This is a genomic window from Paenibacillus allorhizosphaerae (assembly GCF_042659105.1).
Lineage (GTDB): Bacteria > Bacillota > Bacilli > Paenibacillales > NBRC-103111 > Paenibacillus_G > Paenibacillus_G allorhizosphaerae.
Genome location: NZ_JBHSRV010000007.1, coordinates 57,672 through 115,342 on the forward strand (window position 1 = coordinate 57,672; position 57,671 = coordinate 115,342).

Sequence of the window (57,671 nt, forward strand, 5' to 3'; positions counted from 1 at the left end):
CCTCCACCTGCTCCTTCGTCGTTCCCGCCGGCAAAAGCACCGTGGTGGAGGCCGCCCATCCCGCTGAGTCGACCGCATAGGATCGCCGAGATGTGATGTATACCAGTGCGGGTCGCCTATGATCTTGACGCTTACGGCGGTGCCGATCCACGATTTGCTATCGGTATTCGCCGGCGTCGTCTCTTTCGCCAGCTCAAGATACAAGTAATGGCGCGGATCTTCGATTTGCCCGTCCGCCTTCTTTCCGGTCCCCTCGCTCACCTTGCCCTCGCGGATCATTTCCAAGGCGGAAATCCGGTATGTCCACGGATTGGCATCCATAATCGCCTCTCGTGCCCTTCCCCCGCTATATGACGTACCGGGGTCAAGGGGGAACCGGTAGTCTGTCGCCCGAAGAGGGTTTTTCACCTGTTTTGCCGCACAACACGGAAAAGCTGTCTTTTACGTTTGCCATCCGTGGAAGTAGCCCCTTTTCGGATGAAACTTTCTTGCATCGGATTCCGCGCTTTATCTATAATCTTGAATTCCGGCTTCAAATGCTTGCCTGTCGTTATTTTCGATCCCGTGCAGCGCTTCCTGCAACGCAAAGGTACTTTTATAAAACTTTACTCGTTTTGAAATGTCAGACCCATCCGGGTATAAATGTATGCACATTTCATAAAAAGCTTCACCGTAACTGGACCATATTCCCGCAAAATCATACGCCGGGTCGCCCCATCCGGAACCTCCAAAATCGATAATCCCCGATAGGCTGCCTATATCCGGTCGCCATATAATATTGGATGCCCCAAAGTCGCCGTGAATCAACGCGGTTTGGATGCCCAAGCTGGTTTCGCTACTCAGAAAAGCTTCAAACCATTCGGAGACTTTCGTTTGTGCGTCTTTTCGCATATAAGGGAACAGTTTATTTTGTATGTTACGAAACAGTGCGCTCATTTCTTCATGAGGACCTTGATCCACCGGCTGCAGGAACTCATTTACGATTTCTCCGGAAGCCGAATGAAGCTCCGTCAGAAACGTTACGAGCTGCATTGCCAGTCCTTTTATCGAATCTTCATCTTTAACCCCGGCGAGGCTTTCTTTCCATAACGGAACTCCCGGGATCAAAGCATATCCGGTGAATACTTTTCCTACTTCACCCTCCTCAAAAGATTCATATAAAGGAAAGGGAATCGGCAGCGATACGATATTTTGGATGCATTCAAGAATTTTTTGCTCTTTTTTCATTGCGACGATTCCTGCTTCATACTTCGGAAACCGGAATACCAACGATTGATTTATAATGAACACATCGTTGTTTTGTCCGATGTCATTCACCACGTAGTCGTCAATGGTCAAATCGGGGTACACTTCTTTAATCCTGCTCATATATTTGTCGTGCATGCATAGCTGCTCCTTAGTTCCATTTATACTTGCGCTTCACAACATGAACCTGCGAATTCAGCCGTTCAGCGCCGCCATTTGATCGTATGCGTAAATATGGCTTCCCCCTCGTCCCGACAGCACCGCCTTTACCATCGATTTGGCAACCCATTCGGCCGGAATCGGCTTGTATTGACGGAGCGGCCCTGCCATTAAGGGAGAGATCGCGGATGACAGCCCCATGCCGATTTGTTCCCCGAAGCGGAATTCCTCCCGGTTCCCGAGCAGCAGCGAGGGCCTGAATATATGCAGGGCAGGAAGCTGCAGCCGCATTAAATCTTCTTCCACCTCACCCTTCACTCTGCTGTAAAACACGTTCGACCGCGCATGGGCGCCAATCGCCGTAACGATCGCGAATTGCGAGGCTTTATATTTTTCCGCCAATCGGCCGAGCTGCATCGGGTACTCGTAATCGACCTGTTTGAACCGCTCCCGGGTTTGCGCCTTCTTGATCGTCGTACCGAGGCAGCAGAACACGTGCGCATTCGGAATGTACGGCCTAAGCGGCTCCTCCAAAGAGGTATAGTCCGTTCTGATCTGGATGCATTTCTCGTTCGGCTCCTCCCACGGCGTTCGAACCAAAGCCACGACTTTCCCGTAAAACGGCTGGCCGAGCAGTTCCTTGACCACTTGTCGGCCGATCAGCCCTGTCGCCCCGGCTACAATGGCTGTATGACTCATCATTCGATCTCCCTTTCACTCTTGATCATTAAGACTCGACTCGGTACATAACTTGTCCGATTCGCAACGACGAAAAAACGGACCTCCGCACCAAGCGAAGCGTCCGTAATCGTTGCCGCTATGACTGAAGCTTCCCGATGGGGCCGGCGGGGTCGATGATATCCTGCACTTCGGCAAACGGAATTTCGAACGTCGGAAACCCGTAGGCGTACGGCGTATATTCATAGAGTTGAAAATAAATGACGATTGCCCGGTCCGTCAAATAAAACGGCTGATCCGGCGGGATGGCGTGAAATTCCGTAAGCATCGGGATGTCGCGCGCTTTAAACTCCCGTTTGATTATATCGGACAGTCTGCGAATATAATCGCTGCCCTGTTTGAACAAATCGGCGAGCTTGTATTCCGCCCCGTTCTCAAGATTGAACGTTTGCGAGCTCTGGTACGTGATGCCGTGCGCAGCCCCCTGCGCATACCCGTAATTTTCGTACAGCAAGCTAAGCAGCCCGTTCTTGTGCAGCTTGACGTGATAATTGCCCGTGACCGATTTGGACGGATCGCCGACATACCCTTGCTGGCGGATCAAATCGTACTGCGCATCCATAATCGCGCTGTTAATCATTCGCCTGACAAGGCCGTCGCGAATACCCTCGACCTGCGGATATTTCACGTCCAGCCGCGGTTTCACCAGTCTCCGCGTAACGATCTTTTCTTTCCGGACTCTGACTTCCTCGTCGTACTCTCTGTCTATCGCGCTCACTCCCCCGCCCCGTATGCTAATGAAATATATGCGAGGGGCATGCGGGACATGACTTAAGCGGAACGCGCGCCAATAAACTTCGGGTTATTTCGCCGCCGGCTGGAAAAACTCGAGACGTTCCCCGTCCGGTCCGTAAAAAAAGGCGATTTTGACGCCATTCAAAATGACGCGGGGCGTCTCGTCCATCATACGCACGCCGAGCCCTTTGAGCCGCTCCACTTCCGCTTCGATATCGCTGACCGTAAAGGCGATATGGTGTACCTTGCCGCTGTCGGATAACCCGTCCGATCCGCGACCGATCAGCTCAAGCTCGATGTCGGCCGAGCCCGGAAAGGACAGGAACCCGAGCTCCACGCCGTCCGCCAGTTTAGCCCGGTTTACGAGCTGCAAACCGATGACCTCCGTGTAAAACTTGACGGAAGCATCCATATCGTTCACCATCACGCCAATATGCTCTAATTTATGTATCATGTCTTGTCAGCACCTCTCATCCTTTTATTGTCAATCGATGTCTCTCATTTGAACATACCATGGGCTCGTCCCGATTGCAATCAGGTAAAAGGCAAACTTTGGGATTGTAGAAAAAAGCCGATTTCTTTATACTTGACTCTGTTGTGTACACGGACAAGTCGTCTGACTTCAGAGGAGAATTGCGTCATGGAACTGCCCTCATTTGAAATGCTTTTATTTTTGATCGCCGTAGGCTTTATAGCGGCTTTTGTCGATTCCGTCGTCGGCGGCGGCGGAATCATCGCATTGCCCGCGCTGATGATGACCGGCCTTCCGCCGAGTATGGCGCTTGGCACCAATAAGCTCGGGGGCACGCTGTCATCGTTAACAAGCACGATTTCCTTTTTATCTTCGGGCAAAATCAACGGAAAATTCGTGCTCGCCCTCTTCCCGCTTTCTTTCACAGGTTCCGCGCTCGGCACGTATACCGTGCATTTGCTGCCGTCTTCCTTTTTACGCCCTGTCGTGGTAGGAATGCTCGTTATCATTTTGATCTATACGCTGCTCAAAAAGAACTGGAACGGCGCCGGTGCACCCATTCCACTTACTCCGGCCCGCATCGTCGCCACCAGCGTCTGCGCCTTTGTGTTGGGCTACTATGACGGATTTTTCGGTCCCGGCACCGGCTCGTTCCTGCTTTTTATGTTTTTGCTGCTCGGTTACGATTTCGTCGGCGCATCGGCCAATGCCAAAGTGCTCAATTTCGCGAGCAATGTCGCGAGTCTGGCCTCGTTCTTCTACTTTAAATCGGTCCATATCGGCTACGGCCTGCCTATGGGCCTGTCGATGATCGTCGGGGCGATCGTCGGGTCTCAGGTGGCGATCCGCCGAGGCTCGAAATACGTCAAACCGCTGTTTATCGGGGTGACGACGCTTCTGATCGGCAAACAGCTGTGGGATGTGCTTCACGGATAGTGGAATAAGGAACAAAAATGAGCACCGAACGCAAATTGGCCGGGTCCCGTAGCCTGAACACTTTAATAAGTGTACGGCCTATGGGACCGGCTTTATGCGTAACGTGCTCTTTTTGTACCATGAAGCCTTGCCGTTCCCGTTCACCAAGTCACGGCTCCAGCGCACCGTACGTACTCAAATAATCGGCAGGCACCGGCTTGATCTGGTTGCTGGTAAACTCCGCCATCGGATCGGCTGCAATATGCGGGTCGTTCACGAGCCGCACATCTTCCCATAAGCATTCGACGCCTAGATCTCCCGCAAACCCGGCAAACATGCCGCACCCGCTGCAATATTTCGTCTTCTGCGCTTCGTTTAAATTCACGACTCTGTTGCGGAGGCAGCAATACACTTTCCCGCCCTCATCCGCCATGTTGATATGAAGAACTGGTTTCACTCCATGCGTCTCCTTTCCCGCTGTTCCATTAGAAGGTAATAACCATTATATATGCGGACGAACCTCAATATGTGATATTTTCTCGTCATAATGGATTCGGGAAAGATGGATCCCGTTCAGAAAAAAATGTCCGCTGCACGAACTTTCGGCGAGCTTTTTGCGACTATAAGGTGGAAAGGTGACATTCACCTGGTCGAGGATATTTTTCAGGATACGTTCCTTACTGCGTACCGCGAATTATCCGAAAGCCGTCCGGTGAAAAGATAAGTGAAACGAAAAAATGAGCACTCTCTCGCAGCCTCACGGCAGCCAGAAATGCTCATTTTTTTCATTTTCGGATCATCTCCGAGCCCCGCTGATATACAATCGCGTCTCAAGTAGGGAGCATCGCTGCTTCATGTTGCGGCAATGCTATGATTCGGCCGAGGCTTCCGATTCTCCGCTCTCTTCTTCCGTCTCGGCAAACTGTGTGTGGTACAGATGCGCATACAGGCCTTCCCTGGCAAGCAATTCCTCGTGCCGGCCCGTGTCGACGACGCGGCCGTTCTCCAGCACGACAATCCGGTTCGCGGAGCGGATCGTCGACAGCCGGTGTGCGATGACAAGCGTCGTACGCCCCCGCATCAGCTCGTCGAGCGCTGCCTGGACGTATGCCTCCGAGGCCGAGTCGAGATGCGACGTCGCCTCGTCGAGGATCAGGATGCGCGGGTTCTTCAGGATCGCCCGCGCGATGGCAAGACGCTGCCGCTCCCCGCCCGACAGCCGGTGGCCGCGTTCTCCGACGGTCGTGTCGTAGCCCTCGGGCAAGGCGGCGATCACGTCGTGGATGTAAGCCTTGCGGCACGCTTCTTCCATCTCCTCCTGCGATGCGCCCGGGCGGGCGAACAGCAGGTTATCCCGGACGCTGGCGTGGAACATGAACGACTCCTGGGTAACGAAGGCCACCTGCTTGCGCAAGCTTTCAAGCGTGACCCCCTTCACATCGTTGCCGTCCACCATGACCTCCCCTTCGGTCGGGTCGTACAATCGTGCCAGCATGCCGATCAGCGTTGATTTGCCGGCGCCGCTCGGACCGACAATGGCGACGACCTCCCCTGGGTTCGCTTCGAAGCTTACGTCTCGCAGCGCGAGCTGCCCCGGCTCGTAGCTGTAGGACACATGCCGGAACGCGACATGCCCCGCCGATTCCGGCAGCGCTGACGCGTCTTTGCGGTTCGCCACTTCCGGTTCCATATCGGAATACTCGAACAGCCGCTGAAAGACGCCGAGCGCCGTTCCGAGCTCCACATGCAGGTTGAGCAGCGTGCTGACCGGACCGTACAGCCGGCCGAGGTAGGCTGTGAAAGCGACGATGCCGCCGATTGTCATCGAGCCGTGGATTACGTTATACCCGCCGTATAAATAGATGAGTGCGGTGCCGAGCGGCCCAAGCAGGCCGAGCACCATCATATACCAGCGTCCTACGAGGTTGAGCCGCAGCTCCAGATCCATCACCTTCTGGTTCAGCGTGGTGAACTGCTTTTGCTGAACCGGTTCCTGCTGAAAAATCCGCGTCAGCAGCGCGCCGGATACGCCAAAAATTTCGCCGAGCTGCCCGGACATTTCGCCGCGCACCCGCTGCGTGTCGCCGCGCAGCCGTTTGCGCACCTCCGATACTTTGCGCACCGGCAAGATGAAGAGCGGCAAGATGACCGTGGCGAGTATCGCCAGCCGCCAGTCGAGCGCAAACAAAATGACTACGGTCGTCAGCACGACGACCGATTGCGTAACGGCAGAGACGACAACCGACGTCACGACGTTTTGCACCGCCTGCACGTCGCCGGTCAAGCGCTGCACGATTTCTCCCGCCTTCGCATCGGTAAAGAAGCTCATGGACTGGCGCTGCAAGTTGGCGAACAGCGACTGGCGCAAGTCGCGCATGACGCCCTGCCCGACCTTCGTGTTTTCATGGTTCTGCCATACGCCGAGCAGCCCGCTCGCGAGCGGCAGCAGCACCATGAGCAGCACAAGGTTTAGCAGCTGCCTCGTATCCCCGTTCGGCAGCGCTTTGTCGATGATGTCCTTCATGATGAGCGGCGGGATCAGGCCGATGGCCGATCCGACAAGCGCCAGCACCAGGATGGCCGCAAGCTGCCAGCGATACCCTTTGAACAAGCCGTAAATCCGGGAGAGCGATACGTCCTTCAAGGTCGCCCGTCCCCTGCCCTGCAGGGCGGATCGGCCTCCGCCTCCTCCGCCTTCTCCCCAACGCATGTCTCTCATCGCGATTCCTCCCCGTTTGCGGCGGCGGCGCAGCTAACGCAATCCGATCCCGCGGCCGTCAGCCTCCGCCCCGCCGTTTTCCTGCTCCAACGGAAATACGCCGCGGATAGCCGCAACGATTTCCCCCGCCATCGTCATGACCCGATACAGCGACGTGCTTTGCAATATCGCATATTTTTGTCCGCTATCGACATTGACAATGCCTGCAATTGAATAATCTCCTACCATCGGAAGCTGCTTGCCGACGGATTTGCCCGGTTCGATAGGACGGTTGGATACTTGAAACCACGCAAGGGATGCCGCCTGACCGAGACAGGCGTCGATGGCGAGCACTTTTTTGCCCGGCGGCATTTCCATTAGCCGCTCCCGCATATTGCTCGCATCGAACGGGTAGGCGAGCGTGCCGATCACGTCCGGGTATCCCGCTTCCGTCAGCATCGTGCCAACCAGCGGGCCGAGCGCATCCCCCGAGGATCGGTCGGTGCCGATGCACAGAAACAACAGATCTGCGGAGCTTACCCCTTCATTCTTGATGTGAAGAAGAAAATCGGGCAGCTCGGCTGCTTTAATTTTTTTGCGGTACAGCGGTGGTACCGAATGGTCCGGCATGGTCGTTTTCTCCTTCCCCTTCTCCGTTTGTCCCTTCATTGTAGCATACTGCGAGCGCTTCCATCCCGCAACATTTGTTGCCGCCTTAATACGCATGCTATAATTTTTTTAAGATACTTGGAATCCGACATCTTGCGAGACGAAAGGCGGTACTGCTGCGATGCACATCATGGCCGTTTGGTCGCTCGTTGCGCTTGTATATTGGCTGTTCATGCTGTGGGATACGCTGCAGGCGCGCAAATGGATGCTGACGCTGCATCCGCCGGATAGCCCTCCGCTCCGTCCCGAAAGCCAGCGGCCGGCACCCGGCAACGATACGCCGCTCGTCTCCGTCATCGTTGCCGCAAAGGAAGAAGAAGCTTCCATCACGGAAACGGTACGGCATTTGCTGAGCCAAACCTACCCCCGATTGGAAATTATCGCCGTCAACGACAGGTCGCAGGATGCAACCGGACGCAAGCTGGACGAGCTGCGCCGCTGGTCGGAAGGCCGGAGCGCAATTGAAGTGCCGCTGCGGGTGATCCACATTACGGCGCTGCCGTCCGGTTGGCTCGGCAAAAACCATGCCTTGTATCAAGGCTACTTGCAGGCTCGCGGTTCGTACTTGCTGTTCACCGATGCGGATGTGCTGTTCGAGCCGGGGACGATTGCCGATGCCGTTCGGTATATGCGAGAGGAACAGGCGGATCATCTGACGTTAGCGCCGCAAATGCTTGTCAAAGGCTTCTGGCTGAGGGCTTTCGTATACTATTTCTTCTTTACTTTCAGTTTATATATACGGCCGTGGCGAGCCAATGACGATTTGCAACATCGCCACGGCATGGGGATCGGCGCCTTCAATCTGCTAACGCGCAACGCTTACGAACGGATCGGCACCCACCGGGCGTTCGCCCTGCGTCCGGACGACGATCTGCACCTCGGCCGGCTGATCAAAGCAGCGAGGCTGCGCCAAAGATTGGCACTTGCGTCGCGGCATATCGCGGTTGAATGGTACCGCAGCCTGTCCGAAGCAGTCCGCGGGCTGGAGAAGAACCTGTTCTCCGGGTTCGGCTACCGGCTGCCCTTGGCGACGCTCGGGGTCATCGGGCTGCTCGCGGTGTTCCTGTTCCCGTTCATCGGCCTTTTCGCCGCCCAAGGCTGGCCCGCTGCCGTGTTCGGCCTGGACGTCGTGCTGATGGTAACTGTCTATGTGCTGCTCGCGCGTTCCATTACCGGACCTGTAGGAACGGAAATCATCGCCTTCCCGTTGACGGTATGCCTGCTCTGTTATACCGTCATCCGTTCCGTCTGGCTTACGCTCCGGCAGCGCGGCATTTATTGGCGGGGAACGTTTTATTCGTTGAAAGAACTGAAGCGAATGACCGGGCCGGATGACTGAACCTTCATCGTTTTTTAACACTGCGCCGGCTCGATTTGCTATACAATGAAACCAGATCAACGATAGGAGAGGTGAAACCCAAATGAACCTTACCTTCAAACAAATGAAGTATGCTTTGGCGAGCATGCTGCTCACATTCACTTTGGTCGTTGTTTATCAGTGCACGCAAGTTTAAACCGTATAAGGATACAGCAGCTGATCTACGCTGATCTACGCTGCCCTACGATCCGATTGCTCAAGCAGGCCGAACGCCTGCTTTTTTGCTTTTCCGTCAGTCCGGCTGCGTCTCCGGCTTTCCGCCGGCCAGTTTCCCCTGCTGCCGAAACTCGCTCGGGCTCAACCCGGTTTCCTTCTTAAAATTGCTGCTGAAATAATGGATGCTCGTATACCCTAGCCGATCGGCGATTTCATCGAGCTTCTCCCCGCGCAGCAGCGATTGCTTCGCCTGCCTGATTCGTTCCGCAATGAGATACTGCTTCGGATTCGTTTTCACTTCCTGATGGAACAATTTCGTAAAATAACTCGGATGATAGCCGCAAAGCTGTGCCAGCTCCGCAACCGACCACGCTTTGCCCGGATGATCCCGCATTGCGCGGAGCGCCGATTCGATTTTGCTGACGTTCTTGGTCGCTTCCCGGTTTACCAGCTGGCCGACGATCGACGAGAGCAGTTCCATCATCCGCGCTCTCAGCAGGAGCGGCTGCGCGTGCTGCGCCTGATACTCGCTTACGATGGAGCTCATGACCGGCTCCACACCGCCGATCGCGAAATGATGCGGAACCGCCATCTCCCCATGACTGTCCACCGTCAGTTGAACCGGTTCCGGAAGTCGCTCCAGGTCGCTGTCCGGGACGCTGCGAATGCCGTAGGCCGGGTGCAACGGAACCGGAGTGGACTCATTCCAGCCGAAATGCAAACTGTAGTATTGTGTCGGCGCGTCCGTCTTCAATATATGCGGACTGTCCGGACCGTAAAACACACATTCGCCCGGCTTTACTCGGTAATGCTCGGGTCCGAGCTGAAGTGTTGCCTCGCCCGCAATCACATAAAACAATTGACAGTCCGGAATTCGGCGGGGACCCCACACGTTCCCTGTACCTGCCGACGCGCGCGCCGCAAAATGGACGGCCGGCCGGATGTCATACAAATGTCCGATGTTCACTCCGATGTCCCCTTCGCAAATCTCGAAAAATCACAACAAACCGTTTGAATTATTCTAAATACTTCCCTACTGCCATTTTGTAATATATGTTCATAAGCAATTGAATTCATTATAACACTAGCGAAAAGGGGTGCAACGGCATGTTAAGTGCTGCACAATTGGAAGAATTCGAAAATAACGGTTTTTTGAAAGGGGCGGTCATCTTAAACGATGACGAAGTGGAAGCGCTCCGCAACGAATTGGATTTGGTCATGGAAGGCAAGTCTGTCAAGCGCCCCGTGCTGAGCCGCAACATGAAAGAAGCGGGAGGCAAAAACGAAAGCAACCTGTACGACAACATGAAAATGAGCGTGAATGAAAAAGTGGTGCAAATCGTCAACATTTGGATGGCCAGCGACGTATTTTTCAAGCATGCGAGCCATCCGAGGCTGACCGAAGAGATCGCCCAGTTGTGCAAAACCGACACCGTCCGCATATGGCATGACCAGATTCAGTATAAACCCCCTGTATCCGGCGGGCCGACGGGCTGGCACCAAGATCACCCGCTATGGCCGATCATTCAACCGGCCGATTTGGTTAGCGCCTGGGTTGCGCTGGACGATGCCGTAATCGAGAACGGCTGCATGTGGATGGTACCCGGCAGCCACAAATGGGGCAATCATCAAAAATATTTGGCGAGCACGCCGGATTTCAAGCCGTATCATAAGCAGCCCGAGCTGCTGCCGGAGGGCGCCGTCGTCGAGGCCGTTCCATTCGAGATCAAGAAAGGCCAGGTCGGCTACCATCACTGCATGACGTGGCACGGCAGCCCGCATAACCGCTCCCAACTGAAACGCCGGGCGATCGCCGTACACTATATGCCAGGCCATACCCGCTACGAGCCCACTTCCAATCACGTCATGCACGATTATGTGGAAGTGAAGCCCGGCGAGATTCTTACCGGCGAACATTTCCCCGTCGTTTTCGGCAGAGGGTAACGTTCACCCATACCGCATCGGTAGTAACGGACAAGAGTTTGAATCGATAACCCTCTCTTCGGGGTTCGCGCTTCAAGCTCTTTTCTGCATTCCTTCATCGGTATTCCGTCATTCCGGCGTCAGCCTCCGCCTCTGCAGGATGCTTGCATGAATGATTTGATGTACAATATAGTGTATGGAACTATATAAATGAGGTGAAACGATTGGAGCAGCAGCAACATTCCGCGCAGGAGCCGCAACCGGCAGAACAGGTCCCGCAATACAAGCAATGCGCTCACTGCAAGGAGCAGAAGCTGCTTGCCGAATTTTTACGCAGAACCGGGCGCCGCTCCGGCATAGCATCCCGCCGCGGCGCATGCCGGGCTTGCCGCAAACTGCGGAAAGAGGAGGCTCGCCTGTCTGTGGGGGGCGATCACGATGAGGAAAGCGGGCTTTCCGTGTCTTCCCTTCCATCGGGAACGGAAGAACGCCGCCCTGCCGAAGAGCGAATCGACGTCGCACCGTCTCCGAAGCGGCGCATGCGGCGGCCGCTGCCGGTGCCGCCGCCAAGACCGGAAGGTCCGAGCGAGTCGATCCTGCGGCCGAACCGCCAAGGAATCGTCCGCATGCGCGGCAAAACGGACAAAGGCCGTCGCTGGCAGCAGGAGACCGACCTGGAAACGGCAGTCACGCTTGTCCGGGAGCATGCCGCCGTCGTCGTCAACCGGCACATGATCCGTCGCATATACACGAATCGCGCGTTCCGAAATTACATTCTTACCCGGGACCAGCATATTTGCTACTATTGCGGGGAATACGGCGATACGATCGACCACCTGCTTCCGCGCGCCAAGGGCGGTCATACGACGCCAGTCAACTGCGTCTGTGCCTGCAACGAGTGCAATCAGAGCAAGGCTGACCGCAGTCTGGAAGAATTCATCGTATCCGAGCCGTAGTACCTGAGCCGCAAGCCACACCCAACATTCGATCTGCACGCGGTGCCATTTAGGATAAAACTCGGTATATTGGGATCAATCCCACATCGTCGAAGGCTAAACCGCCGCCGAAACCTTTCCGAACGACACGGCTTGCTCAGAAAGTGGACAAGCTCAGGTTTGCCCGCTACGAAAGAAACGTTATGGAGCAACCCGGTTTCATCCCGGCTTGCTTCATAACGTTTTTGTCCGTCTTGCCGCTGCTATTCGTTCATTATAATTTTTTCTGACTTTCAAATACGCTCGATTCCCGGTAATTGACGTCCAATCTAAGTTTGCCTGCAAGATTACGGTCGATGTCCCCTGCTTCATACATTTGTTGAATGGCGTTGCGCTCCGATTGAATCGCTTTAAGCTCCAGCTCTCTCCGCTTCAGGCCGGGCTTGATCTTCGATGCGCTCCAGTGCCTGTCGTTCTGAAGATCCAGCTCCAGCTCCCGGTAATCGGCAATAACGGCGAGCGCCGTCCCCCGTCTATCTTCCGTTTCCGACTCCTTGATTCGTCGAATGGCAGCGTCGATCGCTTCAAGCTTTAATGCTTTATAGATGTCCCAGTCCGGATGTGACGGGGTCAAGATCCCTTCTTTCGCCTTGCGACCCTTGAAGAGCCGGCTCAAGGCCGACCAGGCCACAATCAGCAGCAGCTTGATCTTAAACCGGTTCGTCAAGATGAGCTCCATTCGGTTGAGCGACGTCTGGAACCGTTCCGCGAATGGCGGCGTAATCCGTTCCTCGCGCAGCCACCGCTCAGCGACTTCGCGTTCCGCCTGCAAGGCGTCAAGGCGAATCGCGACGGCGGCTCTCCAGGCTTCTCCAATGTTCGAATGTCCTTCCAGCTTCGTATGCTGCAATCGCCGGGTGTAATTGGAGATCAGCTCGAGCGCTTCCCGCTTGTTAACATCGTCCATTTCCTCGCGAACGGTGCACAATCCGGCCTCCAGCACCCGAATGCGCGCCTTGCGCTCGTCTTTCTTCCGATTGCCGGCGTGAGCCCCGGTTTCTTCGGGCTTACGCGTAAGGAGCGGCAGGAATATGCTGGCTGAAACAAGCGTGAGCAAAATAACGCCGGCGCAAATGAACAAAATCAAGCTTCGTTCGGGAAACGGGCTGCCGCCTTGTATCACGATCGGGATCGAGAAAGCGGCCGCCAGCGTCAAGGCGCCGCGGACGCCGGAAAGCGCCGTCAGCAGCGCGGAGCGCACCTGCCGGTCGGTAACCCACACCCAGCAAAACCGCAGCAGCATGAGCACGAGCGTAATGATCAAGATGTAGCCGATCACTTGCCCGTTTCGGTACGAGGGGTCTTCCCATATTTTCGTCACGACGCCCGGGATTTCAAGCCCCAGCAAAATAAACACCAGACCGTTCAACGAAAACAAAATGACGGACCAGGTGCTGTCGGATACGATCCTGAGACGAAGCGACGCCGACTCCTCCATCCGGTCCCGCTCGATCGCGTGAACGACCCCGGCCGCAACAACGGCAAGAATGCCCGATACATGGCATTCTTCGGCCGCCAAGTAAATGACGAACGGCGTAAGGATGATAATCAGCATATGCAAGGTCACGTCTTCTACGCCGAGCCGGCGCAGGAATACCCTGAGCCAAATGACGGCGAAACCGAGCAGCGCCCCGATCACGATCCCTCCGATGGCGATCACCACAAAACTGCCGATCGCCTTCGGCAGCGAGAATTGCCCCGTTACGGTCGCGGCGATGGCAAAGTTGAAGGCCACCAGACCGGAAGCGTCATTCATCAGCGCCTCGCCTTCAAGCAGATGCATGATTTTGCCGGGCAGCTTCACCCTCCCCGATAACGAACCTACGGCTACCGCATCGGTCGGCGATAAGATCGCCGCGAGCGCGAATGCGGCCGACAACGGGATGGCGGGAATGAGCCAGTGAATAAACGGGCCCGCAATCAAAACGGTAGTAAACACGAGTCCCAGCGCCAGCAGCAGGATGTAAGCCCGAAGCTTCCACAACTCCTCGCGCGGCGTCATTTTTCCGTCATTGAAGAGCAACGGCGCAATGAACAAGACGAGGAACAGCTCCGGGTTCAATGGCACATGATGCAGCCCCGGCAAATAAGCCGCAACGACGCCGAGCGCAATCTGGATCAGTGGGACGGGAATGAAAGGCACGAAACGTTGGATTACATTGGAAATGGCAATGAGCACAAGCAGCGCCAGCACCATGAGCAGCAGTTCCATACAAGCCATCCAGCTCCTTACTCGGGTTATCCCGTTCAATATGATCCATGTTTAGTTAGCATCTCCAAACGTGCAAAAAAAAGCCGGATCCTCGCTCGGGCAAACGGAATAAAAACGGCAAAAGCCCCCGCAGTCGGACTGCAGGGGTGAAATTACATGAACGTGATTAATATTTCATCCACATCTTACGAACGCCGTGAACCACGAAAGCACCGGAGAATACAATCATTGAGACCACGCCTAGCAAGTCGAGGACTGGATCCAAGCTGGACAAAATGGTGCCGGCAACCGGGGTTTCGATCAATGCGTAACCCCCGACAAGCCCGCCCAAATAGGTTAGAAATTTATCCATATCGCCACCTCCTATCCTTCTATAGCAATATACTATGAAAGAAGAACAAGAGTTGTCATGGACAAAGCTCCAAATTTACGCAATTCGGTTCAAATGTCCATCATTTTGGGGGTCATGCCCGCCGCTGCAGATATGAAATCGATTTCGGATGCGAAATAATCGGGTTTCACATAAAAAGGAACCGAAACATTATGTAAACGACTTCATACGGGCCGTAACGGGTTATTTTTTGCCATTTATCGGTTGGACAGTACAAGGAAAGACGTGGATAATGGGGGAAGACATTGACAGAAAGACAGAAAGAGGGAATCGGATTGGAACGAGACGATCGGGATCGCGAATGGACTGATGAAGCGGATCCGAAAAAAAGCCGGTGGCACTATTTCGGCGTCTACACGTGGCTTCTTTCGTTTATGAAGCCGTACGCATGGCAAATGACGCTGTTTATTATTTTCGGTCTCGTCATTTCCTTGTCGCAGATGGGCATTTTCCGCGTTCTGCAGTATATTATCGATCATATCATCACGGCCAAAGATTTGGAAAAATTCCGCTTTATCGTCCTGGTGCTGATCGGCGTGCTCGTCTGCATGTTCGGCGCGATGGCCGCCAACAACCTGCTCTCCCGGCTCGTCCGCGAGAAAGCGTCCCGCGACCTGCAGTATGCCTGTATGAAGCAGCTTCGCCGGCTCGGCTTCGCTTATTACGAAAAGCACGGCGTCGGCGAAACGTTATCTCTACTGAACACGGACGTCTCCTCGGTACAAGGGATTTACCAGAAGCATTTTCCGAGCCTCGTCAATAACGGATTGATGATGTTCGTCGCGCTCGGCTTTGTCGTCCACACGAACGCGAAGCTGTTTCTGGTGACCGTCCCATGCGTGTTCCTCTACTATTTGATCGGGCCGTATTTTACGAAAAAATCTTCCTACTGGGGAAAAGTGAGCAAAGACCGGCGGACGGAATGGAACCGGAAAATATACGAGAGTATCTCGGGGCTTACGGAAATGAGAGCGCACCAGCGGGAAGCGTGGGATTTGGAACGGTACGAAGCAAAGCACGAGCATTTCAACGTAAGCCAGAAAAAACAATACGCTTACCGGAGCGTTCGCGTCATCGCCAGACAGCTGTCATCGCTCGCGGGCATGCTGGTCATGTTCACGTACGGCGCCTACTTGAATCGGATGGGCTCCCTTACGGTCGGAGAATTTGTCGCGTTCGTCATGTACTATCAGATGATGAATCAGCAATCGGCCCAAATCGTATCGATTCTCGTCGATCAGAGCCTGCTGCTGCATCAGGGCGAGAAAATTAAGGAATTCATGGAGCTCGAGCCCGATGTGAAGGAGCCGGAATCGCCGGTGCTGCTGCGCAAAGTTCGCGGCGAGTTAAGCTTCCGGAACGTCCACTTCAGCTACGGCAGCCGGGACATTTTGCACGGGTTCGACCTCCAGGTCCGCGCCGGGGAACGGATCGCTTTGGTCGGCCCGAGCGGCAACGGCAAATCGACGATCCTCAAACTGATCGGGCGGTTTTACGATCCGTGCGACGGCGAGTTGGCGTTGGACGGCGTGCCGCTGAAACAATTGCCGCTATCACAAATTCGGGATAGCATCGGCTACGTATTTCAAGAAACGTATTTATTCGGCGCTTCCATTCGCGAGAACATCCGTTTCGGGTATCCCGACGCCAGCGAGGAGCAGGTCGTCGAAGCGGCCAAGGCCGCCAATGCGCATGAGTTCATTATGAAGCTGAAGGACGGCTACGACACGCTCGTCGGGGAACGAGGCGTCAAGCTGTCCGGCGGCCAGCGGCAGCGCCTCTCGATTGCGCGCATGTTTATTAAAAATCCGAAAATCATTTTGCTCGACGAAGCGACGTCCGCCTTGGACAACGTGAGCGAAATCGAGGTACTGAAGGCGCTCGACAACTTGATGCAAGGACGTACGACCGTTACGGTCGCTCACCGGATCTCCACCGTCCGGCACTATGACCGCATCGTCGTGGTCAAGGACGGCATCGCGGCGGAGGAAGGAAGCTATCAGGAGCTGCTCGGCGGCAGGGGCTGGCTGTATGAGCTCGAAGGCAGAATGCTAACAGGCGGTTAACGGAAGAAGGAGTGGCCGATGAATACGTTCAAATGGATATGGGGTTATCTTTATCAAACCCGGGCGATGATTTTGCTCGGCGTCGGCGTGCTTACGCTGCAGCAGCTTGTGCAAATTATGGCCCAGGGCTCACAAAAGTTTTTGATCGACGATGTGCTCATCGGCAAAGAGTACGGGAAGCTCTCCTGGGTGCTCCTCTATCTCGCTTCGACGAGCCTGGTCAGCTACGGATTGAACTGGTGGGGCAACTACTTGACGCGCGTCAACCAGCTGACCTTGCACCGCCGCATGGGCAGCAGCCTGATGGCCGTGATCCAGCGCAAGCCCGTCGCGGAAATTCAAAATCAGCGCACGGCGAAGTGGGTGCAATATTTCACCAGCGACATTCAGCAGGTCACCGATTTCTTGTCCCGCGACCTGGCCAAAGGCGTACAGCAAGTAGCGGCCACGCTGTTCCTCATCGGCATCATCGCTTGGGCGAGCCCAGTCATTCTCATCCTCGTCGTCATCTTCAGCGTCGTCTATATCGGACTCGGCCGTTATTTCGGCCCGATCATGCGCAGACAGACAAGGGAAATGCAGGAGAAGCGCGGCGACCTGCTCGTCAAAATCGAGGAAGGAATCGCTTCCACTCGCGAGGTGATTGCCTACAACCGGATGGAATGGGAAGAAAAAAACTTCCGCAGCGCTTTCGCCGCTTTCTTCGACAAAGTGATGCAGAACGGCAAAATGTCGAATACGCAGCTACTGCTCAGCAACAGCACCCAATGGATCGGCAGGCTCGGAGTGCTCATTATCGGCGGATACGAGGTTATTCAAGGCAGTGCGACGCTCGGAATGTTCGTCGTCGTCTATCAATATTCGAACCAGCTGTTCTCCAATTTTCAAAACGTATTTAATTTCTTCATGAATTTATCCGGGCGCATGGCTTATGTCGACCGGGTGAAAGGGCTGTTCGAGCAGGAGCAATCCCCTGGCGGCACGAAGAAGCTGACGGGAGCGGTGCGCAGCATCCGCTTCGATCAAGTCTCGTTCGCTTATTCGGAAGAAAGCCGCAGTGTGCTGAACCAGCTCAGCCTTGTGCTGGAAACGGGCCGCAAAATCGCGATCGTCGGCACGAGCGGCGGCGGCAAGTCGACCATTGCGCAACTGCTGCTGCGCTTCTTCGAACCGACGCAGGGCGCCATCCGGGTCAACGGCAAGCGTTTAAGCGAAATTCGAATGGACGACTGGATGAGCCGCATTTCCGTCGTGTTTCAAGAGCCTTTCCTGCTGCCCGACACGGTCCGTAACAATCTGCTGCTCGGACGGGAACATATTTCGGAGGAACAGTTGACCGAAGCATGCCGGATCGCACAAATCCACGATTTCATCGAATCGCTCGATCAAGGATACGACACGATTATCGGGGAACGCGGCTATACGCTTTCGGGCGGTCAGCGCCAGCGGCTTGCAATCGCGCGGGCGATCGTCGGCGATCCGGAAATTTTACTGCTCGACGAAGCGACATCGGCGCTCGATATGGAAACGGAACGGCTGATGCAGGAGGAGCTGGATCGGATTCGGGAAGGCCGCACCACGATCATTATCGCGCATCGGCTATCCACAATCCGCAACGCGGACGTTATTCTCGTCATGGACCAAGGGCGGCTCGCCGAGCATGGGACCCATGAAGAATTGATGGCTTCGGGGGACATTTACAAGCGATTGGTCGCTTCCATGGCGGAAGCTTCCTGAGTGAGGGGAACGAGCGAGGTTCCGGGGCTGCTGCACTGAAAAGAAGCAGTAATCTATTAAAGAACGTGTCACGCCCAAAAGGGGGACTGTTTATCCTGGATTGCCGTATCGGCTGTGCCGCTTGCTGCATTGTCATATCCATCTCCTCTCCGATCCCCGGCATGCCGGAAGGCAAGCCTGCCGGCGTCCCCTGCGTGCAGCTGACGGCGGACGGACGATGCGGCTTGTTCAGCAAGCCCGAACGTCCGGCGGTTTGCCGCGGTCTGACTCCATCCGCAGACATGTGCGGAGCGACAAGCGAAGAAGCGTTCGCGATATTGGAAGTTCTCGAGCAAGCAACCGCCCCTTCCCCTCGCAGCAAGCCTACTCGCGATGCTCACTAGCAGAGCGCGCCTCCTCAACGATAACACGGAAGCTCGATCGTAACCGTAGTTCCTTGTCCGACCGTGCTTGCGATCGATATGTTCCCCTTATGCGCTTCGACAATACGCTGGCATACCATCAGGCCGAGTCCTGTTCCGGTGCTCTTCGTGGAGTAGAACGGCTCGCCCAATTGAGGCAGCTTGTCTTCGGGAATGCCTGCTCCTTGATCGGCGACTCGGATGACTGCACGTTCATCGCTCACCACTTCGAGAGAGATGGTGACGATGCCTCCGCTCAACATGGCCTCTATCGCATTTTTGACAAGATTGATGACCACTTGTTTGATCTGGTTCGGTTCGCACGGAATTAGCCGTGCAACCCCTTTTGTCTCCAGCTGTATATCTACGTTGTACAGCATCGCCTGCGGCTGCATGAACTTGATGACGCTATCCAGCAATGATTGCAAATTACATGCCGAATAGGTTACGGCATGCGGCTTAGCTATCGTCATGAACTCGTTCACGATCGAATTGATCCGATCGAGTTCCTCCAGCATAATTTCCGTATAAGGCGTGTCTTTCGCCCGCAACAGCTGAATAAAGCCTTTCAGCGAGGTCAGCGGATTTCGAATTTCATGCGCTACACCTGCAGCCAATTGGCCTATGATGGACAGCTTCTCCGACCTGCGAACCCATTCTTCCTCTTTTTTCCGGTCGGTCATATCGCGAATCACGGTTTGAATTAACGGGAATCCCATTTGTTTATGGACATAGATCGACGACACCTCGACATCCAACACGGTATCGTCAATTCGCTTCAGCTTGATTTCCAAAAATTCCGAACATTCATCCGATTGTACGATATGGTTGAAACGATCCTGCAAAACCGGGAAGTCGGAGGTATCGAAAAACTCCATCAGCGATCGTCCCATAATATCTTCGCTGCAGCTTCCGCCCAGCAGCTTGTAGCCTGCATCGTTTACGAAATGGATAATACCGTCCCGGTGCAAAACGATCGCTTCCGGCGACAGCTTCAGCACGCGTCTGAACTGCCGTTCCCGCTCCATCAGCCTCGATTCGGCACGTTTGCGGTCCGTAATATCCCTTTCCACGCCGACAAAAGCAACCACGTTTCCCCGTTCGTCTTTAATCGGAGAAATCGTTACGCTCGCATAAAAGGTACTGCCGCCGTTCCTTAATTTGATCGTTTCCACGCCGGCGTACGGCTCGCCTTCCGCAATGCGTTTGTACAACCGCAACACTTCTTCTTTCTGATCCTCGGGAGTCATGGGCAGCACTTTGCCGATGACCTCTTCCTTGGCCCAACCGTGCAGTTCTTCAAACTTCCTGTTTACATCCAATACCGTGCCGTCAAGATTCACAACTACAATGCTGTCCGATGTGAGGTTCATAAAGGAATCCATCAGTTGCTTCGTTCTCAATAAGCTGATTGTCTCGTCTCTGGTTAATTGGAGGTCCATTCGTCTTCACCGTCTGGTTGTTATTTTTGTATAGTAGCTTAATAAGTTAGTACTTCACCGCATCTTTTCCATTCCCTTTATTTTTCGAGCTGAAAATGTCGTTTTCATTTATTAATTTTTATTGATATTTAGTTTACCTAAATAAACTGCGGCCAAACTCTTCCCATCGTCTCCTATTATTTTTATAATGGTTAATGGAACGGAAATCGACAAGCCAGGGAGGCGTTAACATGCAATATCGAAAGCTCGGAAATAGCGGACTCAAAGTCAGCGAGATCAGTTTGGGCAGCTGGCTGACATACGGCGGCTACGTAGCCGAAGACAATGCCGTCCGGTCGATTGAACAAGCCTATGAATTGGGCGTCAATTTCTTTGACACCGCCAATATGTACGAGAGAGGCGAAGCGGAGAAGGTCATGGGCAAAGCGCTGTCCTCCTACCCTCGGGAATCGTACGTGCTGGCCACGAAAGTGTTTAATAAAATGGGCGAAGGCCCCAATGACCGCGGTCTGTCCCGCAAACACATCATGGAGCAGTGCGACGCCAGTCTGAAACGGCTCGGCGCGGATTATATCGATATTTACTACTGTCACCGCTACGACCCGGAAACGCCGCTCGAAGAAACGCTTCGCGCGCTCGACGATCTCGTATCGCAAGGCAAGGTGCTGTATATCGGGGTCAGCGAATGGACGCCGGCTCAGATCGTGGAAGCTTATGCGATTGCCGACAAGCTGCTGCTCGATAAAATAATCGTGAATCAGCCGGTTTACAACATGTTCAACCGTTACATAGAAAAGGAAATTATCCCTGTCGGGAAAGCCAAAGGCTTCGGACAGGTCGTATTCTCGCCGCTCGCTCAAGGCCTCCTTACCGGAAAATACCGTCTCGGCCAGCCGGTCCCGCAGGATAGCCGCGCCGCCAGCAAAAATTGGGACGAGAAGCGGTTGAACGAAAAGTCGCTGCAAAAGATCGAGCGGTTGTCCGTCATCGCGGACGAACTCGGTGTCAAGCTTTCCCAGCTGGCTATCTCCTGGATTCTCCGGCAGGATAACGTCGCGAGTGCCCTGGTAGGCGCAAGCCGTCCGGAGCAAGTCGTGGAAAATTGCGGAGCGGTCGGCTTGAAGCTGTCCGATGACGTGCTGAGTACCATCGAAGAAATATTGCAAGGATAGCCTGTGATCCGGCCAAACGGCCGTGAAACGGAAAACGAGCATCTCTAACCACTCCAGGTGGTTTGAGGTGCTCGTTCTTGTTTTCGTTTTCGTTTGGTTGTCTTCCGGCTCCGTGCTATTCGGAACAGCTCCGTTCGAATTCGGGCAGCCGGTCCCGAACGAGCTCGCGATCGGTTATTTCCAAGGCAGCAGCTTCCGCTCCAGCCATCCGAGCCCCCGGTTAAAAAGAAGACCCAAGAGCGACAAAATCAGGACGCCGACCATCAGTTTCGTCGTAATCATCAAGTTCCCGTAATGGAGAATCATCGACCCGACGCCTTGCTGCGCGGCTATCATTTCCGCTGCAACAAGGAGAAGCAGCGAAGTGCCCGCAGCCAGCTTCAAGCCGGCAAAAATCATCGGCAGCGCCCCTGGCAAAATGACTTTGCGGATGACGCTCAAATGATTCGAGCCGAACGTAACGGCCGCTTTGATCCAGATCGGGTCGACGTTCTTGACGCCGGAGAACGTGTTGATCACGACCGGGAAAAAGACGCCGAGCGCGATCATCGTAAACTTCGGCGTCTCCCCGATGCCGAGCCATAAGATGATGAGCGGCAGCAAGGCGATTTTCGGTATCGGATAGATGGAATAGACGATCGGCGACAGGATGGCGTCCACCCAGCGGGAGAAGCCGAGAATGAGCCCGAACACAATGCCGCAGACGGCGCCGATCGCGTATCCGATCACGATCCGGTATAAGCTCGCCAAAATGTTTTGGTGCAGTTCGCCGCTTGTGAGCATCTCCCAGCCGGCCGATAATATAAGCGACGGCGCCGGTAAAAACAGCGGCGGCACAATCTCGAGCCGGCAGGCCGCCTCCCAGACTATCAAGATACCCAGAATGCCGAGAACGGGGGCATAGGCCGGAATTTTTTGCTCCATGAACGATACGCGGTTGCGAATCGTATGCTTTGACGAATTCATTCGTTACCCCTCCTTCAGCGCTTCCTGGGCATCGTGGCGGATCAGCTGCCATATTTCGTCCGCGTACCGCTCGAAAGCGGCACGGTGCTGCTCCTGGTCTCGCCCGGTTTTCGGCAGGTCGATGCGGATCTCCGCTTTGATCTGCCCCGGATGACGCGATAGCACGATCACCCGATCGGCCAAATAAACCGCCTCCTGAATGTTATGCGTCACATACAGCGTACTTAAGCGGGTGCGGCTCCAGATGGCTAGCAGCTCCTCCTGCATCAGTGTCCGCGTCTGCGCGTCAAGCGCCGAGAACGGCTCGTCCATCAACAGCAGGTCGGGTTCCACGGCAAGCGCTCTGGCAATGCCAGCCCGCTGCCGCATCCCGCCCGACAACTGCTTCGGATAGGCGGACTCAAAGCCAGTCAGGCCGACCATTTCGATGTAATGCCGGCCCTTCTTCTGCATTTCCTGCTTGCTCGCTCCCTGCTCCTCCAGCCCGAACACGACGTTCTCGTACACGGTGCGCCATGGAAACAACGCAATTTCCTGAAACACGATGCCGAGCCGAGGCTCTTTCTCCGAGGCCAAGCCCTCGAAGTACACTTCGCCGCTCGATGGGGACAATAGCCCTCCAACGATATTCAGCAGCGTCGACTTCCCGCAGCCGCTCGGGCCGACCAGCACGACGAACTCCTGCTCTTCGATGGCGAAGTTAATGTTCTGCAGCGCGGTAACTTCCCGCTTCTTCGAGTCAACGAACCGTTTCTCTACATTGTCGACTACGATTCTCATAATATTACTTCCCCAGCTGCTTCAGCGCTTCGTCGAGCAGCTCCGTATTGACGATTCCTTTGGTATCGATCGCTTTGTCGATCAGCTTCTCCTTCGCGTACCAATCTACTTGCGTCTTGATGTCGCTCGCGAGCAGCTTCCCGTCGCGGTCCATGTACGGAAGCCCTTGCTTTACGTTCTCTTCCGGCTGATCGGTATACTTGGCGATAATTTTTACGACTTCGTCATAGTTGGCGCCCGGCACGATTTTGCCGTCCTTTTGCACCAGCACCGCGTCATAGTAGTAACGCGTCGCTTTCGCGTAAGCCTTCAGGAAGCGAACGGCCAAATCTTTGTTGCCTGCCAGCTTCGGCGAGAAGAACAAGCCGGAGGTCTGGTATTCGATCTCGTCCCCAACCTGCGAGATGACGCGTCCGTAGCCTTCCTTGAGCACCGCCGTAATGTTCGGCTCGTTCAGCATAACTGCGTCCACTTGCTTGCTTTTGAGCGATTCCATCAAGCCCTTGATGCTGTTTAGCGGCACCAGTTCGATGTCCTTCAGCGTCAAGCCGTGCTTCTCGAGCAAACGCCCTGTCATGTAATGATAAGTGGAGCCGGTTTGCGTGATGCCGATCTTCTTTCCTTTCAGTTCGGCGATCGATTTGACCGGGGAATCTTTGGGAACCATAAGTGCCGTCGAGGAATACCCCTTCTGTTCTCTGCCCTTGTCAGCGACAATGACAAGCTTTTGGCCGCCGGCCACCATGTTGTACAAGCTCGCCGTAATGCCGGTAGCGCCGATATCTACGCTGCCGCCCGCCGTAGCGACCGCGATCGGTTGTGCCGCGTCAAACCATTTGGGCTTGGCGTCGATGTTCTCTTCTTTGAAAAACCCTTTCTCAATGCCTATAAACAAGGGAGCGGAACTCGTGAGCTTCAGCATCCCGATATCCATGGAAGCCGCTTCCGCTTTGGCGGGCGATCCTGCATTCTGCGGCGCCGCCTCTTCTTTTTTCCCGCAGCCTGCAAGCGCGGTGGATACGCAGAGCACCGCGGTTAATGCGAGTAATGAAACCTTCTTCATTGTGACAAACCCTCCAGTTTTTTCTAGATAGTATGGATTCAAATCTTATATATATTCGACATTATCTGTGTTTTTCCTGCCTTTTTCGCCATTTTTTTATACATTGGTTTATACCATTGGTTTATTTTGATAGAAATGCCGATTAATGCCGCCATTTCAAGATATGGCCGTCCTGCTCCTGCAGCAACCTCGTCATATATACAATTTGTCCCGTATGGTAGGCATAATGCACCGTCGCATGATATAACAGCTCCCCGATGGGCCTGCTGTAGGAGGCAATTCCCGCGCCGGGCGGATATGTAACATGCACGATCCGTCCCATATCTTCCTCTGTGAGGCCAGACAACACCTCGCGCGACATGCTCCTTACGCGGACAAGCTGATCTGCAAGCTCTTTGCAGGTTGGCCCTCCTTCGGCCAAAAACTCCGCCGAACGCTCGCGCACATAAGGGTGCCCGCCGATGCTGCATGCAATGTTATGGTACTCGTTCCCTGCCAAATGAAGGCATAAATTGCCGATGCTGTTCGTGCCCTCCTTCCCTTTGCGCCACACGGCCTCATCCGAAAGGCGGGACAAAGCGATTCGGATTTTATCCAGCTCGTTATCGAGCAATGTTAACGTCATCAATGTAAACATACATACACTCCCTTATTTTTGCAGGTTGGGCAAAGCCTTGGATGATGCCGACGGCTGTCCGTGTACTCGGCAACATTCCTTGTTATAATAAAACGTAGCATTCCTTCATTTGACAAGAGACGAGGATGAAGCAAGCTATGGCGTTCGGGATTACGAGAGAAGAATTGACGCAATGGAAGCAAGCGGTCGCTCGCGGCGAGATCGCTTTTTTGACCCATTTTTGGCTGGAGCCGCGTTTCCCCGGCGTTCATTCGGTCACCAAGGTAGGGTGCGCCAATATGGAGCGCTTGTCCGAATGGTGCTTAGCCAACGGGCTGAATCCCCGGTACATTCACCGGCGTCTTCCCTACCCTCATTATGACCTGATCGGCGAGAAGCAAAAGGAAATATTGCAAAAAGAACAGCTGTGGGATCATTTGAAACGGTTCAAGCTGCAGTAGCTTTTTGATCCCGGATTGATCCAAATACAACGTCTCGTCAGAGAATGTTGACTTATCCGAAACGAAAATAACCCGCCCAGGTTAGCGCCAAGGGAACGGGTTATTTTTCTGGCAACTCGTCGGGGGAATTCCGCCCAAGTGTTGTGCAGGGAGGCGGACGGCCATCCGACCTCTGTTTTCATTGTCAACTACCGTTGCCCCTCACTTTACCATACCTGGTGTTATTCTTAAAACACAATTTACCATGGTCCGCACACCGCCGCATGCATTGATGCAGGCATGCGAGGTTAGCTTCGCCCGCTCCTCATACATGAACCGTCTTCCACTTTCCTTGCTTGAAGCGTATATAAATGAGCACGGAACGGGTAAACTGGTCCGCCGCCGCGGCGACCCATATGCCCGCTATATCCCATTTCAGCAAATAGACGAATACGAGGCTGAGCAGGACACGGAATCCCCATACCCCTATGAACGTCGAATACAGCGGATAACGGGTATCTCCCGCTCCGCGCAAAGCGCCGCCAAGAATGAATTGCGTCGCCTGGGACACTTGAATGCACCCCATGATGCGCAGGCCGACCGCTCCTTTCTGAATAACGGAAGGGTCCGGTGTATAGATCATCATGATGTACGGCGCAAACGCAATAAACACGATGCCCATCGCACCCGCTACGATCATCCCGATCTTGCGCACCTGCCAGCCGTAATTTTCCGCAAGGTCCGGCTTCTCCGCACCAAGCGCCTGCCCGACCAGCGTGGAAGCCGCGATGGAGAACGCCATCCCCGGCATGAACGTAAGACCGAACACGTTGAACGCGATTTGCGTCGCCGCCAGGGCGATCGTGCCCAAGCTGGCCGCCACCTTCACGAATACGAGCATCCCGAGACGCATGACGATTTGCTCTACCGCCGTGGGCAGACCGATCTTCAATATGCGGCCGATCATTTCCCGGTCGAGCTGGAACAAGCTGTTCAGCTTCAGATGCACCGTGTATTTACCGCTGAACATGACAATGATAACCCAGGTCATGGAGATCAACTGCGCCACGATCGTAGCGACAGCCGCGCCCGTTACCCCCATGGCCGGCAGGCCGAACAAGCCATAGATCAGCGGGAAGCCTAATGCGACCACCATAATATTGGACAGCACATTGATCTTCATCGGCGTGCGCGTATCGCCAGCACCCCTCAGGATGGCCGTTAACGCCATAGAAATCGTGTTAAAGCCGATCGATAAAAAGATGATTTCCGCATATGTAAGTCCTTGCGCCAGCACATCGTCCGTCGCCCCCATGATGCGAAGCAGCTCTTCTGCGAAGAAGTAGCCGACCGCGACGACCGCGACGGACAGAACAATGTTGATTGCGAACGCCTGGCTCGCGGCCCGGTTCGCCTCGTCCGGCTTGCCGGCTCCGACCGACCTCGCTACAATGACCGTCGTACCCACGTTCAAGGTCATAAAGACGGCGATCAGCAGCAAATACGGCTGGCTGGTCAACCCTACGACGGCAACCGCCTCCGGGCCTACCCGGCCGACCAGCACCATGTTGAGCATTTGCATGAAATTGATCAGCAGCATTTCCACCAGCGATGGCCCGGCCAATTTGAAAATCGTTTTGCGAACCGCCTTAAGGTCCGTGGCATCGACCAGCGATATATCGACAACGCCGTTCTTCTCGCGAGCCGGTGGTAAAGAACGTTCATCCGGCTCGGCTTGCGAATTCTCACTCACGGAGTCACCCGCTTTCTTTAGTTCATGTTGGTAAAAAGTCGTTAGTATTCCTAATCGTAACATATTTCGCTTGGAAAATGTTCATCCTGTCGACTGCAAAATTCGGACATGACAAAAAAACAGGAACCTCCCCGGCCGCCTCGGCCGATCATCGGAGATTCCTGCGAATGCTTATCTTTATTCCGTTTAGCGTACCTGTTTCGGCTGCTGCGTATTCGAAGCGACCACATCGATGCTTTGCAGCGCTTGATTTAGCTGCTCCTGCACCTGTACGAGCTCCTGATGCTCGCGTTTATCATCCAGATGCGCTTCCATTTGACTGTGCGCCTTCTGCAAGGTATGCTGCGCGGTCTCCATTTCCGCGATCGCAGCCTGAAGCTTGTGCGGGTCGGACTCCAATTGCGCGTGGCGGACCGCCATTTCCGCGTCTTTGGCAATTTGCAGCGCCTTCTCCGCATTGTCGATCACGTGGCGAAGCGGCATCTGATGTTGGTTGACCTGTGTCATCTTCGGCATCTCCTTCGGTGATGAATTGTGCATTGACCTGATTCAACCTATAAGATGCGCGAAATTCGCCCGCTTCATTCCGTTATTTTCTAGCCAATATCGGATGTCCGTGTTCGCTCGTACACGACAAAGTCGTAATCGTACGGGTTCCGTTCGTCTCTCACCCCGCGCTCGCGCGATGCTTCCCGCCACTCGCTCATATCCATTTCCATAAAATACGTGTCGACCGGGAAGCGATGCAAGATCTCGGTCACGTACATCCGATCGACATAAGGCAGGAACAGCCGAAAAACTTCCGCCCCTCCGATCACGAACAACTCCTCGCCGCCGCGGCCGTATCGCTCCATCGCTTCCTCGGCCGTGTGAACCGTCTCGATCCCTTCGGCGGAAAATCCCGGATCGCGCGTTAACACGACATTGAGGCGTTTGGGCAGCGGCTTGCCGCCCACGGAATCGAACGTCTTGCGTCCCATCAATATCGTATGGCCGATCGTCTTACTTTTGAAATAAGCGAAATCGTTCGGCAAATACCACGGCATCTTATTGTCGATTCCGATGCCGCGCGTTTCATCCATGGCAAAGATGAAAGAAACCGTCATGCCTGCACCTCTTTCTGCAGCCCGCCATTGCGCCTGCAAGCTTCTATCTTATATGGCGATCGGCGCTTTGATGCCGGGGTGCGCCTGATAGCCCGCGAATTCAAAATCGTCGAACCGGTAGTCGAAGATGGAATCCGGCTTCCGTTTGATTACAAGCTGCGGCTGTGCATAAGGCTCGCGGGTCAACTGCAGCTTCACCTGTTCGATATGGTTGGAGTAAATATGAACGTCGCCGCCCGTCCATACGAGGTCTCCGACCTCCAGATCGCTTTGCTGCGCCACCATATGGGTCAGGAGCGCATAAGAAGCAATGTTGAACGGAAGGCCGAGGAACGTGTCCACCGACCGCATCTGGAACATGCAGGATAGTCGGCCGTTCGCGACATAAAATTGAAACGCATAGTGGCACGGCGGCAGCGCCATTCCGTCCACTTCCGCGGGATTCCACGCGCTGACCAGATGCCGCCGCGAATCCGGATTGCTCCGGATTTGCGCGATCACATTCGCGATTTGGTCGACGGCTTGTCCGTTCGGACCAAGCCACGTGCGCCATTGCGCGCCGTATACGCGCCCGAGGTTCCCCGCTTCGTCGGCCCACTCATCCCATATGGTTACGCCATTTTCCTGCAAATAGCGAATATTCGTATTGCCGCTTAAAAACCATAGAAGCTCATGAACGATCGATTTCATGTGCAGCTTCTTCGTTGTCAAAAGAGGAAACCCTTGCTGCAGGTCCATTCTCATTTGTCTTCCAAATACGGAAATGGTGCCGGTTCCCGTGCGGTCTTCTTTCCGAACACCGTGATCCAGTATATCCTGAAGCAGTTCCAAATATGCTTTCATGATTGCCCCCTCATTCAATAAGTACTTGCCGCCCTGAACGTTCTCTCATAACCCGCGGTCACAATGAATACAATTATAGCGCACCTGCATCGTCAAAAGTAGTGTCTGCGGCAATAAATTCGGATCGTGCCGGGCCAAGCGCGCGTCCGAAAACAAAAGAACATCCGGACCGCCGCTCGCGGCGCGGATGTTCTTTCTTCGTTTCGTCAAACTTTACGACGGCGCCCCTTGCGAACGTTTCAAGAAAAACGTCAGCACCAGAGCGATCACGGCAAAACCGAAACCGATCATAAAGGCGTTATGAACGCCGGACACGACCGCCTCGGACATTTGCGCCGGCGAGGTCGGATCGGGCGAACGTTCCAGGAAATTGCGCTGCCCCGAAGTCATAATGCCGATAAACAAAGCAACGCCGATCGCACCGGCTACTTGCTGCAGCGTGTTCAAAATCGCCGTCCCGTGCGGATAATAACGGCTCGGCAGTTGATTGAGGCCGTTCGTCTGGGTCGGCATCATGATCATAGAGATGGCGACCATCAGGCAAATATGCAGGATGAGGAGCGTCGCCTTGGACGTATCCATCGATACCCGCGTGAAAAACCACATGATGATGACAAGAAACGCCGCACCCGGAATAACGAGCGCCCGCGGACCGAACTTGTCAAACAGCTTGCCCGTGACCGGAGAGATAAGTCCGTTCAACAGACTGCCCGGAAGCAGAAGCAAGCCGGACATAAACACAGTCAATCCGAGCGCCCCCTGGAAATAGAACGGGAGCAAAGACATCGTGGAGAACAGCGTCATCATCATGATAATCAGCAGGATCGTAGTCAGCGTAAACATCGGATAACGGAACGCTCTGAGATCCATAAGCGGCTCTTCCACACGCAGCTGCCGAATGACGAACAGCAGCAGCGCAACCGCTCCGACCAGCACAATTCCGTATACGAGCGGACTCGACCATCCACCGTGCCCTTCGCCGGAGCTGCTGAACCCGTAGACGATCCCCCCGAAGCCGATCGTGGACAAAACGATCGACACGACGTCGACTTTCGGCTTCGTCGGCTGTGAAACATTTTTCAAATAAATGAACGCAAAGACGATAGAAAAAATCGCAAACGGCAGCACCATGAAAAACAACCAGCGCCACTGCAGCGATTGAAGGATCAAACCCGACAGCGTCGGACCGATCGCCGGCGCGAACATGATCACCAGCCCGATGCTTCCCATCGCAGCCCCCCGCTTTTCCGGCGGATAAAGCACAAGAATCGTATTCATCATAACCGGCAGCATTAAACCGGTGCCTGCCGCCTGCAGCAAGCGGCCGATCAAAATAACGGAAAACTGCGGTGCGACTCCGCACACAAGCGTGCCGAGTGAAAATAACATCATCGCGCCGAGGAACATTTGTCTTGTCGTAAACCATTGAACAAGCAAAGCCGATGCCGGAACCAATACGCCGACAACGAGCATATAGCCGGTTGCCAGCCACTGAAGCGTCGGAGCGCTTACGTTCAGCTCGACCATCAATTCAGGAAAAGCGATATTGAGCAGCGTTTCATTTAATATCGAGAAAAATGCCCCGATAATGAGCGAGATTAAGATCGGCAGCTTCCTTACATTTCCAAACTCGTGAGGTGCCGAAGCTGCCGCCCTACCAGAATGTTGCACGTAATACTCCTCCCTTCTACCCTTAGTATTATAGTTCATATGCTATCTTGTCTCAAACGAGGGCGGTCTGCAAGGGACTAAACTTCTAAAACCGTTTAATCTTGCTCGCTTTGAAGCTGCAAAACGGAATGCTCCTTCAAGGTATAGGACATCAAACCCATGCTTTTCAGAAACAGTTAAATTTAGTAAGATAGGTTCAGGTACGTTATACTGCTCTTTTTCACCTAGGATTCGGGACGATTGCATTTTTTATTCGCATTCGGACGCTTGAATGGTTGGGAGTATTGTACAGCCGGCCCTGTGAACCCATAGGGTCGGTTTTATTTTCGCATAGTCCTATCAAAACTGAACTTCACAGGTGATGACAATGAGCCAAGCAGAGAGGCGCGAAGCGATCGGAGCGCATACATACTCGTTTCTGGAAAATCTATTAACCGCGAACGACGAAAAATTGAAAGATGTTATGAAAGAGCTGGCCGACGTCAAGTACGCTTTGGACCAGTCCTCTATCATCGCCATTACCGATCAACGGGGAACCATTCTGTACGCGAATGACCAGTTTTGCACCATTTCCAAGTATGCGTCGGAAGAATTGCTCGGCCAAGACCATCGGATTCTGAACTCCGGTTATCATTCCTACGATTTTTTCAAAACGATGTGGGCTACGATCGGATCGGGCGCGGTGTGGCGGGGCGAAGTGCGGAATCAGGCCAAGGACGGCTCATTTTACTGGGTAGATACGACCATTGTTCCATTTATGAACGAAATGGGAACCCCCTATCAATATATCTCGATTCGAAACGATATTACCACTCGCAAGCAAATGGAAGAGGAGCTGCGGCAAAACGAGGAAAAGTACCGGTTAATTACCGAAAATTCATCAGACCTCATCTCGGTCATTCATGCCGACGGAAGCTTTGCCTACTGCTCGCCTTCGCATAAAGACTTGTTAGGATACGATCCGACCGATATGCAATCGCGACATATGCTGAACTGGATTCATGAAAAAGACCGCAAAAAGGTAGCCGACTGCTTTCGGAACATATTAGCCTCAGGTCAATCGGTCTCCCCGCTTGAATACCGGATTCGCGCCATGAGCGGCGAATATTATTACGTCGAGACGACGATCAATCCGATTAATGCTCAAAACGCCGGGCATGTACAACGTCTTGTCCTCATTACGAGAGATATTACCGAGCGCAAAAAGTCGGACCAGGCGATCTACCACCTCGCTTACCACGATACGTTGACCGATTTGCCGAACCGGCGGTTGTTCGTGGACCAGCTGCGCAAGGAAACGACTAAAGCCAAACGCAACGAAGCCCGAATGGCCGTCCTGTTTCTCGATCTGGACCGGTTCAAAAACATCAACGATTCGCTCGGCCACGAAATGGGCGACCTGATTCTGATCGAAACGGCCAAGCGGCTCCGTCAATGCGTTCGTCCGGACGATATCGTCGCCCGTTTTGCCGGGGATGAATTTATTATTTTGCTGACCGATCTGGCAAGCGCGAGCGAAGCCGAAGCGATTTCCGAACAAATCCAGCTCAGCATGCAGGCGCCGTATCAGTTGGGAACGCAATCGCAGCATATTTCCTGCAGTCTCGGGATCGCGATGTATCCGTCGGACGGCAGAAACCCGGATGAACTGCTAAAACGGGCGGATATGGCTCTGTATGCCGTCAAAGAACGCGGGCGAAAAGGATATTCTTTCTTTCACCACGAAATGGAAGAGCGTTCCCTGGAGCGCAGTCTGCTGGAAAATGAATTGCAAAAAGCGATCCATCTCGAACAGTTTCATCTGGACTATCAACCGAAAGTCGACTTGACGACCGGACAGCTGACCGGCATGGAAGCGCTCGTGCGCTGGATTCACCCCGAGCTAGGGCGGATCGCGCCGGGCAAGTTCATTCCGATCGCCGAAGAGACGGGACTGATCATCCCTTTGGGCGAATGGGTCCTCCGCAAAGGATGCGCTCAAAATAAAGCATGGCAGGATCAAGGATATCCGCCGCTCAAGCTGTCGGTCAATTTGTCGGCCCGGCAATTTTATCAAACCGATCTGCTCGACAACATCAAGCAGATTTTGAACGAGACCGGGCTCGATCCGAAGTGGCTTGAGCTCGAAGTAACGGAAAGCATATTCGCCGATATTGACGACGCGGCCGTCATCCTGCAAAAAATTAGAGATTTGGGCGTCGATACGTCCATCGATGATTTCGGGACCGGGTACAGCTCCTTCAGTTATATTAAGCATTTGCCGATAGACACATTGAAGATCGATGCTTCTTTCATTCGGGATATTCACCAGAATAAGGAAAGCCATGCGATCGTAAGGGCGATTTTGTCCCTTGCCCAAACGTTAAACCTGAACGTCATTGCCGAAGGCGTAGAAAGCAAGGAACAGGTCGCCGTCCTGAGCGAGGGCGGATGCCATCAGGCGCAAGGGTATTTGTTCAGCAAACCGGTTTCCAGCGAAAACTTTGAAAAAATGCTGCAAAACAGACCATAACCATCATCGGAGGCGCACGTGAACATTTTTAGAAAAAAAACGAAATCATGGTCGGAATATATGGACCACCCCCGCTCCACCGATCTCAGCGAGGCAAGCGATGTCATTATCGAGCGATTGGCTTTTATGGGAATTACCCAGGAGACGCTGACTTATATTAAACAATCGGCACATCTTCTGTCGCCTTACAAATCGGACATTATCGATCAATTTTACCGCTCGATCACATCGGTCGAGCATCTGCGGCAAATCATCGATCAGCATTCCAGAGTGGATCGTTTAAAAGTCACGATGGAAAAATATCTCGAACAGTTTCTTCAGGCGGAAGTGCATCACGAATACGTCATGACCCGGGTGATTATCGGACATGTGCACAGCCGCATTCATTTGACCGCGGAGCATTTTATATCGGCCCACCATCTGCTCATTCAGATCATGACCTCGATTTTGATGGAAAACTTGCATAACGATCCGGACCGGATGATGAAGACGGTTCTTGCCGTTCAAAAGCTGGCCGCGTTCGATCAGCAGTTGATCGTTGAAGTGTACATGGAAGAGACGTTCAAATCGTTCCTGTTCGGCGTCTCCGATATGCTCAACCATATGACGCAGCTCGACACTACGGGGCAGCTGATTAAAGGAATGGAGAAGCAAATCGAGGAAAGCCACAGCGTCTCGGCGGCAGCGGAAGAGATGAGCGCCTCCATTCAGGAAGTAGCCGATCATGCGCTTACCGTCGCGGAAGGAACCGATGATGCGGTTGAAACGGCAGAGCGGAGCAAACACGTCATCAATAAAGCGCTCGGCGACATTCAGCAGGTCGGCCGCGTGTACGATGAGATCATGGAACAAGTGCAGCGGCTTAATCAGGAGATCGAGCATACGCAAGAAGTTGTTAACATCATTAAAGATATTGCCGATCAGACCAATCTGCTGGCCCTGAATGCAAGCATCGAGGCAGCCCGTGCCGGAGAACAAGGCAGGGGCTTCTCCATCGTCGCAAGCGAGGTGCGCAAACTGGCGGAGCATACGAAGGAACAAATATCGCGGATCACGACGAGCATCGCCTCTTTGCAGCATGTATCCAGCCAAGTGACGCAGCAAATCGGCGATACGGGAAAACTCGTCGAACAAAGCGCAAACGAAGCCCACAATGCCGATGAAGCGCTGAAGAAGATCGTCGCGACCATCCAGGAAATTAACCAGGCGACCACGCAAATTGCCGCCATGGCGGAAGAGCAAACTTCATCGGTGATCGATATCGCCAGCCGCAACTCGGTCATTTTGGACCTGAGCACCCATTCACAAACGATTGCGCGGCAAACGGCTGAAACGGTGCTTGAACTGAGCAAGCGAATCGACGATTACCGGCGCACCTTCTTTACGATTAACGTCAAGCTCGATTATAAAGATACGATTCGCGTGGCCAAAACCGACCATCTCTTATGGAAATGGAAAGTGTATAACATGCTCCTCGGTTTGGATTCCGTGACCGCCGGACAAGTATCGTCTCACGAGGAGTGCCGTCTCGGATTGTGGTATGATGGAGAACTCCCTTCGCAGATCCAAGGGCATCCCGCTTTTCAGCAGCTGAAGGCGCCCCATAAGGCGGTGCATGACTGCGCGAAGCTTGCCGCACAGAAATACGAGGAAGGAAACATCGCTGAAGCGTACGCAGCGTTCGAGCAGCTTCAGGAGCAGTCGGGCCTTGTCATTGCTTTATTAACCCAGTTGGAAGCCGAGCTGAGCCTGAGCACCAGAGGTTGAAAAATAAGCGGGTTCGGGTATAATGAGAGCGATTTGACTATAGACAGAGGAGTGGAGAAACCGCATGTATAAAATGCTCGCCATCGATATAGACGATACGCTGATCAATGACGATAAACAAATTACCCCCGGCACGAAGCAAGCGCTTGCCCAGGCGATGGCCCAGGGTGTGATCGTCACCATTGCAACCGGACGCATGTATGCGTCGGCCAATCAGTTGGCCGGTCAATTGGAGCTGAACGTCCCTCTCATCACCTATCAAGGTTCGCTTGTGAAAAACGCGATCGACGGCGAAGTGCTGTACGAACGTACCGTACCGGAAACGGCTGCCCGTCTTCTGTTCGACTATTGCGAGCGGAACGATCTGCATTTGCAAACTTACTTTGACGATGTGCTGTATGTCAAGGAGCGCAATGAGAAAGCGATCAGCTATGCGGAGCTGTCGAAAATCCCGTTCACGGTCTACCCGGACTTCGCGGAGCTCGCTACCAAGCCGTCGACCAAGCTGCTTATCATCGACGATCCTTTGAAGCTGGATCGGGTGGCGCAAGAACTTCGCGCACTGCTCGGACAGCAGGTGCACATTACGAAATCCAAGCCGCACTTTCTGGAAATTACCCACTTCGAAGGCACGAAAGGGCATGCGCTGACCTACCTGGCTTCGCACTTCGGACTTCGTCTCGATCAGGTCGTCGCCATCGGCGACAGCTGGAACGACCGCGAGATGCTGGAAGTCGCCGGACTCGGGGTGGCGATGGGCAACGCCGTCGAATCGTTAAAAGAAATTGCCGACTATGTCACGCTAAGCAACAATGAAGACGGAGTCAAGCACGTTGTCGATAAATTCGTGCTGCAAAACGTTTAAAACGTTATTTCGAGCCGCACCGCTTACATTTAAGCCGGTGTGTCCTGCCATTCCTAACCCTCAGCCTTCCTGAGGGTTATTTGCTTTTGTGCCTTTGCTTTCCGCGGGATACAAGATCAAGATCAAAGCATGTTCTCACCAAACTCCGGCTGCTGCATACGTTGTATTACAAAAGCATTAGGCTTTTGTCTAATGGAGTGACGGCGTACAGCATGGTTTGCCGCACTTGGAGGTGAGAGGAATGGAAGTAACGTTAATTTCTTTGCACTGGGTGTATCTGCTGTTTATTTTGTTGATTATCGGTTTCATGGTCATGCGCCGGGATACGACGATTTTATGTATCGTCGGCATCTTTATTTTGGGGATCCTCTCGACACAGTCGCTGCACGCGTCCGTCAGCGGCGTATTCAACAGTTTTATTTATGCCATTAAGGAGCTGCTTGGCACGATCTTGATCATTTCCATCATCGTGGCGATGAGCAAGGTGCTGACGCGGACGGGGATCAACGAGTCAATGATTTCCCCGTTTGCGAAGCTGATCCGAACGCCGGCGATGGCTTTCTGGATCATCGGGATTGTGATGATGGTCATTTCCTGGTTTTTCTGGCCTTCGCCGGCCGTGGCGCTGCTTGGCGCCGTGCTGCTGCCTGTCGCCCTGCGGGTAGGTTTGCCCGCGCTCGCCGTGGCGATGGCGATGAACTTGTTCGGACACGGCATTGCGCTGTCAGGGGATTTCGTGATTCAAGGTGCCCCGAAGCTGACAGCCGATGCGGCCGGCATTCCTGTAGGCGCGGTCATCGAAGCGAGCGTACCGCTTGTGATCGTGATGGGCGTCGTTACCACCGTTACGGCGTTCTGGATGATGCGCCGGGATATGCGCAGCGGCAAACTGACGGCGGCTACCGGCCGGACCGACGCTGTGCAAACGGATAACGCCAAGGATGAAGCTTTGCCGGCGGCGCCAGCCTTGTTGTCCCGAGGCGTCAAACGGACGCTTGCCGTGCTGGTTCCTGTGCTGTTTCTCGCCGATGTGGCGGCGATGTACACTTTCAACCTGCAAGGCGGCGACGCCACCGCGCTCGTAGGCGGCACGGCGCTCCTCGCGATGCTGCTCATCTCGCTGCTTGCCCATCGTCAGCAAGGGCTGGAGCAGGCGTCGAGCTATTTGATTGAAGGCTTTCTGTTCGGCTTCCGGGTATTCGGACCGGTCATTCCGATCGCCGCTTTCTTCTATCTCGGCGACTCGGCGTTTACGGACATTTTCGGCAAAGTGCTGCCGGCCGGATCGCACGGCCTGGTGAATGATCTGGGCTTCGCCTTGGCAAACACGGTTCCGATCAATCAAGCGATCGGCGCGGTCACCTTAACGACCGTAGGCGCCATCACCGGTCTGGACGGCTCCGGCTTCTCCGGCATATCGCTTGCCGGATCGATCGCGCATCTGTTCGCCGCCGCCATCGGCTCCGGCATTGCGACGCTCACCGCCCTCGGGCAAATCGCCGCCATCTGGGTCGGCGGCGGAACGCTCGTGCCTTGGGCGCTCATCCCGGCGGCCGCCATCTGCGGCGTCGATCCGTTCGAGCTGGCAAGGCGCAATTTGAAGCCTGTCCTTATCGGCATCGTCGTGACGACCATCGTTGCCATCTTTTTAATTTGACCTCAACATTGGCACCGGATCCCGAAGTAAAGCAGACCCTTTCAAGAATATACGGTCGGTACAGCAAAAGAGCGCCTCACACCACCGAAGCGTGGCGAGAAGCGCTCTTTGCTTATATATTCGTGCCATGTCCTCACGATCTATGAAGCTTCCGCTTCACGTCCCGCAGTAGGTGCGGTACGGCTGGTCGCATGGCTCCGGCAGCGCGGCGTATTCCGCATGCTCAGGAGAATGCGCGTAGGGGCTCGACAGCGCAGCCAGTAGCCGCTCCATCACACTATAATCGCCTTGTTTCACTGCGGCATTCAGCGCTTCTTCCACACGGTGGTTGCGCGGAATAATCGCGGGATTGCTGCTGCGCATCAACTGCTGCGAGGCGTCCTTGGACTCCTGCTGTCTGCTTAATCGTGCCTGCCACCTCTCATGCCATTGAGCAAATTCGGTGGTGTCGATAAGGGCCGTATCCTGCGGCTTGTCGACAGTGAGGGCACGGAACGTATTCGTATAATCCGCATGTTGCTTTTGCATCATTTGGAGCAAGTCTTCCACAAGAGCTTCATCCTGCGGCTCTTCGTTAAAGATCCCCAGCTTCGCCCGCATGCCCGCAAGCCAGTGACGCTGATACAACGCAGCGAAATCGGAAATCGCAGCCTCGGCTTGCTGGACTGCCTGCTCCTCGTCCTCATCCAGCAGCGGCAATAGCGTTTCGGCAAATCTCGCGAGGTTCCACGCGGCGATGTGCGGCTGATTGCCGTACGCATAGCGGCCTTGCCTATCAATCGAACTGAATACCGTCGCCGGGTCGTATACATCCATGAAGGCGCAAGGACCGTAATCGATCGTTTCGCCGCTAAGCGCCATGTTGTCGGTATTCATCACGCCGTGAATGAAACCGACGAGCTGCCACTTGGCAATGAGCGCAGCTTGGCGTTTGATCACTTCCCGCAGCAGGGAAACATAGCGGTTCTCGGCCGCTTCAGCTTCCGGAAAATGTCGTTGCAGCGTGTAATCCGCTAGATCTCGAAGATCTTGGAGCGTGCCCCAGTTTGCAGCATACTGGAAAGTGCCGACGCGCAGATGACTGACAGCGACCCGGGCTAGAACGGCGCCCGGCTGCTCCATTTCGCGGGTGATCGACTCGCCGGTTGTCACTACCGCCAAGCTGCGGGTGGTCGGAATGCCTAGCGCATGCATGGCTTCGCTAATGATGTATTCGCGCAGCATCGGACCAAGCGCCGCTCGCCCGTCGCCGCCACGAGAGTATGGCGTTCGGCCTGCACCTTTAAGCTGAATATCCACCCGTTCACCGAGGGGAGTGATCTGTTCGCCAAGCAGCAGAGCCCGGCCGTCCCCCAGCATCGTAAAATGCCCGAATTGATGCCCTGCATAAGCCTGCGCAAGAGGCGACGCGCCTTCGGGAATCCGATTGCCGGCAAACACCGCGACGCCATCGTCGCTTTGCAGCAATTCGACGTTCAACCCCAGCGCCGCTCCGAGCGGATGATTAAGCACGATCAACTTCGGCGATCGTACGGGAGTGGGGTTAAGTCTCGTAAAAAACGATTCCGGCAAACAAGCGTAACTGTTGTCAAAATTCCATCCCGCTTCCCCTATTGCTTTTTTCTCAGTCATCGTAACTCCTTTCTTCCATGTGCCCGGCTTTCTATTACTTTTCAGGAATGTTCATGTCTAGTTATCTACTTTTATTCAAGCCCATAGCCGTCCCTTAGTGTCTTCTTCTGCCAATTTATTATACCTTTTCCACGCATAAATTGCGCTCTTTATATAACAGCCAAGAAAAACAAAATGCCTGACCAATCAGGCGTCTGTAAACGAGCCGGCGCATAGTTTGAAGCTTAAACAAGGGTCTTTGTTTCCGAAAGCGCTTTTGTAATAGCATTATCAGTTATTAACAATATTTACAACATCATCCTGCAGGAAACAGGCACGGAAAAAAAGCCGTTGATCGAAAATTATTATTCCGGTTCTGTTGGTTGACAAGCTTGTAACCGTTCATCTTTAGACGATTGTAACATATATTTGTATCGTAAATAGGCGTTTGGCGTGTAAAGACCAACAAATACATATTGGAGAAGAGGAGAGTGGATATGGCATATCCTTCTGATAACGAGCAGCGCAGTTTACTTCCCGGCATGCCCGGTACTACGGGTGGCGGGCTTCCCGGCATGCCCGGGGGCGGCACCTCGGGTGGGGGCTTTCCCGGCATGCCGGGCGTCCCCGGTGGCGGCTTCCCCGGCGGGCCGGGCGTCTCCGGCGGCGGCTTCCCCGGCGGGCCGGGCGTCCCCGGCGGCGGCTTCCCCGGCGGACCGGGCGTCCCCGGCGGCGGCTTCCCCGGCGGACCGGGCGTTCCCGGCGGCGGCTTCCCCGGCGGGCCGGGCGTTCCCGGCGGCGGCGTCCCCGGCGGCGGCTTCCCCGGCGGACCGGGCGTTCCCGGCGGCGGCTTCCCCGGCGGACCGGGCGTCCCCGGCGGCGGCTTCCCCGGCGGACCGGGCGTCCCCGGCGGCGGCTTCCCCGGCGGACCGGGCGTTCCCGGCGGCGGCTTCCCCGGCGGACCGGGCGTTCCCGGCGGCGGCTTCCCCGGCGGGCCGGGCGTTCCCGGCGGCGGCTTCCCCGGCGGCGGCTTCCCCGGCGGAGCCGGATCCGGCCCGGGGCAGGTAGGCGCACCGCAATCGGGGCCGCCATCGTTTATCCCGACCCAATCGATGCATCTCCAGTCGGTCGGTTCCGGCAGCATCCGGAACTGCTTGTTCCGCTTTGTGTACATTTGGCAATCGAACGGCGATCAATATTGGATGTACCTAACATTCGTCGGCCGCAACTCCATTGCCGGCTACCGGTGGCACGGGCGCGGACCGTTCGGCTTTTGGATTTACTTCGGTCTTGACCTGCGCCGCGTCAACCAATTTTTTTGCTATTAAGCCTGCTGAAACCGACATGCCCGGATGCGAAAAATCGCATGCCGGGCATTCTTTTCATCTTATTCGGAATCCGACGCGCTGAGCGCACCTGCCGTTTATTCGCGGTATGTATCTTCTTTTTTCCACGGCGGGTCGCCGAGCTGGTGAAGTTTCTTATTGATCCGGTAAATTCCATAAGGAATCAACCAGCTCAAAAAAGCGCAAACCCAGGCCATTCCAGACGGCAAATAACTAAGAATCGCTTGCCACATGAGGATGCTTCCTTTCTATTTGTGAGAACGGTTGACCGTTCCCAGACGGCGAATTTTCACACTGGTTTCGAGCTTCACTTCGCAAGTAGTGAATAACCGGTCCCCCTCTTCCCAATCGTCTTTAATTTGTTTCCACACTTTGTTGTGCTTTTGCTCCAAATAAGCGCCTAGCCTCATAGCGTCCGTCTTGAATACGTTTTGCAGCTTATGGATCGCCTCCCGCTCCATCCGCTCCACTTCAACAGCCACCGCTTGTTCCACACGCATCATTGCGTTTTCCTTCTCAAAATCCAGCTGCTGAAACGTTTCCCCTAAGGTTCCTTCCATCTCGATCGAGATCGCAAACCGGATATGCCTCGGATCGGTTACATCCGCTTTGACGTGCCGCTTAGCCGACAGCGCCTCGAACACGACAAGCTCTCCACCTAGCTGGGACTTGACGATGCCGCTATGAAAATCTCCCGTCAATAAGTTCAATCCCTCGGTTTCGTCCGAGCCGAGCGACCCCATCAATCGGGTGTCCTTGCCGCGAAAAATCGCCGCCCCTACGACCTTTACCTCCGCCTCCCCTGTGCCGATGACTCGCTGTACGGCAAAGCTGCGGCCCCGTAGCAAAAATTCATGTATGTCGCCAAGCTTCGTCTCCGGAAGCATTCGCGAGTTTTTGGGACTGTTCTCGGCAATATAGTTAATGTACATAACCGGGAGTCTCTCGTTTTTCGGCGTAATTTCGAGCGCACCCCGGGCCTCCCCGTTCGATACGAGCACTTTGGCGCTTCTGCGCATTTCCGGTTCCCGCAAAAAAAAGTCCATAATGCGCGCAAATTCCCCCGGCTGCTTCGCCACATGCTCCGAAATAATAATGACCTTCATATGCTCGTAATAAGGCGAGCGGCTCGCTCTTGCGGAAATTTGCCGATCAACGTCAAATATCGTATCTCCCTCGGACGTCAAATTAAGAAACGATTCGCTTCCTGCCGAAGAAGATCCTTTTTCTCCGCCGCTCTGCATTTTACCGGGGATGACAAACTGAAACGTTGCGGCGTACCGGTTTTTGCCGGTCGGCTTATTCGGCGCTTCTTTCCGGCTTCGCGTTTCCGCCCTAGGTGAACGCGGCTTATCGACGGCGATCCCGATCACAAAGCCACGTTCGTCGATCTCAACCCGGTCCCAACAGCCAGTCACAAGCAGCAGCGCTCCTCCGAACACCAGGGTCCTGAGAAATGCTCTCCTAATTGTTCCCATAGCGCCGCCCTCCCTTGATTCGAAGTACGACATAGAGAATGCACGGAATCAATATGCCGGCAAACAAATCAATCAAACTGGTCAGCCGGCCAAAATGACCGAATTCATGAAGGTCACGCGGGATAAAAGAAACAAGAAAAATCGCAGGCGCAAGGCTGAAAATCACGGTTAGCCGATGGCGGGCCCCGACGAGTTTGCACATTACATACGTGCATATATCAAGCGCCATCGCCGCTGAGTTAAACAAGGTCATAAGCCAAATCGTAAAAAAAAACGACTCGAACCGTTCCAGCACTGCGCCAGGCACTTCGATCTCCTTGGCCAGCTCCACCGTCGGATACTGAAGCTCGGCCGTCGCCGCCGGCGAGAACACGCCGATAACGAACAAAAACACAAGCACATACAGCAGCATCGGTACCGCTACTCCTAGCACCGCCGCCTTCGTGGATTTTGTGGGCCGGTTAAGCAAAGCCGAGTAAAAGAGCACAATTTCGAAACCAAAAAAAGAAAACAAACTTTCCCATATTCCTCCGAACACTTGCTTCCAATTGCTGACGAACACCGGCTGAAGATGCTCGGAGCGGATCGATCCGAAATTCATGAAAATGACGAGCAGGAAGACCCCGAGCACAAATGGGAAAAAAAGAACATTCAGCCGAATCACTCCGACTTTGGTGCCGCAGACGGCATAAATCACAACGAGAAAGAAGGCGAGCCCAATGACTTCGACCGGGGTTCTGCTGAACAAATATTGCTTCGCGACCTCCGCCGCTCCGCGCACTTCGTAGCCGGTGAACATAAAGAACGCAATGAACAGCAGCACCGAAAAACACCAGGCCGCATGTTTGCCGATAAGCGATACGGAAAATTCAACGATCGTTTCGTTCGGAAACCGGGTAGTCAGTTGGGTCAATATCCATACCAATCCGATGGACAACAGTCCTGCAAGTACGATCGACATCCAGCCGTCGGAAGACGGCACCACTTTGGAAAGTCCCCGGGGAAGCGTCAAAATGCCAATACCCAAAATCATCGACGATACGGAGAAAAACAGTTCCGACGCGCTAATCTCCCGATCGCCGTATTCGAATGTTTTCATGAAGAAGGCTCACTTCCCTTCATCCTTATCCATGCGTACTTCATCCGACGTCTGCATCATTTGCGGACGTCGGGTCAGCATCGTAACCGGAGCGCGCACCACCAGATCTTTCCAATCGTTGCGGAAGAACGGCGCAAACGGCGTGGAAAACGGAATGCCGAAGCTCTTCAAATTGACGATATGAATGTTGATCATGACATAAGCGAGAACAATGCCGTATAACCCGAATACGGCAGCCGCCATCATAATGCCGAAGCGGATGATGCGCAGCGTAATGGCAAACGTGTACGACGGAAGCGCAAAGGAAGAGATCGCCGTAATCGACACGACGATGACCATGATCGGGCTGACGATACCGGCGGCAACGGCCGCTTCTCCGATAACAAGTCCGCCTACGATACCGATCGTTTGCCCGATCGGCCTAGGCAGGCGCACCCCGGCCTCGCGCAGCACCTCCAGCGTCACTTCCATCAAAACCGCCTCGATGACCGCTGGGAACGGTACACCTTCACGTGAGCCGGCAATGGAGAACGCGAGCTTCGAAGGGATCATCCCCTGATGGTACTCGACGAGCGCGATATAAAGCGCCGGCAAGAAGGTCGCCAGAAATGCGGCAGTAAATCGCAACATGCGCATTAAGGTGGAAATGATCCAGTCCGTATAATAATCTTCCGGCGACTGTACCAACGACCCGATCGTTATCGGCAATATTAAGGTAAAAGGCGTTCCGTCAACGATAATAGCCACTTTGCCTTGGGTTAAAGCGGCGGTCGTTTTGTCCGGCCGCTCGGTGTTCTGGATTTGCGGAAACGGACTGAGAAAGCTGTCCGCAATCCACTGCTCGATAAAGCCCGAGCCTTCAGGATCGTCAACGTCAATCGTTACGATACGCCGCTTGACTTCTTCTACCAATCCCGGATGAACGACGCCTTGAACATAGGCGATTACCACATCTTTTTTGCTTCTGCGCCCGATCCGCATACTGTCCATGCGCAAATTCGGATCGCGCAAACGGCGGCGGATCAACGTCGTATTGACCCGCAGGTCTTCGGAAAAGCCATCCCGCGGTCCCCGAATGAGCGCCTCCGTCTGCGGCTCTTCCACTCCGCGGCTTTTCCATCCCTGGCTGCTAAGCACGAGCGCGTGGATCGAACCTTCCACAAACAGCGCCGAATTTCCCGATAAAACACCCAGCAGCGCATCATCCATCGTCGATACGCGGTCAATCCCGTTAACGGACAACACATGATGATGCAGTGCATTCAGCACCGCTTCGCCATCTTCAGACAAGCTTGTTTGCTGCAGCCAATCTCCGGACTGGACCATGCCGAGTACATCGTCGTTCAGCACGTTTTTATCAGCCAAGCCGTCAATGGAAACCAGCACAAGCCGATGGTTCCGGGGGCCTGCGCCAAACTCTCTAATCAGCAGATCGCTTGGCGATCCAAGGAGCTGCTGAATATAAGTGGTATTGATAGCAACGGATGAGGAGATCGCAGTTCCGCTTTGATCGTGTGAGGATGCGAACTGCTGCCGGTCTGATCCAAGAGGATTCCGTCCTTGACCGAGCATCCGTTTGCGCCGCGCTTGCTGAAATAAAAATCGGAACAATGCACCCTCGCCTTCCTTTCCATCCGCCCGGTTACATCCCGATGCAAATGATTCCAACCCTTCCGCTTTCATTATGTTCTGCAAACGAAAGGAATAATATCCTGTTCCGAGCTGGCGATTCGAGAAACTGGCGTCGCCAGCTATACCGTTGGAATGACGGGGATTGACAAAGAATCGAAGACGCTTTTGTACAATTTCGGCTGGAGGAAGGCGGAGCAGACCGTCTCGCGATCGTCCGGCTTTTGAGCAAACTTCAGCGGCTCTAAGTCGATCCGACCGGATTCTGTTGGCGCTATGGTGCGATACACGACAAGAAGAAAAGCATAGGGGGAATGGGAAGCGCTCTATCCGGAGCTTGAGTTTCGCGCAAATGTAGCCGTGAAGTTGAAAGGGACAGGCGCTATTAAGTAAGCGCCTGCCCTTATTTGCCCGAAATGGGGTGAACCGAGTCAATTTTCCAAGCTGCATCCAGGTCGGATCGTTTCATGGTGAATACAAACACCTGATGCTCCGGCTTTTGGCCGTTAAACCAAATGGTTACGGGAACCGGAATTTCCAGGCTTACCGCTTGACCCGGTTCTTTCGGTTCAAACGGTTTTGTTTTTTTGACCGCCTTCATCCGGGTCAATCCTTCCAAGTAAAAAGCAAGCTGCGGACTACGCTTATCGGCAAAGCCGCGGCGAAGCAGTTCCCGGTCCTGCTGGTTCAAAGCGATGAGAAAGCCGTCGATCACTTCATAAGGAGAAGCTTTCGCGAATTTCTCATCCAATCGTCCAGCCGCTTTATAAATCATCCATTGATGATCCGGATCAACCTGATTGGAGCCATGCGTCGTACTATCAAGAAAATGGATGCAGAAATGCCCCGAGAAATCATTGTCCGGAATGCCGTCTCCACCATGAGGCATGCCGTGCATGGATCCAGCCAGCACTTGTCCGTCTTTTGCAACGAGCACCGCACGCCGTCGCCAGCTCCAATTGCCCTGATATACCTTCTTCATTATCGCCGTATCCGCTTTGGTGAGCGGCTGCATATCCGCGTGGTGACTTCCTGCCCGGCGCTGTACGTTGAAGGACAGCCCGGTTTCCAAATCGGTTACGCGGCAAACCGATTTTCTCGAAATGATCCGCTCCGCTTCTTTCCATGGGGTCAGCTTTCCATAGTGGGCTTGCCTTGCCGTGCGCACATAGAGCGCCAGCTTTTGTTTCGCCGAATCAGGCAAATATTGCATCTGTTTCTGCTGCCGATCGTACAGATCAAAGTTGTGATCGATCTCATACACCGTTTCCGTTTGTTCCGTCCGAACAATGACCCTCGTATCGGCAATAACCGAATGGGCCACCTCGGCCGGGACCGGTTTATTTTTATTCCAACGGCGCTGCAGTTCTGTGGATTGCAGCCGCAGCTCGGTATGCAGCTCGGCCTCGTCCGATGCTTTAACGACTAAAACGATTTCCGTCATGATTTCTTTCTTCGGCTTGGCCGCAGCAGCAGAGCCGTGCCAACTTACGCCGAACCATAGCAGCAATGGAATGACCATCCATTTTTTCATCGAAGTTTTCGCTCCTCATTCGCATGAGATTGCACCTTCATTAGCATTTCATTCCGCCGTGCAGGTCATAACAGGAAAAAGGTGTCACTTCGCTCGGAATATTACAGGTTTAATAAGCCATCCTACATCGTATATACGGATTAGGATTAGATCATGTAGGGAGGTTGTTTTGTTGCAAAAGCTGATTGTCCGATGCGCGGCCATATTGTGCGCTAGCTCGCTGCTCCTGTGCAGTCCCGTGATCGCCGGGCCCAAGAAAGGCAGAGACTATTACGAAAGCCGAGGCGAAGTCGTATGGGAAGTGCCTACCAACGAGAAAGTGATTGCCCTTACCTTTGATGATGGCCCCCATGAGAAGGACACGGCGCTTATATTGGATTTATTAAAACAATACAATGCGAAGGCCACCTTCTTTGTCGTCGGAAATAAAGTGGAACGATTTCCGGAGCTTGTTCGGCGCGAGATTGCGGAAGGCCATGAGCTGGCGAATCATACATACAGCCATGCTTATTTCGGCCGAAACTTGTCCGTCAACAAGTTCGCAAAAGATTTGGAACGCGCCGAAGACGTCATTTACGCGGCCGGCGGCAAGCATTGCCACCTGTTCCGCCCGCCCGGCGGGTTTTACAGCGATAAGCTTGTGGAGACGGCCAAAGGAAACGGCTATACCGTCGTCATGTGGTCCTGGCATCAAGATACAAAAGATTGGGCCACGCCGGGCGTACAAAAAATCGTGGATCGGGTGCTGCGTAATCCGCGCAACGGCGACATCGTTTTATTCCATGACTATGTCGAAGGCAAAAGTCAAACGGTTCAGGCGATGGAAATGATACTGCCCGAGCTGCAAAAAAGAGGATTTCGCTTCGTTACCGTATCGGAGCTGCTGACCTACAGCAAGTTAAAACCGGTGCGCAACCCCGAAGCAAAAAACGATCAATAAACCCCGGAGGGTATGTAGAGAGACGAGTTTTCCATAATTACTGATAAAAAATAAAAAAGCATGGACATTTAACCATAACCCATCTCCTTTCTTCTCATAAAATAGACCATACGCAGAAGGAAGGGGATGCATATGAGTTATTTGGATATGCTTACGCGCCTAGGGGTCGGAAGTGCGCATCCGGGCGGGTTTACCGCTACGCTGCAGCAGCTTAGCGAATTTCCCCTGCCCACAGGCAGCCGTATTTTGGAAGTAGGATGCGGAACTGGACGAACCGCCTGTTATTTGGCGAAAAACGGATACGCTGTGACCGGGCTAGACATCCGCGAAGAAATGCTGGCCAAAGCAAGGCAGCGTGCCTCGGCGGAAAAATTGAACGTGACTTTCGTTCAGGGCAGCATCGACGATCTGCCGTTTCCCGACCGTTCGTTCGATATCGTACTCGCCGAATCCGTTACCAACTTTGCCAATATTCCGATGGCTTTAAGCGAGTATTTCCGCGTATTGACACCCGGGGGCACATTATTCGACCGTGAAGTGATGATCATGAGCGCTATGGCGCAAAACGATTATAAGGAGGTTGTACGCTTCTTCGGCTTCGATCGACTGCTGTCCGAGGAGGGCTGGCTGGAGGCGCTTGCGGCTGCCGGATTTGCCGAAGCTGTGGCAAGGAAACGGGCGATGTTTCAAGAGCATTTGGCCGCGGAAACGGAACAAACTCCCGATATGCTGCAGGTCATTGACGGAGGGGTGTTTATGGACCCTGCCATATGGAAAACGTCGCTGGAGCATGACGAGCTGATTCATAAAAATCGGCTTCGTATGGGATACGCTCTGCTTATCGCCACAAAGTCCTAGTCTTGACCCGATGCGTACACCGATTAATGGGCTGTTGCATATGCTTAACATGATGAAGAAAGGATTTGTCGCGGGCAAGTTTTGAAGGTTCTTTCTTTTATCATCAGATCGCAATATGCCAGAGCGGAAGTGAGCCATCTATGAAGACAGCGGCGGTCGAAGCCGCAGCGCAGTTCATCGCTTCGTTTTTTCCGGACTGTGAAGCGGCCATTCTTGCAGGAAGTGTAGTGCAAGGCGGCGCTACGGAACATTCCGATCTCGACCTCGTTATTTTCGACGAGACGGGTCCCGGGCCTTACCGCAAAACGTTCGCTGCGTACGGATGGACGATAGAAGCATTCGTCCTTACCCGATCGTCATACCGTTATTTCTTCGATCAAGGAATCGATATCGCGATACCTTCCTTGCAGCGGATGTGTGCAGCGGGAACCATTATTCGCGGTGAATCAACGATCCGCGACATCGTGGAGGAAGCGCAGCACGAGCTGCAGGCGGGCCCTCCGGCGTGGACGACACAGGAGCTTGACAAAGCCAGATATGAGCTGGGAGAGTCGCTGCAGGATTGGGAAGGCTGCCCCGATCGGACGGAAAGTCTTTTTATCGTCCGCAAATTATCGGCTCAGCTCGCGGAATTTATGCTGCGAACCGGCGGACAATGGATCGGGGACGGCAAATGGCTGTGGCGCTGTCTTCAGCGGTATGACGCAGACGGCAGCACACAGCTGGCGGAAGCTCTCGAAGTTTATTACCGCAGCGATGCAAAGCAGCCGCTGCTTGCATTCGCCTATCGTCTGCTTGAACCGTACGGTGGCATATTGGCGGAAGGCTACAGCGAAGGCCTGTGGAATGAGGATGAGACTTCCGACTGGGACGAAAGCGCAGACGTGTTCCTTCAACTCGTCGATTTGGACGCACCGCTGCAGGATTAAGCGGGCTGCGCCGACACCGGAAGCGTAATTTCCACGGTCGTTCCTTTCCCTTCCTCACTGGCAATATGGACCGTACCGCGGTGATTTTCAATTATTCTGAAGCTGACCATCATCCCGAGCCCCGTTCCTTTTTCTTTTGTCGTAAAAAATGGCTGCCCGATTCGCGGCAGCTTGTCTATCGGAATGCCGCAGCCTTCGTCGATGATACGGACAACGATATGCTCAATGCCTTTATTGCATACTTCGATTCGGACGCGGCCTCCGCCCGGCATCGCTTCCACTGCATTTTTCAATAAATTAATGAACACCTGCTTCATTTGGTTCTCGTCACATTCGAGATTCGGGATGCCGTTTTCGTATTCGGTTGCAAATTCGACCCTGTTGATGACCGCTTGCATTTCAATCAACGTCGTCACGTGCGCGAGCAGCACCCGAATATCGCATGGAAGGAGACGGGCCGATTGGGGCTTGGCGAGCAGCAGCATTTCGTTCAATATTTGCTCCATCCGCGTAATTTCCGAGGTGACGATGTCATAATAATGCGGTTTGGTCCCGCCGGAAGACTGGATCAGCGATATAAAACCTTTCACGGCCGTTAGCGGATTTCTGATCTCATGCGCGAAAGCGGCTGCAAGCTGTCCGACCAAGCTCAGCTTCTCGGAAGCTTGCAGAAGCTCCTGCGCTTTTTGGGATTCGCTGATATCTCTCAAAATAATAAATATCGCAAATTGTTCCTCATATTGGAACGGACAAGCCGACACTTCAACGTCGACCAGCTGCCCGGTTATCGTAATAAATTTCTGTTTTAACGGCGGAACGGACTCGCCGCTCCGAATCAGCCTCATCCGCTCATGCAGCAAATCATGAAAATCCGAATGTATAAAGCTGAACACATCCATGCCAAGAATTTGGCTCTTGTCCGACGCATCGAGCAGCCTGACCGCCGCCTCGTTGGCATACACCCAGCGGCACTCCTGCTGAATCAGGAAAGCAACGGGCAACTCCTCAATCAGCTCTCGGTACTGTTCCTCGCTTTTGGCGAACGCGGACTCCGCCTGCTTTCGCTTGTCGAATGTGAAAACCAGCACATTTCCACTATCGGGACCGAGCGTCTCCTTCACAGCGTTAATTCGAAACAGTTCTTCGTGACCGTTCTTGTGAATATACCGGTAATTGATCAAGAGCGGCTCGCGGCTTATATCGGATGCCGGGTTCATTCGAAGCTGGAGCAGGAGCATATACAACGGTTCCGTCTCTTCAGGATGGGTATATTCGAATAGGGTTCGATTATGCAATTCCTCGCCCGTGCAACCTAGCCATTGTTGCAGTACGGGATTCGTCAGCAGCCAAGTTCCCGTCTCGGATAAAATCGCCATACCAATCGGTACGCGTTGGAACATCCGATAAAACAAGGGATGCGCTGCGAGTTGGTGTTGGATTGCCATAGTTTCCTCCATACCCCGTCAAGCAGGTTCGTTTGATGCCACTTCTACCTAACTCATATTCGATGAACTGTCATCATTTTCCTGCTCGTTCGACAAAAAATCCCTAGGCTTTCCATTTATGCCAGCTGTTCCGTTTACCGGTCAGTCCCTTCTTTTGACCGTCGTTTGGGATATCTTATTTTCTTCCTCCGAAGATGTTCCAACGCGTTCGGCTGCCAGCGTTCTTCTTCTTCCAGAAACTCCTCGTAATCTTCTACAAATAAATCCGTCACCGTACGTTTATCTTCCTGGTCTTCCAATTTGCAACCCTCCGATCGAATCATTTCGTACACCCGCGGATGAGCCAAACACTTCGCTTGGGAACGGTTCGCCTGTGAAATAGGCGCATCACGTGTGGTATACTACTATTATATTACTTCAGGAGGGATCTGTTATGGTCCATTTCGGAACGCTTCATCTGCAGACGGTATCCAGTATCGGTATGGCGATGATGGCGCTGCTTGCGGTTTTCGTCCGCACCCGGGCCAGCAACCGGCCGTTGACTCCTGCCAAGATCATTATGCCTCCGCTTGGAATGAGCACCGGTTTCCTTATGTTTGTTGCTCCGGCCTGCCGCATTCCACTGTTGTGGGCGGTTCTTGCGCTCGGCGCCGGACTTATTTGCTTGTCCTATCCTCTGATCCGCAGCTCGCAGCTTGAGCTAAAGGCCGGAGCCGTCTATATGAAACGGTCGAAGGCTTTCGCGTTCGTACTGCTCGGCCTGCTTGCTCTGCGGATCGCTCTTCATAGCTATATCGAGCAATTCGTTTCCATTCCGCAAACAGGTGCGCTGTTTTTCCTGCTTGCCTTTGGAATGCTTCTGCCATGGCGTGCCTCGATGCTGATTCGTTACCGCCACCTCATGGCCGACCACGCTGCATCGTAACAAAGCTTGATCTAAGAAAGCGGCCTCTCTTCCGTTTTAACCGACTAAACGTAAAGCAGCCTCCCCGTTGATCTGCACCCCCATTGTTAGACACAACTAACATGGGAGATGCAGTTCACTAGGGAGGCTGCTTTTCTGCTATAACTGGAATAATTACAATGAAATGACTTTACCGGTCGCCTGGGATTCGAAGGCAGCCAAAATCACTTGCAGGGAACGAAGCCCTTCTTCACCCGAAATGCTCGGAGGCGTTTGGGTAACGATGCTGCTCACGAACGTGTCGATGACGCCGCTTGACGTTTGCTTCTCGTTGGTCGCGATCGCTCCGACTTTGTAGCGCTCCACCGTTCCGTTGCGCAGTTCGACGATCACTTGATCGTCCGGATGCGTTCCGACCTTCATGACGCCATTCTCGCACCAGAGCACGGTGCTGTTGTCTTCGCCTTTATAGTACGTCCAGCTTGCGACCAGCGTACCGATGGCGCCGCTTTTCATCCGCAGCACGCAGGTAGCGTTGTCGTCGACGTCCGTGCCTTCTTTATGCAGCGTATTTACGAAACCGGCAACATCCGCAACTTCGTCGCTCAATAAATAACGAATCAGATCGGACTTGTGAACCCCAAGGTCGCCCATCGCGCCCATGATCGCTTCGCCTTTACGGAAAAACCAGCTGTCTTTTCCATCCACGCTCCAGCGTTCCGGTCCCGGATGACCGAATGACGTGCGGAATGAAATGACTTTGCCCAGTCTGCCGCTATCCAAAATTTCCTTTGCCTTCGCATGAGGCGGCATGAGCCGCTGGTTGTGGCCGACCATGAGGTAGACGCCGTTTTGCTTCGCCGCTTCGATCATCGCGCGGCCTTCTTCCGCCGTCGCCGCCATCGGTTTCTCGACCAGCACATGCGCCCCGGCATTCGCTGCGGCGATGGCAACAGGTGCATGCAGCGCATTCGGCGTACACACGCTCACGGCGTCCGCTTTCACTTGCTTCAACAATTCACGGTAATCGGCAAAAGCGAGTGCACCGTGCTTCTCGGCATATTTCTCCGCTCGTTCGATCACAGGATCGCAAAATGCGACCAGCTCGACATGCGGGTTTGCTTCATATTCCGGAATATGACGGCGCTGCGCAATCGCGCCGCAGCCGATCACGGCTACTTTGATTTTACTCATCGATGATTAGCTCCTTTAAATATAGTGTCCGTGTAGACTGATGGTTTCTCGTTCGCTTTGCTGTTTCGATCTATAGGCGGTCCAAATAATTATTCTTTACCCAGCCGTAGCTGTTAGCAACGCTTTGCAGCGGCGGGTTCTGGCAATGATCCTGCTCAACGATGAGCCACTCGACCCCCGCATTGGAGGCGGCTTCGATCACTTCAGGCAGCTGTACGACGCCTTGACCGAGCTCGAGCGTTTTCATTTTGCCTTCGTCATCTTTACTGAAGTCTTTCAAGTGAAGCAGCGGCAGACGCCCGTTGTAGCGAGCGATATATTGAAGCGGATCTTGCCCGGCAAACTGTACCCAGCATACGTCCATTTCCACTTGAACCGAAGTCGGCGCCGTGTGGGAATACAGCGCGTCAAACGCGAACTGATCGCCAACGTTTCGCTCGAATTCAAAAGCATGGTTGTGATAAGCGAAAACGAGCCCCTGCTTTCTTGCCTCGGCTCCCGCTTGTTCAAAAAACGCAAACAACCGCTTCCACGATTCCGCGTCCTCACGCTCTTCTTTCGGGATGGAAGGGCAGATCAAATAGGTACCGCCGATGGCGCGCAAATAATCGATTTCCCCTTGCAAATTGTCACGCAAATTTTTCAGGCCGACATGAGCGCCGATCGCCTTCAAATTTAATTGTTTCAACAGTGCGCCGAGTTCTTCCGCCGGCATACCGCCATAACCTGCAAATTCGACGCCTTCGTACCCGAGTTCCGCCACTTTCCGCAGCGTTCCTGCAAAGTCGGCGGCCGTTTCACTGCGCAGCGTATACAACTGCAAGCCGATCCCCATTCTTCTCACGGTATGTACCTCCAATGTCGTTAATGTCTCCATAGTAACAGCAAGGAGGCCGAAATGAACATAATCGATATCATCGGCATATGAACTATCTTGCTATTATTTTTTGATGCTATAAAAAAAGTCTCTCTTAATAGAGAGACAGTGCAAGCGAATCTTTTTCGTTTAGCGAGTGAAGGATCGCTTCGCATCCTACCACTTCGATACTGATTAAGGAATGCAAACATTTCTTAAGCGCATTTCTGCCGGTTTCCACCTTTTTGTCCAAAGCCGACCTCAGCAGCTTTAAGGTCTTTTTATTCAAGTTGTCGGCGAACACGGGGATTTGTTTATTTTGGATCGTTACAAAAGCCTTCATCCTAAACACCTTCCCTCTATCATATGAATCTACGTTTTATTAATAGAATAAATTACGATTATTAATATAAGCTTAAAATATTATTACAATTTGTCAACAACTTTCAAAAAAAAAGATCTGCTCCGTCGTCGGAACAGATCTTTTTTTTGATTTTAAGCGGAGCCGCCTGATTGCATGTGCAAGCTAGAGTTCAACGCTCCTGCAAAATTAGTTCGTTGCTTATGCCAGTTTGTTCGTCATCGATTTGTACGCGTTGGGAATGGTGATGCGAAAGATCGATCCGGTTCCCAGCTCGCTCTCCACTTCGATATTGCCGTCATGGGCTTCGACAAGCGCTTTGGCGATGCTGAGACCAAGACCTACGCCACCGCTAAACCGGGAACGGGATTTATCCACACGGTACAACCGGTTGAACACGTACGGCAAGTCTTGCGGACCGATACCGATTCCCGTGTCCTGACAATAAATAATCGTTGCTTCAGGCTGCCAGCCGACGCCAACCGTAATCGAGCCTTCATTCGTATATTTTACCGCATTGGAGACAACATTCGACACGACCTGCACCATCTTGTCGCGATCCACTTCAGCGTAACACGGTACGTTCGGGTTGTTGAAACGAAGACGAATTCCTTTGTTCCGTGCCATCGGTTGGAAATTGCGGCATACTTGTTCAGCCAGTTTCACCATGTTCACCCGCTTGACGCTGACCGTGAATCGGGCTGCTTCCGCTTCGGAAAGCCGCTCCATATCGGTCATCAGCCGCGTGAGACGGATCAGCTCCTCGTATATTTGCTGCAGCCATTCCACATCGACTTCATATATGCCGTCGATCATCGCTTCAAGCTGCGACAGCATCGAAGTCAGCGGCGTGCGCAGCTCGTGCGTCAAATCTTCCATCAGATGATGACGCCAGTCTTCCTGTTTCTTCAGCTCCGTCGACAGCTCATTCAGCGTGAGCGCTAGCTGCCGCACTTCCTCCGGCCCTTTAAGCGGTGCACGAACTTCGCGATCCCCGGCATGAATTTTGCCAGCGGTTTCCCGAAGCCTCTGCATATGAACGGAGAGCATGCGCGATACCGTAATGCTGACTACAATGGACAGAAGCGCCGCGATTGCAAATAGCAGCGCAGCCCGCTCATGCATCATTTTCTGGTAAGCGAGAAAGCTCGGATCGAGCTTATTCATCTGCTTATACGATGCCACTTGAAGCAGCCCGCGGTTTTGCCCTTTGGCGACGACCGGGTATTCCTGAATCTCAACTTCTTTCAAATTTTGAATCCGGTTGAACATATCAAACCAAATGTCTTGCCTATCCGCTCCGTAACGAATCATAACCCCGTACAAGGTCGCTCTGCGCGTCAGCCAAGATTTCTGCTCATTCGTATAGGGACCGACGGTTAAATCTTCGTTGCGAATATCATCCATCATTTTGAAAGCGTTTACTTTGATTTGTTCCTCTTGATACCGCGTAAAGACGTTTTCCCAATTGTAGTTATAGCCGTAAGCAATAATACTCAAAATAATAAGGAAACAGCCTTGCAGCGTTATAAATAAAATGACATTCGTTCTGCGCAACTTTGACATCATGACCGTCTATTCCTTCTTGTCCGCTTCCGCGATAAATTTGTAGCCTTCTCCGACCATGGTCAAAATGTACTTCGGCTCTTTCGTATCTTCCTCGATTTTTTTGCGGAGATTTTTCACATGCGTATCAATCGACCGGCTATCGCCATGGAACCGGTAACCGAGCACTTGATGAGACAAATCCAGGCGACTGAATATTTTCCCTGGTTTTTCGACGAATACCGTCAACAATTTAAATTCCGTCGATGTCAGATTGGCAAGGAGTCCACGGACAAGCAGCGTTTTCGCCTCCATATCAAGCACGAGCCTTCCTTTGTCGAACGTCAATACGGACGACTTCTGCTTTTCCGGCACGAACGTCTTTACTCTTCGAAGCAGCGCATGGATACGTGCAATGACTTCCTTCACTCGGAACGGCTTGAAAATATAATCGTCAGCCCCGAGCTTCAGCCCCTCGATCGTATCGCTCTCCCGCGATTTGGATGTCAACATGACAATCGGCACTGTCGAAGTTTGCCGAATCGTTCGACATACTTCTTCTCCCGGCATCCCTTCCAACATCAGATCGAGAATGACGAGATCATAATTACGGTTGGAGAACATATCAACCGCTTCCAAGCCGTTCGGCGTAAAATCGACGTCCCAGCCTTCGTTGCGCAAATACGCAATTAATACTTCGCGAATTTTCGGCTCGTCTTCCACCAATAAGATCTGCATTCGTTCTCACCTCCCGTTGTGCCTGCAATGCTTTTGATTCTATGATACCTTGTCCGCCCAGGTTGCTCAAGAAGATTTATTAGGGAATCGGGACTTCATGCGACATCCGTTCCTTCTCAATTACGACGAAAATGCTCCAACTGGCGGCGTGCGCGCGCATCGACAGCAAAAAACCGGCACGTTGGCCGGTTTTTTGGACATCCATCGATTCGAACTACTTCGACACTATTCTACAAGACCAGTACGCTCAACACCTTCGACAAACCATCGCTGCGTAAAGGCATATACGGCTAGAACCGGCATGATGATAAGGAACGATGCCGCCATTTTGATCGGCTCCGCAAAAATACTCGGTCCGGCTTGCTCGGCTTCCGATGACATCGCCGCGGCAAGCCTAGATAAGCTGATCGACAACGGTACTTCCTTCGATCCGAACATGTACATCGACGGGTAATAGAAGTCATTCCAGTTCCAAACGAAGGAGAAAAGGAATACGACGATGATCGCCGATGAAGAGATCGGCAGCATAACCCGGAAGAATACGCGGAAGACGCTCGCACCGTCGATCTTGGCCGCCTCCTCCAATTCCTTCGGAAGGGTAGAGAAGAACTGACGGAAGATGATGACGAACAAGGCTCCTTTGAGACCGTGTCCGAATAATGCCGGGATAATCATCGGATAATACGTATTAATCCATCCGAGTTCCTTGAACAGCAGGATCGACGGCAAAATCGTAACCTGCGGCGGCATAACGAACGTGAAGATCAGGCATACGAACCAAAACTTTTTGAGTGGAAAATCAAGTCTTGCAAACGCGTAGCCTGCGATAGCGCATGTGATGACCTGCAGTACGGCAACGGACAGCGATACCGTCGCGCTGATCGAGACGGCCGTCGGATATTTGAGCAATCGAAACGCTTCGCTCAAATGTCCGAAGTAGACGGACCGCGGTACCCAAATGACCGCCGGATCGAGCAGGTTGCCTGCATCCTTGATCATCGTCGCAACCATGTAAATGATCGGCTTAACATAAATGAATGCGACATCGATCAAAATCAGGTACATGAACAACCGGAAAACGAACCCTTGATTCGCTTCTTTCCCGATTAATACGTTGCGTGTCAGCAGCAGCAGGTTGCGGGGATTCGTATTCCCGCCGAACCTGCGCGATTTGATAATTTCCGTAATACGCTCCATATGCTTATTGCCTCCTTTCTACCGTTGTTGTCCGCTTGTTGCTTTAGCCACCTTACTGAAAACGAAGATGGCGATACTTAAGAAAATAAGTACAATGACGAAGTAGATCCATGCCAGCGCGCTCGACAATCCGTAGTTTGTCGTGTTTACTTTCGAGATGATTGGATTTTGCGGGAAAGTGAACAAATCGACAACCGTATAGATCAGGTTCAGGAAAATAAACGGCGCCAGGCCTGGCAACGTAATTTTCCAGAACGTCTCCCAGGGAGCGGCTCCGTCAATCCGTGCCGCCTCGTAAACCGAAGCGGAGATCGTCTGGCGGCCGGCCAGGAAGATCAGAATCTGCACCCCGGAAGACCAAAGCACGATTACGAATGAGCTTACAATCTTGTTAATCGGGTTCGCCCATGTCGCAGGCAAATACGTTGATATAAACCTGCCGACTTCAAATTCCGTCGTAAACG

Annotated in this window: 55 protein-coding genes (2 of these 55 cut by a window edge); 18 read left to right on the plus strand and 37 right to left on the minus strand. The window is 53.5% G+C overall.

The window, feature by feature from the left end; all coding sequences use genetic code 11:
• The 5 genes from ACFQI7_RS23465 to ACFQI7_RS23485 form a co-directional block, all read right to left on the minus strand.
• Window positions 1–40, minus strand: partial view of a hypothetical protein gene (locus tag ACFQI7_RS23465; RefSeq protein WP_218099995.1) — the 5' portion only. 185 nt of this gene lie to the left of the window's left edge; only the first 40 of its 225 coding nucleotides appear in the window; it begins with the start codon at window positions 38–40; the stop codon falls past the left edge of the window.
• Between the two features lie 467 nt (window positions 41–507).
• The gene (locus ACFQI7_RS23470; protein WP_218099996.1) at window positions 508–1,383 is read right to left on the minus strand and encodes a phosphotransferase family protein; all 876 of its coding nucleotides are present in this window, start codon (window positions 1,381–1,383) and stop codon (window positions 508–510) included.
• 57 nt (window positions 1,384–1,440) lie between these two features.
• Window positions 1,441–2,106 carry an NAD-dependent epimerase/dehydratase family protein gene (locus ACFQI7_RS23475; protein ID WP_230415125.1) on the minus strand — a complete coding sequence of 222 codons (666 nt, stop codon included), beginning with the start codon at window positions 2,104–2,106 and terminating at the stop codon, window positions 1,441–1,443.
• A 115-nt stretch (window positions 2,107–2,221) separates the two neighbouring features.
• Complete coding sequence (locus ACFQI7_RS23480; protein WP_230415127.1) at window positions 2,222–2,860, minus strand: DUF3298 and DUF4163 domain-containing protein; 639 nt, start codon at window positions 2,858–2,860, stop codon at window positions 2,222–2,224.
• A gap of 84 nt (window positions 2,861–2,944) precedes the next feature.
• The gene (locus ACFQI7_RS23485) at window positions 2,945–3,331 is read right to left on the minus strand and encodes a VOC family protein (protein ID WP_218099997.1); all 387 of its coding nucleotides are present in this window, start codon (window positions 3,329–3,331) and stop codon (window positions 2,945–2,947) included.
• 186 nt (window positions 3,332–3,517) lie between these two features.
• Between ACFQI7_RS23485 and ACFQI7_RS23490 the strand changes: the two genes are divergently transcribed.
• Entirely contained in the window at window positions 3,518–4,285 is a 768-nt protein-coding gene (locus tag ACFQI7_RS23490; protein WP_218099998.1) for a sulfite exporter TauE/SafE family protein, read from the plus strand.
• A gap of 148 nt (window positions 4,286–4,433) precedes the next feature.
• Here the strand turns inward: ACFQI7_RS23490 and ACFQI7_RS23495 are convergent, their stop codons facing one another.
• From ACFQI7_RS23495 to yyaC, 3 genes are all read right to left on the minus strand, one after another.
• A complete protein-coding gene (locus ACFQI7_RS23495; RefSeq protein ID WP_218099999.1) occupies window positions 4,434–4,721 on the minus strand; it encodes a hypothetical protein in 288 nt (95 codons plus the stop codon).
• 411 nt (window positions 4,722–5,132) lie between these two features.
• A complete protein-coding gene (locus ACFQI7_RS23500) occupies window positions 5,133–6,983 on the minus strand; it encodes an ABC transporter ATP-binding protein (protein WP_230415129.1) in 1,851 nt (616 codons plus the stop codon).
• Window positions 6,984–7,016: 33 nt separating this feature from the next.
• A complete protein-coding gene (gene yyaC, locus ACFQI7_RS23505) occupies window positions 7,017–7,592 on the minus strand; it encodes a spore protease YyaC (protein WP_218100000.1) in 576 nt (191 codons plus the stop codon).
• 160 nt (window positions 7,593–7,752) lie between these two features.
• Here yyaC and ACFQI7_RS23510 point away from each other — a divergent pair, with 160 nt between their 5' ends.
• Window positions 7,753–8,970 (plus strand): glycosyltransferase, encoded by a 1,218-nt coding sequence (locus ACFQI7_RS23510; protein ID WP_218100001.1) that lies wholly within the window; start codon window positions 7,753–7,755, stop codon window positions 8,968–8,970.
• Between the two features lie 271 nt (window positions 8,971–9,241).
• On the opposite strand, the gene ACFQI7_RS23515 is transcribed toward ACFQI7_RS23510, so the two are convergent.
• Window positions 9,242–10,132, minus strand: coding sequence for a helix-turn-helix transcriptional regulator (locus tag ACFQI7_RS23515; RefSeq protein ID WP_218100002.1), 891 nt, complete (start codon window positions 10,130–10,132; stop codon window positions 9,242–9,244).
• Between the two features lie 140 nt (window positions 10,133–10,272).
• Here ACFQI7_RS23515 and ACFQI7_RS23520 point away from each other — a divergent pair, with 140 nt between their 5' ends.
• Window positions 10,273–11,109 (plus strand): phytanoyl-CoA dioxygenase family protein, encoded by an 837-nt coding sequence (locus ACFQI7_RS23520; protein WP_218100003.1) that lies wholly within the window; start codon window positions 10,273–10,275, stop codon window positions 11,107–11,109.
• Between the two features lie 203 nt (window positions 11,110–11,312).
• The gene (locus tag ACFQI7_RS23525) at window positions 11,313–12,044 is read left to right on the plus strand and encodes an HNH endonuclease (RefSeq protein ID WP_218100004.1); all 732 of its coding nucleotides are present in this window, start codon (window positions 11,313–11,315) and stop codon (window positions 12,042–12,044) included.
• A 253-nt stretch (window positions 12,045–12,297) separates the two neighbouring features.
• On the opposite strand, the gene ACFQI7_RS23530 is transcribed toward ACFQI7_RS23525, so the two are convergent.
• Window positions 12,298–14,295, minus strand: coding sequence for a Na+/H+ antiporter (locus ACFQI7_RS23530; protein WP_218100005.1), 1,998 nt, complete (start codon window positions 14,293–14,295; stop codon window positions 12,298–12,300).
• A gap of 166 nt (window positions 14,296–14,461) precedes the next feature.
• Complete coding sequence (locus ACFQI7_RS23535; RefSeq protein ID WP_218100006.1) at window positions 14,462–14,647, minus strand: hypothetical protein; 186 nt, start codon at window positions 14,645–14,647, stop codon at window positions 14,462–14,464.
• Window positions 14,648–14,931: 284 nt separating this feature from the next.
• Between ACFQI7_RS23535 and ACFQI7_RS23540 the strand changes: the two genes are divergently transcribed.
• From ACFQI7_RS23540 to ACFQI7_RS23550, 3 genes are all read left to right on the plus strand, one after another.
• The gene (locus ACFQI7_RS23540; protein WP_218100007.1) at window positions 14,932–16,752 is read left to right on the plus strand and encodes an ABC transporter ATP-binding protein; all 1,821 of its coding nucleotides are present in this window, start codon (window positions 14,932–14,934) and stop codon (window positions 16,750–16,752) included.
• An 18-nt stretch (window positions 16,753–16,770) separates the two neighbouring features.
• Complete coding sequence (locus ACFQI7_RS23545; protein ID WP_218100008.1) at window positions 16,771–18,489, plus strand: ABC transporter ATP-binding protein; 1,719 nt, start codon at window positions 16,771–16,773, stop codon at window positions 18,487–18,489.
• A gap of 95 nt (window positions 18,490–18,584) precedes the next feature.
• Entirely contained in the window at window positions 18,585–18,872 is a 288-nt protein-coding gene (locus ACFQI7_RS23550) for a YkgJ family cysteine cluster protein (protein ID WP_218100183.1), read from the plus strand.
• Window positions 18,873–18,886: 14 nt separating this feature from the next.
• Here the strand turns inward: ACFQI7_RS23550 and ACFQI7_RS23555 are convergent, their stop codons facing one another.
• The gene (locus ACFQI7_RS23555) at window positions 18,887–20,293 is read right to left on the minus strand and encodes a PAS domain-containing sensor histidine kinase (RefSeq protein ID WP_218100009.1); all 1,407 of its coding nucleotides are present in this window, start codon (window positions 20,291–20,293) and stop codon (window positions 18,887–18,889) included.
• 269 nt (window positions 20,294–20,562) lie between these two features.
• Between ACFQI7_RS23555 and ACFQI7_RS23560 the strand changes: the two genes are divergently transcribed.
• On the plus strand, window positions 20,563–21,504 hold the full coding sequence (locus ACFQI7_RS23560) for an aldo/keto reductase family protein (protein WP_218100010.1): 942 nt from the start codon (window positions 20,563–20,565) through the stop codon (window positions 21,502–21,504).
• 174 nt (window positions 21,505–21,678) lie between these two features.
• Here the strand turns inward: ACFQI7_RS23560 and ACFQI7_RS23565 are convergent, their stop codons facing one another.
• The 4 genes from ACFQI7_RS23565 to ACFQI7_RS23580 all read right to left on the minus strand — a co-directional run bounded on the left by ACFQI7_RS23565 (window position 21,679) and on the right by ACFQI7_RS23580 (window position 24,950).
• Window positions 21,679–22,470: an ABC transporter permease gene (locus ACFQI7_RS23565; protein ID WP_218100011.1), complete on the minus strand. Its 792-nt coding sequence runs from the start codon at window positions 22,468–22,470 to the stop codon at window positions 21,679–21,681.
• Between the two features lie 3 nt (window positions 22,471–22,473).
• Window positions 22,474–23,250, minus strand: coding sequence for an ABC transporter ATP-binding protein (locus ACFQI7_RS23570; protein WP_218100012.1), 777 nt, complete (start codon window positions 23,248–23,250; stop codon window positions 22,474–22,476).
• Between the two features lie 4 nt (window positions 23,251–23,254).
• Entirely contained in the window at window positions 23,255–24,313 is a 1,059-nt protein-coding gene (locus ACFQI7_RS23575; protein ID WP_218100013.1) for an ABC transporter substrate-binding protein, read from the minus strand.
• Between the two features lie 142 nt (window positions 24,314–24,455).
• Entirely contained in the window at window positions 24,456–24,950 is a 495-nt protein-coding gene (locus ACFQI7_RS23580) for a DinB family protein (RefSeq protein WP_218100014.1), read from the minus strand.
• A gap of 137 nt (window positions 24,951–25,087) precedes the next feature.
• On the opposite strand from ACFQI7_RS23580, the gene ACFQI7_RS23585 reads away from it, so the two are divergent.
• Window positions 25,088–25,390, plus strand: a complete 303-nt coding sequence (locus ACFQI7_RS23585; RefSeq protein ID WP_218100184.1) for a hypothetical protein — start codon at window positions 25,088–25,090, stop codon at window positions 25,388–25,390.
• A 304-nt stretch (window positions 25,391–25,694) separates the two neighbouring features.
• Here ACFQI7_RS23585 and ACFQI7_RS23590 read toward each other — a convergent pair whose 3' ends face one another.
• The 5 genes from ACFQI7_RS23590 to ACFQI7_RS23610 all read right to left on the minus strand — a co-directional run bounded on the left by ACFQI7_RS23590 (window position 25,695) and on the right by ACFQI7_RS23610 (window position 30,742).
• Window positions 25,695–27,122, minus strand: coding sequence for an MATE family efflux transporter (locus ACFQI7_RS23590; RefSeq protein WP_218100015.1), 1,428 nt, complete (start codon window positions 27,120–27,122; stop codon window positions 25,695–25,697).
• Between the two features lie 186 nt (window positions 27,123–27,308).
• Complete coding sequence (locus tag ACFQI7_RS23595; protein WP_218100016.1) at window positions 27,309–27,629, minus strand: hypothetical protein; 321 nt, start codon at window positions 27,627–27,629, stop codon at window positions 27,309–27,311.
• Window positions 27,630–27,718: 89 nt separating this feature from the next.
• Entirely contained in the window at window positions 27,719–28,228 is a 510-nt protein-coding gene (locus ACFQI7_RS23600; RefSeq protein WP_218100017.1) for a dihydrofolate reductase, read from the minus strand.
• Between the two features lie 48 nt (window positions 28,229–28,276).
• Window positions 28,277–29,071, minus strand: coding sequence for a thymidylate synthase (gene thyA / locus ACFQI7_RS23605; protein ID WP_218100018.1), 795 nt, complete (start codon window positions 29,069–29,071; stop codon window positions 28,277–28,279).
• A gap of 213 nt (window positions 29,072–29,284) precedes the next feature.
• A complete protein-coding gene (locus ACFQI7_RS23610; protein WP_230415131.1) occupies window positions 29,285–30,742 on the minus strand; it encodes an MDR family MFS transporter in 1,458 nt (485 codons plus the stop codon).
• A 367-nt stretch (window positions 30,743–31,109) separates the two neighbouring features.
• Between ACFQI7_RS23610 and ACFQI7_RS23615 the strand changes: the two genes are divergently transcribed.
• The 4 genes from ACFQI7_RS23615 (at window position 31,110) to ACFQI7_RS23630 (ending at window position 37,543) form a co-directional block, all read left to right on the plus strand.
• Window positions 31,110–33,254, plus strand: a complete 2,145-nt coding sequence (locus ACFQI7_RS23615) for a bifunctional diguanylate cyclase/phosphodiesterase (RefSeq protein ID WP_218100020.1) — start codon at window positions 31,110–31,112, stop codon at window positions 33,252–33,254.
• A gap of 18 nt (window positions 33,255–33,272) precedes the next feature.
• Window positions 33,273–35,021 (plus strand): methyl-accepting chemotaxis protein, encoded by a 1,749-nt coding sequence (locus ACFQI7_RS23620; protein WP_218100021.1) that lies wholly within the window; start codon window positions 33,273–33,275, stop codon window positions 35,019–35,021.
• Between the two features lie 64 nt (window positions 35,022–35,085).
• On the plus strand, window positions 35,086–35,886 hold the full coding sequence (locus ACFQI7_RS23625; protein WP_218100022.1) for a Cof-type HAD-IIB family hydrolase: 801 nt from the start codon (window positions 35,086–35,088) through the stop codon (window positions 35,884–35,886).
• Window positions 35,887–36,127: 241 nt separating this feature from the next.
• Complete coding sequence (locus ACFQI7_RS23630; protein ID WP_218100023.1) at window positions 36,128–37,543, plus strand: hypothetical protein; 1,416 nt, start codon at window positions 36,128–36,130, stop codon at window positions 37,541–37,543.
• 156 nt (window positions 37,544–37,699) lie between these two features.
• On the opposite strand, the gene ACFQI7_RS23635 is transcribed toward ACFQI7_RS23630, so the two are convergent.
• Window positions 37,700–39,175 (minus strand): protein adenylyltransferase SelO, encoded by a 1,476-nt coding sequence (locus ACFQI7_RS23635; protein ID WP_218100024.1) that lies wholly within the window; start codon window positions 39,173–39,175, stop codon window positions 37,700–37,702.
• A gap of 476 nt (window positions 39,176–39,651) precedes the next feature.
• Here ACFQI7_RS23635 and ACFQI7_RS23640 point away from each other — a divergent pair, with 476 nt between their 5' ends.
• Complete coding sequence (locus ACFQI7_RS23640; RefSeq protein WP_377517698.1) at window positions 39,652–40,482, plus strand: hypothetical protein; 831 nt, start codon at window positions 39,652–39,654, stop codon at window positions 40,480–40,482.
• A gap of 95 nt (window positions 40,483–40,577) precedes the next feature.
• Here the strand turns inward: ACFQI7_RS23640 and ACFQI7_RS23645 are convergent, their stop codons facing one another.
• From ACFQI7_RS23645 to ACFQI7_RS23665, 5 genes are all read right to left on the minus strand, one after another.
• Window positions 40,578–40,733, minus strand: a complete 156-nt coding sequence (locus ACFQI7_RS23645) for a hypothetical protein (protein WP_218100026.1) — start codon at window positions 40,731–40,733, stop codon at window positions 40,578–40,580.
• 15 nt (window positions 40,734–40,748) lie between these two features.
• Window positions 40,749–41,978 carry a Ger(x)C family spore germination protein gene (locus ACFQI7_RS23650; RefSeq protein ID WP_218100027.1) on the minus strand — a complete coding sequence of 410 codons (1,230 nt, stop codon included), beginning with the start codon at window positions 41,976–41,978 and terminating at the stop codon, window positions 40,749–40,751.
• On the minus strand, window positions 41,965–43,077 hold the full coding sequence (locus ACFQI7_RS23655; protein WP_218100028.1) for a GerAB/ArcD/ProY family transporter: 1,113 nt from the start codon (window positions 43,075–43,077) through the stop codon (window positions 41,965–41,967). Before ACFQI7_RS23655 ends, ACFQI7_RS23650 begins: the two co-directional genes overlap by 14 nt.
• A 9-nt stretch (window positions 43,078–43,086) precedes the next feature.
• On the minus strand, window positions 43,087–44,649 hold the full coding sequence (locus ACFQI7_RS23660) for a spore germination protein (RefSeq protein ID WP_218100185.1): 1,563 nt from the start codon (window positions 44,647–44,649) through the stop codon (window positions 43,087–43,089).
• Between the two features lie 460 nt (window positions 44,650–45,109).
• The gene (locus ACFQI7_RS23665) at window positions 45,110–46,240 is read right to left on the minus strand and encodes a hypothetical protein (RefSeq protein WP_218100029.1); all 1,131 of its coding nucleotides are present in this window, start codon (window positions 46,238–46,240) and stop codon (window positions 45,110–45,112) included.
• Between the two features lie 172 nt (window positions 46,241–46,412).
• Here ACFQI7_RS23665 and ACFQI7_RS23670 point away from each other — a divergent pair, with 172 nt between their 5' ends.
• The 3 genes from ACFQI7_RS23670 (at window position 46,413) to ACFQI7_RS23680 (ending at window position 48,967) form a co-directional block, all read left to right on the plus strand.
• Window positions 46,413–47,180 carry a polysaccharide deacetylase family protein gene (locus tag ACFQI7_RS23670; RefSeq protein WP_377517701.1) on the plus strand — a complete coding sequence of 256 codons (768 nt, stop codon included), beginning with the start codon at window positions 46,413–46,415 and terminating at the stop codon, window positions 47,178–47,180.
• A gap of 132 nt (window positions 47,181–47,312) precedes the next feature.
• Window positions 47,313–48,038, plus strand: coding sequence for a class I SAM-dependent methyltransferase (locus ACFQI7_RS23675; RefSeq protein WP_218100031.1), 726 nt, complete (start codon window positions 47,313–47,315; stop codon window positions 48,036–48,038).
• A 140-nt stretch (window positions 48,039–48,178) separates the two neighbouring features.
• Window positions 48,179–48,967, plus strand: coding sequence for a nucleotidyltransferase domain-containing protein (locus ACFQI7_RS23680; RefSeq protein ID WP_230415133.1), 789 nt, complete (start codon window positions 48,179–48,181; stop codon window positions 48,965–48,967).
• Here ACFQI7_RS23680 and ACFQI7_RS23685 read toward each other — a convergent pair.
• On the minus strand, window positions 48,964–50,412 hold the full coding sequence (locus tag ACFQI7_RS23685) for a PAS domain-containing sensor histidine kinase (protein WP_218100032.1): 1,449 nt from the start codon (window positions 50,410–50,412) through the stop codon (window positions 48,964–48,966). The two genes, ACFQI7_RS23680 and ACFQI7_RS23685, sit on opposite strands and share 4 nt — an antisense overlap.
• Before the next feature lie 134 nt (window positions 50,413–50,546).
• Window positions 50,547–50,711 (minus strand): hypothetical protein, encoded by a 165-nt coding sequence (locus tag ACFQI7_RS23690; RefSeq protein ID WP_218100033.1) that lies wholly within the window; start codon window positions 50,709–50,711, stop codon window positions 50,547–50,549.
• Between the two features lie 134 nt (window positions 50,712–50,845).
• Here ACFQI7_RS23690 and ACFQI7_RS23695 point away from each other — a divergent pair, with 134 nt between their 5' ends.
• The gene (locus ACFQI7_RS23695; protein WP_218100034.1) at window positions 50,846–51,337 is read left to right on the plus strand and encodes a CcdC family protein; all 492 of its coding nucleotides are present in this window, start codon (window positions 50,846–50,848) and stop codon (window positions 51,335–51,337) included.
• A 153-nt stretch (window positions 51,338–51,490) separates the two neighbouring features.
• On the opposite strand, the gene ACFQI7_RS23700 is transcribed toward ACFQI7_RS23695, so the two are convergent.
• From ACFQI7_RS23700 to ACFQI7_RS23735, 8 genes are all read right to left on the minus strand, one after another.
• Window positions 51,491–52,510, minus strand: coding sequence for a Gfo/Idh/MocA family protein (locus ACFQI7_RS23700; RefSeq protein ID WP_218100035.1), 1,020 nt, complete (start codon window positions 52,508–52,510; stop codon window positions 51,491–51,493).
• 70 nt (window positions 52,511–52,580) lie between these two features.
• A complete protein-coding gene (locus tag ACFQI7_RS23705) occupies window positions 52,581–53,354 on the minus strand; it encodes a sugar phosphate isomerase/epimerase family protein (RefSeq protein ID WP_218100036.1) in 774 nt (257 codons plus the stop codon).
• A 127-nt stretch (window positions 53,355–53,481) separates the two neighbouring features.
• Window positions 53,482–53,709, minus strand: coding sequence for a 3-dehydroquinate dehydratase (locus ACFQI7_RS23710; RefSeq protein WP_218100037.1), 228 nt, complete (start codon window positions 53,707–53,709; stop codon window positions 53,482–53,484).
• A gap of 219 nt (window positions 53,710–53,928) precedes the next feature.
• Window positions 53,929–55,296, minus strand: coding sequence for a sensor histidine kinase (locus tag ACFQI7_RS23715; RefSeq protein WP_218100038.1), 1,368 nt, complete (start codon window positions 55,294–55,296; stop codon window positions 53,929–53,931).
• 6 nt (window positions 55,297–55,302) lie between these two features.
• Entirely contained in the window at window positions 55,303–56,010 is a 708-nt protein-coding gene (locus ACFQI7_RS23720; RefSeq protein ID WP_218100039.1) for a response regulator transcription factor, read from the minus strand.
• A gap of 79 nt (window positions 56,011–56,089) precedes the next feature.
• Complete coding sequence (locus tag ACFQI7_RS23725; protein ID WP_268966833.1) at window positions 56,090–56,215, minus strand: hypothetical protein; 126 nt, start codon at window positions 56,213–56,215, stop codon at window positions 56,090–56,092.
• Between the two features lie 20 nt (window positions 56,216–56,235).
• Entirely contained in the window at window positions 56,236–57,207 is a 972-nt protein-coding gene (locus ACFQI7_RS23730) for a carbohydrate ABC transporter permease (protein WP_218100040.1), read from the minus strand.
• Between the two features lie 18 nt (window positions 57,208–57,225).
• Window positions 57,226–57,671 carry the 3' portion of a carbohydrate ABC transporter permease gene (locus ACFQI7_RS23735; protein WP_218100041.1) on the minus strand. 424 nt of this gene lie beyond the right edge of the window, so 446 of the gene's 870 nt are visible here — the last part of the coding sequence; its start codon lies beyond the right edge, outside the window — the gene reads right to left on this strand; it ends in the stop codon at window positions 57,226–57,228.

Coding starts and splice junctions, on each gene's coding strand:
- ACFQI7_RS23665 (WP_218100029.1), bottom strand. CDS start 46,240: ATGAAAAAATGGATGGTCATTCCATTGCTGCTATGGTTCGGCGTAAGT.
- ACFQI7_RS23595 (WP_218100016.1), bottom strand. CDS start 27,629: ATGACACAGGTCAACCAACATCAGATGCCGCTTCGCCACGTGATCGAC.
- ACFQI7_RS23710 (WP_218100037.1), bottom strand. CDS start 53,709: ATGAAGGCTTTTGTAACGATCCAAAATAAACAAATCCCCGTGTTCGCC.
- ACFQI7_RS23660 (WP_218100185.1), bottom strand. CDS start 44,649: ATGCTCGGTCAAGGACGGAATCCTCTTGGATCAGACCGGCAGCAGTTC.
- ACFQI7_RS23535 (WP_218100006.1), bottom strand. CDS start 14,647: ATGGATAAATTTCTAACCTATTTGGGCGGGCTTGTCGGGGGTTACGCA.
- ACFQI7_RS23725 (WP_268966833.1), bottom strand. CDS start 56,215: ATGGATGTCCAAAAAACCGGCCAACGTGCCGGTTTTTTGCTGTCGATG.
- ACFQI7_RS23720 (WP_218100039.1), bottom strand. CDS start 56,010: ATGCAGATCTTATTGGTGGAAGACGAGCCGAAAATTCGCGAAGTATTA.
- ACFQI7_RS23475 (WP_230415125.1), bottom strand. CDS start 2,106: ATGATGAGTCATACAGCCATTGTAGCCGGGGCGACAGGGCTGATCGGC.
- ACFQI7_RS23650 (WP_218100027.1), bottom strand. CDS start 41,978: ATGGGAACAATTAGGAGAGCATTTCTCAGGACCCTGGTGTTCGGAGGA.
- ACFQI7_RS23575 (WP_218100013.1), bottom strand. CDS start 24,313: ATGAAGAAGGTTTCATTACTCGCATTAACCGCGGTGCTCTGCGTATCC.
- ACFQI7_RS23520 (WP_218100003.1), top strand. CDS start 10,273: ATGTTAAGTGCTGCACAATTGGAAGAATTCGAAAATAACGGTTTTTTG.
- ACFQI7_RS23635 (WP_218100024.1), bottom strand. CDS start 39,175: ATGACTGAGAAAAAAGCAATAGGGGAAGCGGGATGGAATTTTGACAAC.
- ACFQI7_RS23645 (WP_218100026.1), bottom strand. CDS start 40,733: ATGTGGCAAGCGATTCTTAGTTATTTGCCGTCTGGAATGGCCTGGGTT.
- ACFQI7_RS23530 (WP_218100005.1), bottom strand. CDS start 14,295: ATGGAACTGCTGCTCATGGTGCTGGCGCTGCTTGTGCTCATTGCCATT.
- ACFQI7_RS23625 (WP_218100022.1), top strand. CDS start 35,086: ATGTATAAAATGCTCGCCATCGATATAGACGATACGCTGATCAATGAC.
- ACFQI7_RS23715 (WP_218100038.1), bottom strand. CDS start 55,296: ATGATGTCAAAGTTGCGCAGAACGAATGTCATTTTATTTATAACGCTG.
- ACFQI7_RS23630 (WP_218100023.1), top strand. CDS start 36,128: ATGGAAGTAACGTTAATTTCTTTGCACTGGGTGTATCTGCTGTTTATT.
- ACFQI7_RS23490 (WP_218099998.1), top strand. CDS start 3,518: ATGGAACTGCCCTCATTTGAAATGCTTTTATTTTTGATCGCCGTAGGC.
- ACFQI7_RS23585 (WP_218100184.1), top strand. CDS start 25,088: ATGGCGTTCGGGATTACGAGAGAAGAATTGACGCAATGGAAGCAAGCG.
- ACFQI7_RS23730 (WP_218100040.1), bottom strand. CDS start 57,207: ATGGAGCGTATTACGGAAATTATCAAATCGCGCAGGTTCGGCGGGAAT.
- ACFQI7_RS23615 (WP_218100020.1), top strand. CDS start 31,110: ATGAGCCAAGCAGAGAGGCGCGAAGCGATCGGAGCGCATACATACTCG.
- ACFQI7_RS23565 (WP_218100011.1), bottom strand. CDS start 22,470: ATGAATTCGTCAAAGCATACGATTCGCAACCGCGTATCGTTCATGGAG.
- ACFQI7_RS23640 (WP_377517698.1), top strand. CDS start 39,652: ATGGCATATCCTTCTGATAACGAGCAGCGCAGTTTACTTCCCGGCATG.
- ACFQI7_RS23680 (WP_230415133.1), top strand. CDS start 48,179: ATGAAGACAGCGGCGGTCGAAGCCGCAGCGCAGTTCATCGCTTCGTTT.
- yyaC (WP_218100000.1), bottom strand. CDS start 7,592: ATGCCGGACCATTCGGTACCACCGCTGTACCGCAAAAAAATTAAAGCA.
- ACFQI7_RS23685 (WP_218100032.1), bottom strand. CDS start 50,412: ATGGCAATCCAACACCAACTCGCAGCGCATCCCTTGTTTTATCGGATG.
- ACFQI7_RS23580 (WP_218100014.1), bottom strand. CDS start 24,950: ATGTTTACATTGATGACGTTAACATTGCTCGATAACGAGCTGGATAAA.
- ACFQI7_RS23560 (WP_218100010.1), top strand. CDS start 20,563: ATGCAATATCGAAAGCTCGGAAATAGCGGACTCAAAGTCAGCGAGATC.
- ACFQI7_RS23600 (WP_218100017.1), bottom strand. CDS start 28,228: ATGACGGTTTCTTTCATCTTTGCCATGGATGAAACGCGCGGCATCGGA.
- thyA (WP_218100018.1), bottom strand. CDS start 29,071: ATGAAAGCATATTTGGAACTGCTTCAGGATATACTGGATCACGGTGTT.
- ACFQI7_RS23695 (WP_218100034.1), top strand. CDS start 50,846: ATGGTCCATTTCGGAACGCTTCATCTGCAGACGGTATCCAGTATCGGT.
- ACFQI7_RS23675 (WP_218100031.1), top strand. CDS start 47,313: ATGAGTTATTTGGATATGCTTACGCGCCTAGGGGTCGGAAGTGCGCAT.
- ACFQI7_RS23570 (WP_218100012.1), bottom strand. CDS start 23,250: ATGAGAATCGTAGTCGACAATGTAGAGAAACGGTTCGTTGACTCGAAG.
- ACFQI7_RS23510 (WP_218100001.1), top strand. CDS start 7,753: ATGCACATCATGGCCGTTTGGTCGCTCGTTGCGCTTGTATATTGGCTG.
- ACFQI7_RS23485 (WP_218099997.1), bottom strand. CDS start 3,331: ATGATACATAAATTAGAGCATATTGGCGTGATGGTGAACGATATGGAT.
- ACFQI7_RS23655 (WP_218100028.1), bottom strand. CDS start 43,077: ATGAAAACATTCGAATACGGCGATCGGGAGATTAGCGCGTCGGAACTG.
- ACFQI7_RS23700 (WP_218100035.1), bottom strand. CDS start 52,510: ATGAGTAAAATCAAAGTAGCCGTGATCGGCTGCGGCGCGATTGCGCAG.
- ACFQI7_RS23545 (WP_218100008.1), top strand. CDS start 16,771: ATGAATACGTTCAAATGGATATGGGGTTATCTTTATCAAACCCGGGCG.
- ACFQI7_RS23500 (WP_230415129.1), bottom strand. CDS start 6,983: ATGAGAGACATGCGTTGGGGAGAAGGCGGAGGAGGCGGAGGCCGATCC.
- ACFQI7_RS23470 (WP_218099996.1), bottom strand. CDS start 1,383: ATGCACGACAAATATATGAGCAGGATTAAAGAAGTGTACCCCGATTTG.